56 protein-coding genes (1 of these 56 cut by a window edge) are annotated in these 54,544 nt (G+C 68.1%); 21 read left to right on the top strand and 35 right to left on the bottom strand.

Annotated elements, in window-relative coordinates; all coding sequences use genetic code 11:
• The 5 genes from NU688_RS21800 to NU688_RS21780 all read right to left on the bottom strand — a co-directional run.
• Positions 1-1,696, bottom strand: the 5' portion of a protein-coding gene (locus NU688_RS21800; RefSeq protein ID WP_257862894.1) for an adenylate/guanylate cyclase domain-containing protein. The gene continues 272 nt to the left of window position 1, outside the view; only the first 1,696 of its 1,968 coding nucleotides appear in the window; its start codon is at positions 1,694-1,696; the stop codon falls past the left edge of the window.
• A 185-nt stretch (positions 1,697-1,881) separates the two neighbouring features.
• Positions 1,882-2,604: a 2OG-Fe(II) oxygenase gene (locus tag NU688_RS21795; RefSeq protein ID WP_257862893.1), complete on the bottom strand. Its 723-nt coding sequence runs from the start codon at positions 2,602-2,604 to the stop codon at positions 1,882-1,884.
• A gap of 159 nt (positions 2,605-2,763) precedes the next feature.
• On the bottom strand, positions 2,764-3,255 hold the full coding sequence (locus tag NU688_RS21790; RefSeq protein ID WP_257862892.1) for a helix-turn-helix domain-containing protein: 492 nt from the start codon (positions 3,253-3,255) through the stop codon (positions 2,764-2,766).
• A gap of 132 nt (positions 3,256-3,387) precedes the next feature.
• Positions 3,388-4,323, bottom strand: a complete 936-nt coding sequence (locus tag NU688_RS21785) for a GyrI-like domain-containing protein (protein WP_257862891.1) — start codon at positions 4,321-4,323, stop codon at positions 3,388-3,390.
• 11 nt (positions 4,324-4,334) lie between these two features.
• Positions 4,335-5,237, bottom strand: a complete 903-nt coding sequence (locus NU688_RS21780) for a LysR substrate-binding domain-containing protein (RefSeq protein ID WP_257862890.1) — start codon at positions 5,235-5,237, stop codon at positions 4,335-4,337.
• Between the two features lie 185 nt (positions 5,238-5,422).
• Here NU688_RS21780 and NU688_RS21775 point away from each other — a divergent pair, with 185 nt between their 5' ends.
• The 5 genes from NU688_RS21775 to NU688_RS21755 all read left to right on the top strand — a co-directional run bounded on the left by NU688_RS21775 (position 5,423) and on the right by NU688_RS21755 (position 9,624).
• Positions 5,423-6,622, top strand: a complete 1,200-nt coding sequence (locus NU688_RS21775) for an acyl-CoA dehydrogenase (protein ID WP_257862889.1) — start codon at positions 5,423-5,425, stop codon at positions 6,620-6,622.
• Positions 6,623-6,628: 6 nt separating this feature from the next.
• Positions 6,629-7,864: a CaiB/BaiF CoA-transferase family protein gene (locus NU688_RS21770; RefSeq protein ID WP_257862888.1), complete on the top strand. Its 1,236-nt coding sequence runs from the start codon at positions 6,629-6,631 to the stop codon at positions 7,862-7,864.
• Between the two features lie 25 nt (positions 7,865-7,889).
• Positions 7,890-8,327 carry a VOC family protein gene (locus tag NU688_RS21765; RefSeq protein ID WP_257862887.1) on the top strand — a complete coding sequence of 146 codons (438 nt, stop codon included), beginning with the start codon at positions 7,890-7,892 and terminating at the stop codon, positions 8,325-8,327.
• 241 nt (positions 8,328-8,568) lie between these two features.
• The gene (locus tag NU688_RS21760) at positions 8,569-8,949 is read left to right on the top strand and encodes a helicase SNF2 (RefSeq protein WP_257862886.1); all 381 of its coding nucleotides are present in this window, start codon (positions 8,569-8,571) and stop codon (positions 8,947-8,949) included.
• An 81-nt stretch (positions 8,950-9,030) separates the two neighbouring features.
• Positions 9,031-9,624, top strand: coding sequence for a hypothetical protein (locus NU688_RS21755; RefSeq protein ID WP_257862885.1), 594 nt, complete (start codon positions 9,031-9,033; stop codon positions 9,622-9,624).
• Positions 9,625-9,632: 8 nt separating this feature from the next.
• Here NU688_RS21755 and NU688_RS21750 read toward each other — a convergent pair whose 3' ends face one another.
• The gene (locus NU688_RS21750) at positions 9,633-10,091 is read right to left on the bottom strand and encodes a hypothetical protein (RefSeq protein WP_257862884.1); all 459 of its coding nucleotides are present in this window, start codon (positions 10,089-10,091) and stop codon (positions 9,633-9,635) included.
• A gap of 98 nt (positions 10,092-10,189) precedes the next feature.
• Between NU688_RS21750 and NU688_RS21745 the strand changes: the two genes are divergently transcribed.
• The 3 genes from NU688_RS21745 to NU688_RS21735 are packed head-to-tail and all read left to right on the top strand — an operon-like array spanning position 10,190 to position 12,136.
• On the top strand, positions 10,190-11,020 hold the full coding sequence (locus NU688_RS21745) for an oxaloacetate decarboxylase (protein WP_257862883.1): 831 nt from the start codon (positions 10,190-10,192) through the stop codon (positions 11,018-11,020).
• Between the two features lie 16 nt (positions 11,021-11,036).
• Positions 11,037-11,624, top strand: coding sequence for a uracil-DNA glycosylase family protein (locus NU688_RS21740; protein WP_257862882.1), 588 nt, complete (start codon positions 11,037-11,039; stop codon positions 11,622-11,624).
• A gap of 17 nt (positions 11,625-11,641) precedes the next feature.
• Positions 11,642-12,136 (top strand): RidA family protein, encoded by a 495-nt coding sequence (locus tag NU688_RS21735; RefSeq protein ID WP_257862881.1) that lies wholly within the window; start codon positions 11,642-11,644, stop codon positions 12,134-12,136.
• Here NU688_RS21735 and NU688_RS21730 read toward each other — a convergent pair.
• Genes NU688_RS21730 through NU688_RS21700 form a run of 7 tightly spaced genes read right to left on the bottom strand, consistent with a single transcriptional unit; the run spans position 12,079 to position 18,766 of the window.
• A complete protein-coding gene (locus NU688_RS21730; protein ID WP_257862880.1) occupies positions 12,079-13,758 on the bottom strand; it encodes an amidohydrolase in 1,680 nt (559 codons plus the stop codon). The genes NU688_RS21735 and NU688_RS21730 overlap by 58 nt on opposite strands.
• Positions 13,759-13,760: 2 nt before the next feature.
• Entirely contained in the window at positions 13,761-14,762 is a 1,002-nt protein-coding gene (locus NU688_RS21725) for a tripartite tricarboxylate transporter substrate binding protein (RefSeq protein WP_257862879.1), read from the bottom strand.
• A 57-nt stretch (positions 14,763-14,819) separates the two neighbouring features.
• Positions 14,820-15,176, bottom strand: coding sequence for a cupin domain-containing protein (locus NU688_RS21720; protein ID WP_257862878.1), 357 nt, complete (start codon positions 15,174-15,176; stop codon positions 14,820-14,822).
• 29 nt (positions 15,177-15,205) lie between these two features.
• Positions 15,206-16,222 carry a zinc-binding alcohol dehydrogenase family protein gene (locus NU688_RS21715; protein WP_257862877.1) on the bottom strand — a complete coding sequence of 339 codons (1,017 nt, stop codon included), beginning with the start codon at positions 16,220-16,222 and terminating at the stop codon, positions 15,206-15,208.
• Positions 16,223-16,225: 3 nt separating this feature from the next.
• Entirely contained in the window at positions 16,226-17,116 is an 891-nt protein-coding gene (locus NU688_RS21710; RefSeq protein WP_257862876.1) for a 3-keto-5-aminohexanoate cleavage protein, read from the bottom strand.
• On the bottom strand, positions 17,113-17,877 hold the full coding sequence (locus NU688_RS21705) for an SDR family NAD(P)-dependent oxidoreductase (protein ID WP_257862875.1): 765 nt from the start codon (positions 17,875-17,877) through the stop codon (positions 17,113-17,115). The genes NU688_RS21710 and NU688_RS21705 overlap by 4 nt, the downstream gene beginning before the upstream one ends.
• A 22-nt stretch (positions 17,878-17,899) precedes the next feature.
• On the bottom strand, positions 17,900-18,766 hold the full coding sequence (locus NU688_RS21700; RefSeq protein WP_257862874.1) for a dioxygenase: 867 nt from the start codon (positions 18,764-18,766) through the stop codon (positions 17,900-17,902).
• A gap of 144 nt (positions 18,767-18,910) precedes the next feature.
• Between NU688_RS21700 and NU688_RS21695 the strand changes: the two genes are divergently transcribed.
• Positions 18,911-19,945: a LacI family DNA-binding transcriptional regulator gene (locus NU688_RS21695; RefSeq protein WP_257862873.1), complete on the top strand. Its 1,035-nt coding sequence runs from the start codon at positions 18,911-18,913 to the stop codon at positions 19,943-19,945.
• Here NU688_RS21695 and NU688_RS21690 read toward each other — a convergent pair whose 3' ends face one another.
• On the bottom strand, positions 19,946-21,637 hold the full coding sequence (locus tag NU688_RS21690; RefSeq protein WP_257862872.1) for a hypothetical protein: 1,692 nt from the start codon (positions 21,635-21,637) through the stop codon (positions 19,946-19,948).
• A gap of 68 nt (positions 21,638-21,705) precedes the next feature.
• Complete coding sequence (locus NU688_RS21685; protein WP_257862871.1) at positions 21,706-21,900, bottom strand: DUF1127 domain-containing protein; 195 nt, start codon at positions 21,898-21,900, stop codon at positions 21,706-21,708.
• A 90-nt stretch (positions 21,901-21,990) separates the two neighbouring features.
• Here NU688_RS21685 and NU688_RS21680 point away from each other — a divergent pair, with 90 nt between their 5' ends.
• Positions 21,991-22,881: a LysR family transcriptional regulator gene (locus tag NU688_RS21680; protein ID WP_257862870.1), complete on the top strand. Its 891-nt coding sequence runs from the start codon at positions 21,991-21,993 to the stop codon at positions 22,879-22,881.
• On the opposite strand, the gene NU688_RS21675 is transcribed toward NU688_RS21680, so the two are convergent.
• From NU688_RS21675 to NU688_RS21665, 3 genes are all read right to left on the bottom strand, one after another.
• Positions 22,872-23,909: an aliphatic amidase gene (locus NU688_RS21675; protein ID WP_257862869.1), complete on the bottom strand. Its 1,038-nt coding sequence runs from the start codon at positions 23,907-23,909 to the stop codon at positions 22,872-22,874. The two genes, NU688_RS21680 and NU688_RS21675, sit on opposite strands and share 10 nt — an antisense overlap.
• A 184-nt stretch (positions 23,910-24,093) precedes the next feature.
• Positions 24,094-24,585 carry a hypothetical protein gene (locus tag NU688_RS21670; protein ID WP_257862868.1) on the bottom strand — a complete coding sequence of 164 codons (492 nt, stop codon included), beginning with the start codon at positions 24,583-24,585 and terminating at the stop codon, positions 24,094-24,096.
• Positions 24,582-25,538 (bottom strand): LysR family transcriptional regulator, encoded by a 957-nt coding sequence (locus NU688_RS21665; RefSeq protein ID WP_257862867.1) that lies wholly within the window; start codon positions 25,536-25,538, stop codon positions 24,582-24,584. The genes NU688_RS21670 and NU688_RS21665 overlap by 4 nt, the downstream gene beginning before the upstream one ends.
• 95 nt (positions 25,539-25,633) lie before the next feature.
• Between NU688_RS21665 and NU688_RS21660 the strand changes: the two genes are divergently transcribed.
• On the top strand, positions 25,634-26,629 hold the full coding sequence (locus tag NU688_RS21660) for an NAD-dependent epimerase/dehydratase family protein (RefSeq protein WP_257862866.1): 996 nt from the start codon (positions 25,634-25,636) through the stop codon (positions 26,627-26,629).
• Here NU688_RS21660 and NU688_RS21655 read toward each other — a convergent pair whose 3' ends face one another.
• The 5 genes from NU688_RS21655 to NU688_RS21635 are packed head-to-tail and all read right to left on the bottom strand — an operon-like array spanning position 26,630 to position 30,519.
• On the bottom strand, positions 26,630-27,562 hold the full coding sequence (locus tag NU688_RS21655; RefSeq protein ID WP_257862865.1) for a glutaminase: 933 nt from the start codon (positions 27,560-27,562) through the stop codon (positions 26,630-26,632).
• Positions 27,563-27,580: 18 nt separating this feature from the next.
• Positions 27,581-28,489: a DMT family transporter gene (locus NU688_RS21650; RefSeq protein ID WP_257862864.1), complete on the bottom strand. Its 909-nt coding sequence runs from the start codon at positions 28,487-28,489 to the stop codon at positions 27,581-27,583.
• A 49-nt stretch (positions 28,490-28,538) separates the two neighbouring features.
• Positions 28,539-29,048: a BON domain-containing protein gene (locus NU688_RS21645; protein WP_257862863.1), complete on the bottom strand. Its 510-nt coding sequence runs from the start codon at positions 29,046-29,048 to the stop codon at positions 28,539-28,541.
• Positions 29,048-29,557: a flavin reductase family protein gene (locus tag NU688_RS21640; RefSeq protein ID WP_257862862.1), complete on the bottom strand. Its 510-nt coding sequence runs from the start codon at positions 29,555-29,557 to the stop codon at positions 29,048-29,050. The genes NU688_RS21645 and NU688_RS21640 overlap by 1 nt, the downstream gene beginning before the upstream one ends.
• Positions 29,558-29,598: 41 nt before the next feature.
• Positions 29,599-30,519, bottom strand: coding sequence for a LysR family transcriptional regulator (locus tag NU688_RS21635; protein WP_257862861.1), 921 nt, complete (start codon positions 30,517-30,519; stop codon positions 29,599-29,601).
• 106 nt (positions 30,520-30,625) lie between these two features.
• Between NU688_RS21635 and NU688_RS21630 the strand changes: the two genes are divergently transcribed.
• A complete protein-coding gene (locus NU688_RS21630; protein ID WP_257862860.1) occupies positions 30,626-32,608 on the top strand; it encodes an alkyl/aryl-sulfatase in 1,983 nt (660 codons plus the stop codon).
• A gap of 7 nt (positions 32,609-32,615) precedes the next feature.
• Here NU688_RS21630 and NU688_RS21625 read toward each other — a convergent pair whose 3' ends face one another.
• Positions 32,616-33,845 carry a nucleoside recognition domain-containing protein gene (locus tag NU688_RS21625; protein ID WP_257862859.1) on the bottom strand — a complete coding sequence of 410 codons (1,230 nt, stop codon included), beginning with the start codon at positions 33,843-33,845 and terminating at the stop codon, positions 32,616-32,618.
• 69 nt (positions 33,846-33,914) lie between these two features.
• Here NU688_RS21625 and NU688_RS21620 point away from each other — a divergent pair, with 69 nt between their 5' ends.
• The 5 genes from NU688_RS21620 (at position 33,915) to NU688_RS21600 (ending at position 40,213) form a co-directional block, all read left to right on the top strand.
• Positions 33,915-35,492, top strand: coding sequence for a phospholipase D family protein (locus NU688_RS21620; protein WP_257862858.1), 1,578 nt, complete (start codon positions 33,915-33,917; stop codon positions 35,490-35,492).
• A 132-nt stretch (positions 35,493-35,624) separates the two neighbouring features.
• A complete protein-coding gene (locus NU688_RS21615; RefSeq protein WP_374684679.1) occupies positions 35,625-37,166 on the top strand; it encodes a metallophosphoesterase in 1,542 nt (513 codons plus the stop codon).
• 44 nt (positions 37,167-37,210) lie between these two features.
• On the top strand, positions 37,211-38,524 hold the full coding sequence (locus NU688_RS21610) for a cytochrome-c peroxidase (protein ID WP_374684678.1): 1,314 nt from the start codon (positions 37,211-37,213) through the stop codon (positions 38,522-38,524).
• Between the two features lie 67 nt (positions 38,525-38,591).
• Positions 38,592-39,749, top strand: a complete 1,158-nt coding sequence (locus NU688_RS21605) for an ABC transporter substrate-binding protein (protein ID WP_257862855.1) — start codon at positions 38,592-38,594, stop codon at positions 39,747-39,749.
• Positions 39,750-39,847: 98 nt separating this feature from the next.
• Positions 39,848-40,213, top strand: a complete 366-nt coding sequence (locus tag NU688_RS21600) for a hypothetical protein (RefSeq protein WP_257862854.1) — start codon at positions 39,848-39,850, stop codon at positions 40,211-40,213.
• Positions 40,214-40,228: 15 nt separating this feature from the next.
• On the opposite strand, the gene NU688_RS21595 is transcribed toward NU688_RS21600, so the two are convergent.
• The 8 genes from NU688_RS21595 to NU688_RS21560 all read right to left on the bottom strand — a co-directional run bounded on the left by NU688_RS21595 (position 40,229) and on the right by NU688_RS21560 (position 48,105).
• The gene (locus tag NU688_RS21595) at positions 40,229-40,951 is read right to left on the bottom strand and encodes an ABC transporter ATP-binding protein (RefSeq protein ID WP_206176587.1); all 723 of its coding nucleotides are present in this window, start codon (positions 40,949-40,951) and stop codon (positions 40,229-40,231) included.
• Complete coding sequence (locus tag NU688_RS21590) at positions 40,944-41,711, bottom strand: ABC transporter ATP-binding protein (RefSeq protein ID WP_257862853.1); 768 nt, start codon at positions 41,709-41,711, stop codon at positions 40,944-40,946. The genes NU688_RS21595 and NU688_RS21590 overlap by 8 nt, the downstream gene beginning before the upstream one ends.
• Positions 41,708-42,670 carry a branched-chain amino acid ABC transporter permease gene (locus NU688_RS21585; protein WP_257862852.1) on the bottom strand — a complete coding sequence of 321 codons (963 nt, stop codon included), beginning with the start codon at positions 42,668-42,670 and terminating at the stop codon, positions 41,708-41,710. Before NU688_RS21585 ends, NU688_RS21590 begins: the two co-directional genes overlap by 4 nt.
• Positions 42,667-43,527 carry a branched-chain amino acid ABC transporter permease gene (locus tag NU688_RS21580; protein ID WP_257862851.1) on the bottom strand — a complete coding sequence of 287 codons (861 nt, stop codon included), beginning with the start codon at positions 43,525-43,527 and terminating at the stop codon, positions 42,667-42,669. Before NU688_RS21580 ends, NU688_RS21585 begins: the two co-directional genes overlap by 4 nt.
• A gap of 203 nt (positions 43,528-43,730) precedes the next feature.
• Positions 43,731-44,930, bottom strand: a complete 1,200-nt coding sequence (locus NU688_RS21575) for an ABC transporter substrate-binding protein (protein ID WP_257862850.1) — start codon at positions 44,928-44,930, stop codon at positions 43,731-43,733.
• A 48-nt stretch (positions 44,931-44,978) separates the two neighbouring features.
• Positions 44,979-45,302, bottom strand: coding sequence for a 2Fe-2S iron-sulfur cluster-binding protein (locus NU688_RS21570; RefSeq protein WP_257862849.1), 324 nt, complete (start codon positions 45,300-45,302; stop codon positions 44,979-44,981).
• 5 nt (positions 45,303-45,307) lie between these two features.
• Entirely contained in the window at positions 45,308-46,762 is a 1,455-nt protein-coding gene (locus NU688_RS21565; protein ID WP_257862848.1) for a glutamine synthetase family protein, read from the bottom strand.
• Between the two features lie 11 nt (positions 46,763-46,773).
• Positions 46,774-48,105, bottom strand: coding sequence for an aromatic ring-hydroxylating dioxygenase subunit alpha (locus NU688_RS21560; RefSeq protein WP_257862847.1), 1,332 nt, complete (start codon positions 48,103-48,105; stop codon positions 46,774-46,776).
• Positions 48,106-48,391: 286 nt separating this feature from the next.
• On the opposite strand from NU688_RS21560, the gene NU688_RS21555 reads away from it, so the two are divergent.
• Together NU688_RS21555 and NU688_RS21550 are read left to right on the top strand one after the other, a co-directional pair.
• Positions 48,392-49,126 (top strand): GntR family transcriptional regulator, encoded by a 735-nt coding sequence (locus NU688_RS21555; protein ID WP_257862846.1) that lies wholly within the window; start codon positions 48,392-48,394, stop codon positions 49,124-49,126.
• 88 nt (positions 49,127-49,214) lie between these two features.
• A complete protein-coding gene (locus tag NU688_RS21550) occupies positions 49,215-49,835 on the top strand; it encodes a TetR/AcrR family transcriptional regulator (RefSeq protein ID WP_257862845.1) in 621 nt (206 codons plus the stop codon).
• Positions 49,836-49,842: 7 nt separating this feature from the next.
• Here NU688_RS21550 and NU688_RS21545 read toward each other — a convergent pair whose 3' ends face one another.
• Both NU688_RS21545 and NU688_RS21540 read right to left on the bottom strand, forming a co-directional pair.
• Positions 49,843-51,213, bottom strand: coding sequence for an amidase (locus NU688_RS21545; protein WP_374684677.1), 1,371 nt, complete (start codon positions 51,211-51,213; stop codon positions 49,843-49,845).
• A 204-nt stretch (positions 51,214-51,417) separates the two neighbouring features.
• Entirely contained in the window at positions 51,418-52,224 is an 807-nt protein-coding gene (locus NU688_RS21540; RefSeq protein ID WP_257862843.1) for a metallophosphoesterase, read from the bottom strand.
• A gap of 126 nt (positions 52,225-52,350) precedes the next feature.
• Between NU688_RS21540 and NU688_RS21535 the strand changes: the two genes are divergently transcribed.
• Positions 52,351-52,524 (top strand): hypothetical protein, encoded by a 174-nt coding sequence (locus NU688_RS21535; protein ID WP_176660965.1) that lies wholly within the window; start codon positions 52,351-52,353, stop codon positions 52,522-52,524.
• Between the two features lie 13 nt (positions 52,525-52,537).
• On the opposite strand, the gene NU688_RS21530 is transcribed toward NU688_RS21535, so the two are convergent.
• Entirely contained in the window at positions 52,538-53,518 is a 981-nt protein-coding gene (locus tag NU688_RS21530) for a LysR family transcriptional regulator (RefSeq protein WP_257862842.1), read from the bottom strand.
• 110 nt (positions 53,519-53,628) lie between these two features.
• On the opposite strand from NU688_RS21530, the gene NU688_RS21525 reads away from it, so the two are divergent.
• Positions 53,629-54,171, top strand: coding sequence for a hypothetical protein (locus NU688_RS21525; protein WP_257862841.1), 543 nt, complete (start codon positions 53,629-53,631; stop codon positions 54,169-54,171).
• Positions 54,172-54,544 lie beyond the last annotated feature (373 nt).

The following is a 54,544-nucleotide window of genomic DNA, read 5'->3' as shown; positions in this document are numbered from 1 at the left end:
CGGGCAGGCCCTTGGCGCGCCATCTGCTGTTGAGATCGCTCATCTGCACATGCAGCTGCAGCGCGGCCAGGCAGGCGCGGTACTCCGCGTCCTTCATGTCCGCGGGCGCGCCCCACAGCACCATGATGCCGTCGCCGATGAACTTGTCGACCACGCCGCCGTAGCGCGCGAACACGCCGGTCGCCAGGTTGAAGTACTCGGTCAGCATGCCGACCAGCACGTCGATGGGCAGCGATTCCGAGATCGAGGTGAAGCCCTCCACGTCGGTGAACATCACCGTCACCCGGCGCGCCGCACCGTTGGGTGCGAGCGAATGCCCCTCGGCGACGAGCTGGTTGATCACGTCCACCGGCACGAACTTGCTGAAGGCCTTCAGGCTGCGCGCCGAGTCGTCAAGCGCCTGGTCCAGGTGCTGGATCTCCAGCACGCGGCTGGGCTCGCGCGGCAGGTTGTCCAGTTCCAGCAGGCCGATGCGGCGCGCGATGCGCGAGAGGTTTTCCACCGGCGAGGTCACCAGCTTCGACAGCTTGAGCGACATGAACAGCGCCAGCGCCAGGAACACCAGTGCCAGCAGCAGCCCCCAGAGCACCGCGCGGCGCAGATCGCCGAGCACCATGTCCTCGGGCACCCAGCTCACCAGCTCCCAGCCCGTGGACGGGATCAGCGAGGTCTGCACGAGGTAGCGCTTGCCGTCGAAATCGAAAGAGAAGGTCGAGTCGCCGTTGCCGCCCCGGGTACCGTCGGTCGTCATGTGTACGTGCATCTGCGCGTGCAGCGTGCCGAGGACGCCGGCGGGCGGCTCCAGCCGGTGCAGCACGCCCGGCAGGTCGCTGCGTGCCAGCACCTTGTGGTCGGCGCTCAGCAGGGCGCTGTGGCCATAGCCGTTGCTGCTGAAGAGCCGCACGAACTCCGACAGGCGCCCGAGCGAAACGTCGCCCGCCACCACCAGCGACCTGGGACTGCCATCGGTGGAACGGCGCTCGCTCGGCTCGGCATAGGTCACGCCCAGTTCCTGCGCCGCGGCGAACACATAGGGCTGCGTCCATATCGGCCCCTGCATCTTGTTGGCCTGCTGGAACCAGCTGCGCCGGGTCGGGTCGTAGCTGCTGCGAAAGGACTCGACGCGCTGCGTGGCAAAGCGCTGCTGCGCATCCAGTTCCGCCCCGAGGGGCCGCTTGTACTGCCAGGTCTCGGTGGTGAATTCCGCGCCGCGCGCGATGTGCCGGATCGCAGGCACCGGGTAGCGCAGCGCCATCAGCATCTGGCCGCTTTCGTCGGCCACGTACAGGCTGTCGAGTTCGGGCGATTGCTGCAGCAGTGTCCAGAGCAGCTCCGCGGTGTGGTCGGCGTGTTCGCCCGCGGGGCTCAGGCTCGGCGCGCCGCCGATGGCGCCGACCACCGACTCCGCCTTCGCCAGGAAGGCGAGCACCTTGTCCTCGGTCCGGTCGTGGGCGGCCCGGTGCGCGGAGGTGCCGATGTTCGACACCAGCCGCTGCGAGCCCCAGTAGCCGAGCGACACCAGCAGCAGCGACTGGGCCAGGGCAACCGCGCTGACGATGGTGCCCACGTCGACCCTGAAATGGCGTGAGCGTCGAGGTGGGGCCTCGGGCTCGGCCGCCGGCGGCGTGCGCGCGGCGGTGGATTCAAACGGCGGCTTTCCCGCCACATCCGGAAATCCGGACGAGTTCATGTTCATACAGCTCCCTGTCGACCACTCGAACGCATCCGCTGCGGGTCGGCCGCGGATCGGCACCAGGGTTGCCCGCCGTTCCGATCGTTGGGTGTCGGAAATTCTGGCGGGCGCGCCTGGCGCGACAGGGATTTTGCGCGACTTCGGCTTTCTCGTGGATTAGTGCACGGTCGTGCGGGAGTCGGGAGTTTTCAGCGCGCGTCGTGGAAGATGAGCCCCACCGTGTGCCGTCGCCCCGAGCGCAGGCGGCTCACGCCGTGGCGCATCGTCACGCGGTAGGTGCCGCGCGTGCCCGCCACCGGGCGCTGGTTGACCGCGAAGATCACGGCCTCGCCCTGCGCGAGCGACACCACCTCGGCGCGTGACTGCATGCGCGGCCGCTGCTCGGTCAGCACGAACTCGCCGCCGGTGAAGTCCACGCCCGGCCGGCTCAACAGCACCGTGAGCTGCAGCGGAAACTGCAGATCGCCGTACAGGTCCTGGTGCAGGCAGTTGTAGTCACCTTCGTCGTAGCGCAGCAGCAGCGGGGTGGGGCGCAACTGGCCCGCCGCATGGCAGCGCGCGAGGTAGGCGGCGTGATCGCCCGGGTAGTCGGCCGGCTGGCCCATCGCGCTCGCCCAGGCATTGGCGAGCGGCGCGAGGCGTTCATAGAGCGCGCTGCGCCACGCGGCAACGAGCGGCGGCAGCGGGTTCGCGAAGTACTGGTACTCGCCCTGGCCGAAGCCGTGGCGCTGCATGACCACGCGGCTGCGGAAATGATGGCCGCCTTCGTCGTACATCGCCGCGAGCTGGGCGCATTCCTTCGGAGTGAACAGCTGGCCGGTGGTGGCGCAGCCGCGGGTGGCGAGATCGGTCTCGATGCGGGGCCAGTCGAGGGCGTCGATCGTGCGGGCAAGGGTGACAGGGATTTGCATCGGGCCAGTGTCCGGGCGCCGGGCCGGCAGTGCTGGCCGTTTCCGGACGGCGATTCCAGATGGGGCACTGTGCCTCCGCCGAACAGGCAATGGCTGTCCGCCAGCAGCTTTGCGTTCAGCGCTGCGAGCACCTCGGCCACGCGGCGATGGTGCGCGCGTTCAAACATCCAGTGGCTTCCGGCCCAGCAAGTGGGCCAGCTCGGTCAGCAGCTGGCGTTCGTTGTCTTCGAGCGCGGACGGAGCGGCGTGGCGCCAGTTGCGTTCGTAGGTTCCCCATGCTTCTTCGGGCGTGAGTTCTGCGTTTGCAGGCAGTTGCCAGGCAAGGCGGCGCAACTGCGCGTAGTCGGCGACCCTGATGGTTTTTGTCGGTGCGCGCGGAGATACCGGCGTTGCAGCCTCTCTGGCGGCATTGGCCGGTGCGATCACCGCGACATCCAGTCCCAACGCCGCCAGGGCGTTCATGTACGCCCCCATCGTGACGGAGGGTTCCCCGCGCTCGATGCGATGCAGCGTCATGCGCGACATGCCTGCGGCCTCGGCTGTCGTGGTGGCGCTGATCTTGAGAGCCTTTCGTTGGGCATGGATACGCCGGCCGAAAGCTTCAAGGCGTCGGCTGGCTCCCTGAGGGGTTGGAGGTGCGGTGGAAGGCATATGCGTATCTCATAGTAGACATACTCATGAAAATGTCTAATTTGAGATACGTTTAAAGCAGCTATTCAAACAAAATTCATCGGCTACCGACGCATGGACGCGGGCGCCTTCCAAAGAACTGCGCAAACGCGTTCAGAGCGGCGCGATCGGAATGCAGATGTCGCATTCGAACGCGCCGGTCTTCTCGTCGAAGGCCATGCCGGGCCCGTAGTACTCGAACGCGGGCCGGCTGTCGAACTGGAAGCCGCTGGCGGGCAACCAGTCGCGCATCAGGCGCGTCCATGCATCGTTGATCTCTCCGGGCAGGCCCTGGAACCCGAGCGAGGCATAGCGCCCGCCTGGCAACACCGTCTTCTGGAAACCACCGTCGGGCACGAAATCGCCGGGGACTTCCACGCAGGCGTCGTAGCGCGAATGCGCGGGCGCGGTGATGCTCGGGTCGTCGTGGCTGATGCCGTAGCGCGCATGCGACCACAGGTTGTGCGCGCAGATCCAGGGCGCGGCCTTCGTGGCCCAGAAATCGCCCACCGGCGCGCCGAACGGGCCGGTGTAGCGCAGGTACGCAATGGTGACGGGTGGGCGGGTGATCAGCTGGACATTCACAGGTGGCTCCTCGTGCGCAGGATTGCGCGTTGGAGATCCATTCTTCGTGAAGCCATGCAGGGCGATCTGATCAGGATTGCTATTGCGTGATGAGGGGTCGTCGCACGGCAACGACCAGTCGTGCGATGCACGCCACGCGCTGGGCGCGCTGCCGAAATGCGCGCGGAACGCACGGGTGAATGCCTCGCCCGAACCGAAGCCCACCGACACCGCCGCCTCGAGCACTGAGAGGCGCGGCTGGGTGGCCAGCCGCCGCGCGCCCACCTCCACGCGGCGGCGCCGGATGTAGTCGCCCAGCGTCTCGCCGGCCCAGGCCGCGAAGAGGCGATGGAAGTGGTACGCCGAGAAGTGCGCCACGTCGGCCAGTGCCGCGAGTTCGAGCGCCTCGTCGAGGTGGTCGTCGATGTGCGTGAGCACCTTGTGCATGCGCCATTCGTATTCGGAGCGGCTGTCGCGCGTCGTCATGGCGCGCATTCTCAACCTTGGCGCGCCTGCTCCAGCAACCAGTCGCTGAAGAACTTGAGCAGCGGCCGCTGGTCGGCGCGCTCCGGCGTCACGAGGTAGTAGTTGCGCTCGCCCGAGAGCGGCCGCGCGCACGCCACCACCAATTCGCCGCGCGCCAGCTCGTCGGCCACCAGCATCGTCGGCATCAACGCGACGCCCAGGCCGTGCGATGCGGCCGCGGCGAGGATGGAGAACAGCTCGTAGCGCGGGCCGCCGCGCGCGTTGGGCGCGTCGATCTGCTGCGCATCGAACCACTGGCGCCAGCCGTCGGGCCGCGTGCTCTGCTGCAGCAGCGGCATCTTCGCGATCACACCCGGCGCCACAGCCTTGCCGCGCGGAAGCAGTGAAGGGCTGCACACCGGCACCACGTCTTCATGCATCAGCAGCAGCGCGCGCGTGCCGGCCCAGTTTTCGACCTGTGCGGGCGTGCCGGCGTAGAGGGCCGCGTCGAACTCCGCGTCGGCAAAAAGAAAGGGGCGGGTGCGCGTCTCGATGTGCACCACCACGTCGGGCTGCAGCGCGGCGAAGCCCTTCAGGCGCGGCATCAGCCAGCGCGTGGCGAAGGTGGGCACTGCGGCCAGCGACAGCGAGCCGCCTTCGCCCTGGTGCGCCATGGCGTCGAGCGTGTCGCGCTCCATCGCTTCGAGCCGCTTGGTGATCTGCCGCGCATAAGCCGCGCCGCTCGCGGTGAGCGCCACGCCGTGCCGCGTGCGGCGAAAGAGCGCGACGCCGAGGAAGGCCTCGAGCGTGCCGATCTGCCGCGACACCGCGCTCTGCGTGAGCGCGAGTTCCTGCGCGGCGCGCGTGTAGCTCTCGTGGCGCGCGGCGGCGTCGAAGCACACGAGGGTTTGCAGGGGTGGGATCTTGCGGCGCATGTATGCCTCGGGTGTATGTATGGAGACGGGGCCTTGCCAATGGCGAGGCCGCTCGAACATCTTGCAAGACATTCTACAAACGCATATCTGGGTGATGATTCATCGTTTGCGCCCGTCCCCTCGCGTGGCTAGGATCGCTGCCATCCCCCTCTTTTCTCTTTTTCCCCTCTTTCCGGAGACAGCACATGGCCGCCAAAGCGCAATTCCACTGGGACGATCCCCTTCTTCTCGACCAGCAACTGACCGACGAAGAACGCATGATCCGCGACGCGGCCAATGCCTACTGCCAGGAGCGCCTGGCGCCTCGCGTCATCGAGGGCTTCCGCAGCGGTGAAACCGACCCCGCCATCTTTCGCGAAATGGGTGCGCTCGGCCTCCTCGGCCCCACGATCCCCGAGCAGTACGGCGGCCCTGGCCTGAACTACGTGGCCTACGGCCTGATCGCCCGCGAAGTCGAGCGCGTCGATTCGGGCTACCGCTCGATGGCAAGCGTGCAGAGCTCGCTGGTGATGGTGCCGATCTTCGAATTCGGCACCGAAGCGCAGAAGCAGAAGTTCCTGCCCAAGCTCGCCACCGGCGAATGGATCGGCTGCTTCGGCCTGACCGAGCCCGACCACGGCTCCGACCCCGGCAGCATGGTCACCCGCGCCAAGAAGGTGCCGGGCGGCTATTCGCTCAGCGGCGCCAAGATGTGGATCAGCAATTCGCCCATCGCCGACGTGTTCGTCGTGTGGGCCAAGGAAGTCAGCGAAAGCGGCACGGTCGGCCCGATCCGCGGCTTCGTGCTCGAGAAGGGCATGAAGGGCCTCTCGGCCCCCGCGATCCACGGCAAGGTGGGCCTGCGCGCCAGCATCACCGGCGAAATCGTGATGGACGGCGTGTTCTGCCCCGAAGAAAACGCCTTCCCCGAAGTGCAGGGCCTGAAGGGTCCGTTCACCTGCCTGAACAGCGCCCGCTACGGCATCTCGTGGGGCGCCATCGGTGCCGCCGAAGACTGCTGGCACCGCGCCCGCCAGTACACGCTGGACCGCAAGCAGTTCGGCCGCCCGCTCGCCGCCAACCAGCTCATCCAGAAGAAGCTGGCCGACATGCAGACCGAGATCACGCTGGGCCTGCAAGGGAGCCTGCGCCTGGGCCGCATGAAGGACGAAGGCACGGCCTCGGTCGAGATCACCTCGATCATGAAGCGCAACAACTGCGGCAAGGCCCTGGACATCGCCCGCCTGGCGCGCGACATGATGGGCGGCAACGGCATCAGCGACGAGTTCGGCGTGGCCCGCCACCTGGTGAACCTGGAAGTGGTCAACACCTACGAAGGCACGCACGACATCCATGCGCTCATTCTTGGTCGCGCCATCACCGGCATTGCCGCTTTCGCGAACTAAGAGCGAATGACCAAGCCCGCAGCACTCGACGGCATCAAGGTCCTCGATCTGTCCCGCGTGCTCGCGGGCCCGTGGTGCACGCAGATCCTCGCGGACCTGGGTGCCGACGTCATCAAGATCGAGCGTCCCGGCGTGGGCGACGACACGCGCACTTGGGGCCCGCCGTTCATCAAGGACGCGGACGGCAACGACACCGACCAGGCCAGCTACTTCACCGCCTGCAACCGCAACAAGCGCTCGGTCACGGTCGACATGGCCACGGCTGAAGGGCAGGCGCTGCTGCAGCAGATGGCGGCACAGGCCGACATCGTGGTGGAGAACTTCAAGACCGGGGGCCTGAAGCAATACGGCCTCGACCAGGAAAGCCTGCGCGCGGCCAACCCGCGCCTCATCTACTGCAGCGTGACCGGCTTCGGCCACGACGGCCCGTATGCCGAGCGCGCGGGCTACGACCTGATGATCCAGGCCATGACCGGCATGATGAGCATCACCGGCCGCCCCGACGACGTGCCCGGCGGCGGCCCGCTGCGCGTGGGCGTGGCGCTCACCGACCTGTTCACCGGCGTCTACGCCAGCACCGCCATTCTTGCGGCGCTGCAGGTGCGCGACCGCACCGGCGAAGGCCAGCACATCGACATGGCGCTGCTCGATGTGGGCATGGCCATCCTCGCCAACCAGGCGAGCGCATTTCTCAACACCGGCAAGGCGCCGCAGCGGCAGGGCAACACGCACCCGAGCCTGGCGCCTTATCAGGACTTTCCGACGCAGGACGGTTCGATGCTGCTGGCCATCGGCAACAACGGACAGTTCGCGCGTTTCTGCGAGGCCGCCGGCCATGCGGAATGGGCGGCCGATGCGCGCTTTGCGACCAACACGCTGCGCGTGAAGCACCGCGGCGTGCTGATCCCGATGATGGAAGAGTTGACGCGCACCCGCACCACCGCCGACTGGGTCACGCTGCTCGAAGACAAGGCCGTGCCCTGCGGCCCGATCAACGACATTGCGCAGGCCTTCGACGATGCGCAGGTCAAGGCGCGTGGTCTCGCGGTCACGCTGCCGCGCGATGCGGGCGACGGCATCGCGAGCATCACCGGCGTGGCGAGCCCGCTGCGCTTGTCGGCCACGCCGCCCGTGCTGCGCCATGCACCGCCGGCGCTCGGGCAGCACACGCGCGAAGTGCTGGCCGAGTTCGGCATCGACGGCGCACGATTCGATGCACTGCGCTCGGCGGGCGTGGTGTGAACCGCATGTAGAAAGGACCCGCGCAATGACCGACAACACGACGCACAACAGCCTTCCGTTCTCGGTCCTGCGCATCGACCATGTCGTGCTGCGCGTGAAAGATGCCGAACGCGCGATTGCCTTCTACTGCGACGTGCTCGGCTGCACGGTCGAGAAGCGCCGCGACGACCTGGGGCTCGTGCACCTGCGCGCCGGCACCAATCTCATCGACCTTGTCACGCCCGACGGCCCGTTGGGCAGACAAGGCGGCGCATTGGCCGGCAAGGAAGGCCGCAACGTCGACCACCTGTGCCTGCGCATCGAGCCTTTCGATGAAGCGGCGATTCGCGCCTTGATGGCACGGCACGGCGTGCCGGTGCATGGCGACGTGCAGAGCAACTTCGGTGCCGAGGGCAACGGGCCGTCGATCTACATCAGCGACCCCGACGGCAACGGCGTCGAACTCAAGGGCGCGGCCGCCTGACCGCCGGCCCTTCGCCTACTCCTTTTCCGAAGCGCAGCGCGGCCCGCGGGGCCGATTTGTACGCCACTGTGTCCAGCCGGCGAAGCGCACACACGCGCATGCAAAACGGCCCGGATCTCGACACATCGCAGATACAGCCTGCCGATGTAATTCATTCATCGCCACACGGCACCCGACGTAGCGATGAATGTCCCGATAGATCACTGACTCACTCAACTCACTTCTTTTGAAAGATACCGCCATGAAGACCACCAAGCTCCTCCTCGCCGCCGCTGTTCTCTCCGCTTTCGCCGCTGGCGCCAGCGCCGAGGAATACCAGGGCGTGCTGCAGTTCCAGTCGACCGCCAGCCGTGCCGCGGTGCGCGCCGATGCGGTCGTTGCAGCCCACAGCGCTGACCAGTACGCCGAAGGCGCATCGAGCGGCGTGCCCGTCGCCATCGCGAGCGCCACCGATCGCGCCACGGTGCGCACGCAAGCCGTTGCCGCCGCCCGTGCCGGCGACCTGTACGCCGAAGCCGCATCGGCCGGCACCGTGCCGCGCCTGTCGAGCACGCTCGACCGCGCCACGGTGCGCGCCCAGGCCGTGGCCGTGGCGCACGGCATCGACACGCTCGGGCTGTAAGTCGAATGGCATCGTTGCCTCTCCGTGCAGAATCGGACGCGCGTCCCCAGAGGCGCGTCCGATTCACGAGGGAGATCACCGATGACCAACCACCCGTTCGCCGCGCGCATTGCCGCGCGGCTTTCCTTTGCAGTGGGCACCGCCGCACTGCTCGCCGCCTGCGGCACGCGCCAGCCGGCGCCCCCCGAGCCCCCACCCCCTGAAGCCACTGCGCGCAACAGCGTGGTCATGTCCGCCGTCACCTATGGCGCCACCGCCAAGGGCATCCAGCTGAAAAAGGAAGACGACGCGTGCGATGTACCCGCTTCGCTCAGGCAGGCCGTGCAGGACCAGTTGCTCGAGCCCTACGAATACCTTCTTGCGCCGCCGACGACCGCCAGCGCCGAGGGCGCGCCGGTCCTCAAGGTCGAGATCACCGATCTGCTGGCCAATGCGGGCGGCCTCTACGGCGGCCCGAAGATCGTGCAGCTGCGCGGCACGCTGGAACGCAAGGGCGAGGCGCCCGCGCGCTTCACCGCCGAGCGCCAGATGTTCATCTACTTCGGCATGCCGCGCAGCACCTGCAGCATGGTCGGCGTGGTGACCTATGCGCTGGGCGAAGACATCGCCAAGTGGCTGCAGAAGCCGGTCGACGGCGCTTTGCTCGGCGAACTGAGCACCGCCGCCAAGCGCTGACGGAGGCCCTAGCCGGCGCGCCCGACGGTCGCGACGGCGAACACCACCACGCCGAGCGCGAGGTTCAGGCTCACCAGCTTGCGCACCGTGTTCAGCCGCGCGGCCGCCACCGGCCACGCGCTTTCCTCGACCGCGCGGCGCATCGCCTTGAACACCGAGGCGCGGATGTAGACATAGATGCCGGTCATCACGATGGCGATGCTCATCATCGTCTCGATGCGCCAGTGCAGGCCGCGAAAGCCACCCGCCAGCAGGATCATCGACATCCCGCTCACGAACAGCAGCGTGACGGACACGTCCACGCCGACAAAGAAGCGCCGCAGCGCCGCGGCCATGGTGCGCAGGCGCAGCGGAGGCTCCAGCGTGGCGACGGCGGCGGGGCGCACCGCGAAATGCATCGTGGCCATGCCGCCGACCCAGAAGGCAGCAGCGATGAGGTGAAGGAAAAGCAGGATGGCGTAGGGCATGGGGGCCGATCAGAACACCGAAGGGCGCAGGCGCGCAACATCCGCGCCGTTGCGTTAAAACCCATCCCTCCGCACCAAGCAAGAAAGATGAGGCCCCCATGACCCGCACCGTCGCCCAGAAACGCGCCGACTTCCGCGCGCTCCACGAACAAGGCTGCTTCGTCATCCCCAACCCCTGGGACACAGGCAGCGCGCGCTACCTGCAGGGCCTGGGCTTCAAGGCGCTGGCCACCACGAGCTCGGGCCATGCGTGGTCGCAGGGCTTTGCCGACGGGGCGCAATCGCGCGATGTCGTGCTTGCGCACCTGCGCGACATCGTGGCGGCGACCGACCTGCCGGTGAACGCGGATTTCGAGAACGGCTTCGCATCCGACGCGCAAGGCGTGGCCGAGAGCGTGCGGCTTGCGGTCGAGACCGGCGTGGCGGGCCTGTCGATCGAGGACTCGACGGGCGACGCGGCCAATCCGCTCTTTTCCATCGACGTTGCCGTCGAGCGCCTGCGCGCCGCGCGGAAGGCCATCGATGCGGCGGGCGGCGACACCTTGCTCGTGGGCCGCGCCGAGAATTTCTTCGCGGGCCGACCGGACCTCGACGACACCATCGCGCGGCTCAGGGCCTATGCAGAGGCCGGAGCCGACTGCCTCTATGCGCCGGGCATCAAGACGCGCGAGCAGATCGCCGCGGTGGTCGCGGCCGTGGCGCCGAAGCCCATCAACCTGCTGGTCGGTGGGGTGAGCGAGCTCACGATGAACGACATCGCCGATCTCGGTGTGCGGCGCGTCAGCGTGGGCGGCGGGCTCGCGCGTGCGGCATGGGGCGGGTTCACCCACGCGGCGCGCACGCTGGCGGAGCAAGGGCGTTTCGACGGGTTCGCCGACGCCGCAGCAGGCAGCGAACTCAACGCGTTCTTCCGCTCGTTTGCCGAGTAGCCCGCAAGAGCCGTCCATGGACGCGCTGCTGTCGGAAATCCGCAGTTGCCGCGCCTGCGCCGTGCACTTGCCGCTCGGGCCGCGTCCCGTCGTGCAGGCCAGCGCCACGGTGCGCCTGCTGCTCGTCGGCCAGGCGCCGAGCATGACGGTGCACACCACCGGCGTGCCATGGAACGACAAGAGCGGCGAGCAGCTGCGCCGCTGGCTCGGCATCGACCGCGAGGTGTTCTACGACGCCACGCGCGTCGCGCTCATGCCGATGGGTTTCTGCTACCCGGGCCGCGGCACCAGCGGCGACCTGCCGCCGCGCAGGGAGTGCACCGAGCTCTGGCAGGCGCGCCTGCTCGCAGAGATGAAGCGGGTCGAGCTCACGCTGCTGATCGGCCAGTACGCGCAGCGCCACTTTCTCGGCGCGGCCCGCAAGGCCGGCGTCACCGAAACCGTCGAGGCCTTTGCGGAGTACGCGCCGCGCTTCATTCCGCTGCCGCATCCGTCGCCGCGCAACACGGGCTGGTTCAAGCACCACCCGTGGTTCGAAAGGGATGTGCTTCCTGTGCTGCGCGAGCGCGTGCGGCAAGCGCTCACGCCATCCTTCGTTCCATAGCGAAGCGAGGCGATGCCGTGGCCGGCATCATCGAACGCATCCCTTTGCAGAAAGCCGCGTTCATGAAGAAGGAAGTCATCCGTGTCGAACCCCTGTCGACCTACCTGGAATACCTGAAGGCGCCCGCCTCGGTCGTCACGCGGCACGGCGACACGGTCTACGTGTCGGGCCTGCCGCCGCTCGACCCCGCCACCGGCCGGCCGGTCGACGCGCCGATCGAGCGGCAGACTGAAATCGTGCTCGACCAGTTGAAGCTTTGCCTGGAGACCGCGGGCTCTTCGCTCGACAACGTGCTCAAGTGCAACGTGTATTGCACGTCGGTCGAAAAGTTCGCGGCGGTCAACGCGATCTATGCGCGCTACTTTCCGAACGACCCGCCCGCGCGCATCTTCGTCTGCGTGCCCGCGTGGTTCGGGCCGTTCGACATCGAGATCGACTGCATCGCCGCCTGCGATCAAGGCGCCGCCGCGGCAACCGGCGTACCTGTCGATTCGAAAGGCCGCGCAGCGTAGACCACACGCCCGCCCACCACCGTCATCAGCGACACCGTCTTGCCGATGCGCTCCACCGGCACCGAGAAGAAGTCCTGGTCGAGGATCGCGAAGTCCGCGAGCTTGCCGGCTTCGAGCGTGCCGCGCTTCGCCTCGTCGAAGCTGAACCACGCGCTGCCCGCCGTGTAGAGCCGCAGCGCCTGTTCGCGCGTCGGTGTTTCGTCGGCGCCGCGCATCGCCTTGCCGCTCACGGTCTTGCCGTCGAGCATCCATTGCAGCGCGACGAAGGGGTTGTACGAGGCCACGCGGTGCGCATCTGTGCCGGCGCCCACGTTCACGCCTGCGCGCAACGCGGAGCCGATGGGCGGCATGCGGCGCGCCGCATCTCCGCGCACGGCGAGCGCGCGGTCGCCCTGGAAGTACATCGCGTCCTGCATCGTCCAGCCGATGCCCAGCGACTTCATGCGCGCGAGCGTCTCGGGAGAGGCGTCGTCCAGGTGCGCAATCGACCAGCGCAGCTCGCGGATCGGCACCTCGGCGTTCAGCCGCTCGTACAGCCCGAGCAGGTGATCGACCGAGCCGTTCTCCTGCCAATGGATGGTGACCGAGAGCTTGCGCGTGGCGGCCCATCGGATGAGCTCGTAGAACTTCTCCTTGGCCGCCGCGTCGGGAAAATTGTTGTTGTACATCGCGAGCGTCACGCGTTCGCCGAGGCCGTTGAACTTCAGCATGTCGTCGCCGAAGCCCATCGGCAGCATCTGCGTCAGATCGCGAAACTCCTGCAGCTCGGCGCCGGGCTTCTGCGCAAACACGCTGTAGGCCACGCGCAGCGTCAGCGCCTTCTCGCGCCACAGCTCGAACAGCGCCGCGTACTGCGAGGGCGCGATGCTGAAGCCGCCCGGGTCCACCAGGCCCGTGATGCCCAGGCGATTCAACTCTGTGAAGAAGGCGCGCGTGCCGGCCAGGTTGTCTTCGTAGGTCGGCTTGGGCAGCTTGTCGAACAGGGCCGAGATGCCGACGATGTCGCCGGTCATCCAGCCCGGTGCGCCGTCGGGCGAGAGCTTCATGCCGGCCGGCAGCGTGCCCGCCGGAACGGCCAGCGCCTGGAGCGCCCTGGGCGTCATCACCACCGCTTCGTAGAAGAGCTGCACGTACACCGGGTTGTCCGGTGCGGCCTCCTGCAGCTCGGCCATCGTGGGGCGGCGGCGTTCGGCGAACTGCTGCTCGGTCCATCCACCGGCCACGATCAGCCATCCGCCGGGGCGTGCGCGGATGGCGGCGGCGCGGATGCGTGCCATGGCTTCGGCGATGGTGCCGGCGCCGATCCAGTTGACTTCGCTCGAGTAGCTCAGCGCCGCGCGCACCGCATGCATGTGCGAGTCGATGAGGCCCGGAATCAGCGTGCGGCCGCCGGCATCCACCGTGCGCGTGGCCGGGCCCGAGAGTGCGCGCATCTGCGCGGCATTGCCGATCGCCACGATGCGGCCATCGCGCACCGCGAGCGCCTGTGCGGTGGTGGATGCCGCGTCGAGCGTGGCGATCTTCGCGTTGGTGACCACAAGGTCGGCCGGCTGCGCCTGTGCGGCGAGCGGCAGCAGCAAGGCGGCGGCGGTTGCGGCCGCCGTGAGGAGTGTGCGCAACATGTTCAATCGACCTTGATGCTCGCCGCCTTGACGACCTGCTGCGCCTTGGCGGTTTCATCGACGATGAACTTGTTGAACTGCGCCGACGGCATCGTGAACGGCTCGGCGCCGAGTTTTTCGAGCCGCTCCTTCAGCTCGGGCGACGCCATGATCTTCGCGACCTCGGCCTGCAGCCGGTCGACCACTGGCTGCGGCGTCTTTGCCGGCGCGAAGAGCCCGACCCAGAACAGGTACTCCGAACCCGGCACGCCAGCCTCCACCGTGGTGGGCGCATCGGGCAGCGCCGACGAGCGCTTCGCCGTGCCCACGGCCAGCGCCTGCAGCTTGCCGCTCTTGATGAGCGGCAGCGCCGACACCATCGGCGCAAAGAACCAGTCGACGCGCCCGGCCATCACCTCGGTCATCGCCTCGGGCGTGCCGCGGAACGGGACATGCTGCGCATCAAGCCCGGCCGCGAGGCGGAACACCTCGGCATTCATGTGCGTGGCCGAACCGTTGCCGGCGGAGCCGTAGTTGAAGCCGCCCGGCCTGGCCTTGACCTTCGCGACCAGATCCTGCACGTTCGCGAAATGCGAAGGCGCGGTCACCAGCACGTTGGGCAGGCTCGCCATCGGCGTGATGCCGGTGAAGTCCTTGATCGTGTCGTACGACAGGCCCTTGTAGATCCACGGGTTCACCAGGTGCCCGGCCGAATGCACGAGCAGCGTGTAGCCATCGGCCGGCGCCTTGGCCGTGATGGCCGCGCCGAGCGTGCCGCCCGCGCCGGGCCTGTTGTCGACGATCACGCTCGTGCCGAGCACGGGCCCCAGCTTCTCGGCCACCAGCCGCGCGACGATGTCGGTGCCGCTGCCCGCCGTGAAAGGCACGACCAGCTTGACCGGCTGCGTGCCCGGCCATGCGCCTTGCGCCAGCGCGCCGCTGCCCAGCGTGCAGGCCGCCAATGCCGCGAACGCCGCGGCCATCGTGAGCGCCCGTCGGCGGCTCCAGGGGAATGTCTTCTTCATGCGTCTTGTCTCCGTTGATTTGTTTGTGCGAGCGATGAATGACTGAAAGGGGGCGCGCTACCCGGGGGGCGCGTTCGGCATCACCAGCACCACCAGCACGGGGCGGTTGGTGCGGTTCTCGAGTTGCCGTTTCTCGCCGGGCGCGAAGCGGCAGCTGTCGTACGGCTCGAGCACGTCTTCCTGGTGCGCGCCGCCGAGTTCGCCGACCACGTGGAGCTGGCCTTCGAGCACGAGGTACAGCTTCTCCATCGGCGAGCCGTCCAGGCCGGTGTGGCCGCCAGGGAGAATCTGGCTCATGCCCATCCACATCTGTGCCGAGGGGCCGGCCTCCTTGCCCTGCAGGCGCAGGCACCGCATGTCGAAATGGTTGGGCGCTTCGTAGTGCGGCGCTTCGCTGAAACGGGTCACGTGCATGGCGGTATTCCTTGCGAGTTCCTTGGGGTTCAGGGGTGCAGCACGACACGGTCGGTGCTGCCGGAGAGCACCAGCCGGTAGGCGTCCATGGCTTCGTCGAGCGTGAAGCTGCGTGCGATGGGAAAGGGCTTCAGCGTGCCGCGCTCGAAGCCCTCGCGCATCGCGTCGAGCTGCGCGGTCGAGGCCACGCAGTCCATGGCGAGCGAGTCGATGCCCACGAAGGTGTGCATGCCGCGGTAGAACGCGAAGATGTCGAAGGGCACCGCGCGTTCGTGCGTCGCGATGAAGATCTGCGTCGCGCCCTTGGCCATCGCCTTGTTGGCGGCCTCGAAGTAGGCGCTGCCCACGGTGTTGTAGACGATGTGCGCGCCGCGCCCGTCCGTCAGCTCGCGCACCTGCGCGCCCACGTCGGCGTGGTGGCGGGCGTCGATCGCATCGACCGGGCCGTTGGCGAATCCCTCGAAAGGCCCGGCGCGGCGCTGCACCGCGATCACGCGCGCCCCGGCTTGCGAGGCGAGCTGCACCGCCGCCTGGCCGACCTTGCCGTTCGCACCGAGCACCAGCACCGTCTGCCCGGCTTGCGGCATGCCGCTGCGGCGAAAGCCCTCGTAGGCGGTGACGAAGGGCACGCCCACCGCGCCGGCCTCGTCCATCGAAATGCCCCGGGGCTTGGCGCGCAACGCGCCTTCGGGCAGCACGAGGTAGCGCGCGTGCGAACCATCGCGGGTGATGCCGATGTCACCGCCCGAGCCATAGACCTCGCGGCCGATCCATTCGGCCGGACCGCTCACCACCGTGCCCGCGAAGTCGCGACCCGGGGTGCGCGGCCACGCGGCCTGGGGCATGATGCCCAGCGTCGCCTTCACGTCGCTCGGGTTGACTGCGGCGGCGGCGACGCGCACCACGGCGTGCCCCGGCGGCGGCGTGGGTTCGGACTGCGGCGCGGCCTCGAGCCGCAGTGCGTCGAGGTTCGCGGCCTTCTCGTTCACGCGCAGTGCGCGGGAGGCGTGCGAGGCATGGGCCGTGTGCATGGCTGCAACGTTCATCGATCAGCTCCTTGCATCGGGCAGGCCCAGCATGGCGCGCGCCTCGCGCGGGTTGGCGATCTCGCCGCCCAGGCTCTGCAAAATGCCGCGCGCCTTCGCCACGAGCTGCGCATTGCTCTCGGCGAGCACGCCTTTCTCCAGGTAGATGTTGTCTTCCATGCCGACGCGCACGTGGCCACCGAGCAACCAGGCTTGCGCGACGATCGGGAACTCCATGCGCCCGATGCCGAAAGCGCTCCAGAACGCACCGCGCGGCAGCATGTTGCGGGCATAGAGCAGCGTCTCGGGCGTGGGCGCGAAGCCATACTTCACGCCGAGCACGAAGGTCCACATCGCGGGGCCGTCTAGCGTGCCGTCGGCGATGAGGTCGAGCGCGAGGTGGATGTCGCCCGAGTCGAATATCTCCAGCTCGGGCTTCACGCCCGCCTCGCGGATCACCTTGGCCATGCGGCGCACGTTCTTCGGCGTGTTCATTACCACGTCGGGGCCGGAGTTCATGGTGTTGAGGTCGAGCGAACACACGTCGGGTTTGATGAGCGCGATGTGTTCCACGCGCTTTTCGGGCGGCAGCAGCGTGGTGCCGGGCGCGGCGATCTTCGGGTCGTCCTCGCTCGGGATGTAGCGCCCGCCGGGGCCGGTCGTGAGGTTGATGATCAACTCGCGGTTGCTGCGGCGGATGCGGTCGACCACCTCGCGGTAGAGCTCGACTTCCATCGAGGGCTTGCCGGTCTCGGGATGGCGCACATGGATATGGACCTGTGCGGCGCCGGCCGCCGCGGCGGCGAGGCATTCGTCGGCGATCTGCACCGGCGTGATCGGCAGGTGCGGCGTCTGCTCGGGCTTCACGAGGTTGCCCGTGACGGCGCAGGTGATGAGGGTCTTGCCGCTGCTCACAGGTGACGCCCTCCATCGACCACGATGCGCGTGCCGGTGACGAAGCGCAGCGTCGTCGCGAGCGCTTCGATCGTCGCGGCCACGTCGTCGGGCCTGCCGATGCGTCCGAGCGGCGTGGTGCTGGCCATCTTGTTCGCGAACTCCGCACCGCGCCCCGGCACGAAGCCCGACTCGACCGCGCCCGGCGATACCGACACCACGCGCACGGCGGGCGCTAGCGCCTTGGCCAGCGCATCGCCCACCACGTCCAGGCCTGCCTTGGCCGCGACGTACGCGAGGTTGCTGCCCACGCCGGTGAAGCCCGCGATGGACGAGACGTTGGCGACGAGGCCATCGCCGCTTTCCCTGAGCATCGGTGCGAAGGCGCGGATGGTCGCGAACACGCCGCGGAAGTTGGCGCGCAGCAGGTCATCGATGAGCGCGTCGGTCAGCGCGTCGAGGTCCCCGGCGGGAATGGGCTGCGTATGCCCCGCGCTGTTGACGAGGATGTCGCAGCGGCCCAGCGTGGCTTTCACCTCGGCGGCCGCGGCGTGCAGGCTCGGCGTGTCGACGATGTCGGCGCGAATCGCCGTGTGGCGCTGTCCGTCGGCGGAGGGGAGGGCGGCCGCGCGTGCACCGGCATCGTCACCCTTGCGGTGCAGCAGCACGCAGGTGGCGCCGAGCGCGGCCAGGCGCGTGGCCGTTGCATAGCCGATGGCGCCGAGGCCGCCGGTGATGACGGCGACCTTGCCGTCGAGTCGGGAAACAGGATCGAAGCTCATGGCGTGAAGAGGAGTGGTGGGTTCAGGGGATCGGTGGACGGGGGAACTTCATCTCGCCGGGTTCGAGCTGGAAGTCGTACTGCAGGCTGGTGGTCTTGCCGTCGGGCGCGAGCGCGAAGCGGCCGATCAGCCGGCGTGTCACGCCGAAGGTCGGGTCGCTCTCCAGGTTCTCGTCGTCATCGGCGAACACCTGCGTGACCAGCACCTTGTGCCCCGGCTTGCTCACCATGAAGTGCAGGTGCGCGGGCCGGTTGGGGTGGCGCTGCTGCGCGCGCAGCAGCACGCCGCAGGGCCCGTCGGTCGGCACCGGGTAGCCGGCCGGCCGCACGCTGCGAAGGTGAAAGCGACCCTCGGCGTCGGTGGTGAAGCGGCCGCGCAGGTTCATGTCTTCCTGCGTCGGGTCCTGGTTCTCGTAGAGGCCGATGGGCGAGGCCTGCCACACGTCGACCGTGGCCCCGGCCACCGGCTGGCCGCGGGCGTCGCGCACCGTGCCCGCCACCGCCAGCGGAATGCCCGGCGTGCCCGAGCGCGCGATGTTGTCGCCCGGCGCGCAGGCCGGCGAGTTCGCGCGCCAGAAGGGGCCGAGCAGCGCGGCGGGCGATTCGCCCTGCGGGTCCTGATTGTTCTGCAGCGCCACCACGGAGGAGATGCCCAGGATGTCGGCCGCCAGCACCACCTCGTTCTTGGTCTCGCCCGTGGCGTGGCCGATGGCGACGATGAATTCGAGCGCCTGCTCGAACTCCTCCTCGGTCAGCTTCACCTCCTGGACGAAGGCATGCAGGTGGCGCGTGAGCGCATCCATCACGGTGCGCAGCCGCGCATCGGGCGTGTGTTTCATGGCGTCCAGCGCGAAGCCGAGCACCGAGTCGGGAGAGGTGGCGATGTTCATGGCGGGTGTTCGCAGGTCTTTGCAATCGTTTGCATGATCTTAGTCCAAACCATCAAAAAGTAAAATGACCTCTTTCGGAAGTCCGGGAATGGAAGAAAGCTGCCTGCAGCACCTGACCGGCGCGACAATCGTTTGCATCAATCCATGAGCACCAGCCCGACTGCTTCTTCCCCTGTGACCATCCGCGACGTCGCCCGCGCCGCCGGCGTGCATGTGTCGACCGTGTCGCGCGCGCTCAGCCCCGAGAAGCGCTCATTGATCAGCGACGAGGTGCTGCGCGTGGTGGAAGAAGCGGCGCAGCGCCTGGGCTACCGGCCCAACCGCGCGGCCTCGGCGCTGCGCACCGGGCGCACCCACACCATCGGCGTGCTGGTGCCCGACATCACGAACGCGGTATTCCCGCCGATCCTGCAAGGCATCGAGGCCAGCGCGGCGGCGCGCGGCTACTTCGTCTTCGTCACCAACGTGGTCGACCCTGCGCTCGCGCGGCCCGTGCTCGAACGCATGCTGGCGCAACGGGTGGACGGCGTGATCCTCGCCACCGCCACGCGCGACGACCCGCTGGTCGATTTCGTCACCAAGGCCGGCATGACGGCAGTGCTGGTCAACCGCGCCGACGAAACGGGACGCCTGCCCGCCGTGGTGAGCGACGACCGGCTCGCGATGAAGCTCGCGGTCGATCACCTCGTGGGCCTGGGCCACAAGCGCATCGCGCACCTCGCGGGGCCGCAGCACATCCCCACGGGCGTGGGCCGGCGCCTCGGTGTGGAGCAGGCGCTGCGCGACCACCGCATGAAGCCGTTGCGCGTGGTCGAGTGCGCGAGCTACAGCCGCGAGGCGGGAGCAATCGCGATGCAGCAACTGCTCGACGCCGGCGCAGCCCCGCAGGCGGTGGTGTGCTGCAACGACCTCGTGGCACTCGGCGCCTACGACGCGCTGCGCCAGGCCGGCCTGCGCGTGCCGAAGGACATCTCCATCACCGGCCACAACGACATGCCGCTGGTTGACATGGTCGACCCGCCGCTCACCACCATCCGCCTGCCGCACCGTGAACTGGGCTGGCGCGCGGCGGAGATGCTGTTCGAGGAGATCGACGGGCATGCGATGTCGGCCTCGACCGTGGTGCTGCGGCCGGAGCTTGTCGTGCGCAAGTCGACGGGCGCACCCGCGGCGCGCTGATCAGCCGGCGCGGCGCACGGTCTTCTTGCGTGCCGCCGCCGGCCGCCGCGGCGGTTTCGCTTCGAGCACCAGCTCGGCCGGCAAGGTGTCGTTCCACGATTCGGTGAAGTACGCACGGTCGCTCGGCACCAGTTGCGGCAGCGCCTCGCGCAGCACGCCCAGCGACTGCTCGGCCGCCTGCAGCTCGCCCGCATGCGCCGCATACCAGGCGTGCTCGAACAGGAGGCTGCAGTGCTGAAGACCGGGGTAGCGCCGCCGCCCGGCCTGGTGATCAGCCAGCCGCGCCTGCGCCACATCGACCCAGCGCGCTGGCCAGTGCGTGACGTCGAAGGCATCGGCCAGCGGCCCTGCGAGCTTCGAGATCGCCGCCGGGTCCAGCGGCTTCTGCGCGCGGAACTGCGCGAGCGTGGGTTGCTGCTCGGGCCGGCAATGGCCGCGCGCGATGCGCATCAGGTAGATCGCGTTCCAGGCCGAGCGCCCTTGCCCGTCCGCGTGGCCGCAGAGCCATTCGCTGAAGGCGATCCACTGCACCGCGCGGCGCGTGGTGTCGGCCTGGCCGTCGTGCGCGAGCGCCGGAAGGTCGGACAGCCCGACGCGATCGAACAGCCACGCGGCCATGCCCATGTTGGCGGCCACGTGCTGCGCCGCGTCGAACGAATGCGATTCGAAGGCCGCGGCCAGCGCCTCGCCGAAGCGCTGCAGCGACTCTTCGGCGAGCGCGGCGGCGGTCGGTTTGTCGTCGGCCGAGAGACCGAGCGCGCGCGAGCGGCACACCAGCGCCCAGAGGTTGCACCACTCGAAGCGCACGTCGGGGTGATGCCGCAGCACCAGCCCGCGCGCCGCGTCCTCGGCCATGCCGCTCAAGAGCGACTGCGCGAGCGGCAGGTCGCGCGCGGTGTAGGCGCACCACGCCGAGACGATGCACTCCATCGCGCCCAGGTAGTCGTTGCCCGCCACATGGTGAGCCAGGCGCTGCTTCTTGAGCGCCTGCAGCCGCCGGCGCGCCTGCTCGTTGTCGCCGAGCCGGCGCCACAGCATCGCCTCGTTGAGCGTGACCAGCGCGCGCTGGAAATCGGTGGCGGCCAGCGTGCCGGCCAGGCGGATCGACTCCAGCGCGCTGGCCGGCAACCCGGTCGCGCTGCTGTCCGCCATGGGTGCCACCGGCGTCATGAGCCGGCCCTGCCGCGCCGCCTGCTGCGACGCGACCAGCTGTTTCCAGAACGCGGCGTCCTGCAGGTGCACCGCGTCGGGCGGCGGCGAGCCGGGTTCCGACGCGCGGCGCTTGCGCGAGCGCAAGCCGAGAAAGGAGGCCACCTCCGCAGCGGTGGCCGCACGGCCATCCACCAGCACGCGCATGCGCTTCGCTTCGGCGGCCGGCAGCCAGAACGGCCCCTGGCTGCGCCGCTCGGCATTGAGGAAGCGCGGCTCGCGCCGCGTGTCTTCGCCCCAGCCGACTTCGATGCTCCACGCCTTGAAGTCGCGGAAGGCGCGGCTCACGACCATGCGCAGCGTGCTTGCATCGGAGACTTCGCCGCGCAGGTCGGCCAGTCGCACGAGGCCGCCTTCGGCATCGTGCGCGTGCTGCATGCGCACCAGCAGCCAGAGCGACTGGAAGGCCGCGCGCTTGCCGTTGACCGACTGCGGCGAGGTGAGTTCGATGGAGAGCGGGGCGGGTGTCTTGAGTTGGGGCACGCCCCGGATTGAACCTCAAATTCCGGGGCGAAGGCTGAAGGCCAACGCCGCTTCCTTCGCTTCTTTCCTCAGTACCGGTGGCGGTCGATCAGCTCGGGCACTTCGCTGCGGCCGATGCCCAGGTCGCGCAGCTCGTGGTCGCTCATGCCGGCCAGGTGGTGCGAGTCGGCACGGCTGCGGCGGCGCTGTGCGGCGCGGCGGCGCCAGTCGTGCAGGGCATGCATCAGGCGTTGATGAAAGGTCGAGGGCTTCGGCGCTGTCACGGTGGGCTCCTTGGTGGGGAGCACTCATCTTCAGTCGCTGCGTGCTATTGTGGAAGTTGAGATTCCTGAACCACACAATCAGCATTCCTGATGCGACAGCTCAACCTCGACCAACTGCGAACGCTCATCGCCATCGCGGACCTGGGCACGTTCTCCGCAGCCGCCAAGGCGCTGCACCTGGCGCAGCCCACGGTGAGCCTGCACATCAGCGAACTCGAATCGCGCCTCGGTGCGCAGCTGGTGGTGCGCGGCAGCCGCAACGTCACGCCCACGGCCGCCGGTGCGGCGCTGGTGGAGCGCGGGCGCAAGCTGCTGCGCGATACCGACGAGGCCATCGACGCCGTCAAGCGCCAGACCGAGGGCCGCACGGGCCGCGTGCGGCTCGGCACTTCCACCGGCGTGGTGGTCGACCTGTTGCCGCAGGTGCTCGAAGCATTGGGCACGATGCATGGGGGCATCGACGTGGAAGTGAGCATCCTCGGCTCGTCCGAGGCGATGGCGCGGCTGACCGCGGGCACGCTGGACATCGGGCTGGTCGCGATGCCACAGCCGCCGCTGCGCGACCTGGTCGTCACCCCGTGGCGCGACCAGGCCATGATGGCTTTCGTGCCGCAGCGCTGGAAGGCCCCGAAGCGTGTGACGCCGGCGTGGCTCGCGGCGCAGCCGCTGATCTTCAACGACGCCACCACCCACATGTACCGGCTCACGATGGAGTGGTTCGCCGAGGCCGGCTTCGCGCCGCGTGCGCGCATCGAACTCAACTACGACGCCGCGATCCGCAGCCTCGTGGCGGCCGGCTATGGCGCGGCACTGCTGCCGTTGCAGCAGACCACCGATGCGGCGCTCAACGAGCGCATGCAGGTGCTGCCGATCACGCCGAAGCTCACGCGCCGCCTGGGCATTGCGCACCGCCAGCGAAGCGTGCTCGACGGTGCGACGCAGAGCGTGCTGAAGGTGCTGACGACGTTCCGTCAGCTCTGATTGCCAGCTTCATTCGGAAGTCCCTCGATCGGACACTCGGCCGTGCCGATCGTGCGGCGCGTGAACGACTCCACTTTTTCGCGCGCGCCTTCGGGGTCATTGATCCACTGCGTGTAGAAGTCGAAGGGGCAGGCCGCCACGCCCTTGTCGCCATCGCCCGAATTGATGACGCCGGTGTAGCCGCGGTGCATGAGCTTGAAGAGGTGGTTCTGCGACTGGCCATTCTTGCGCGCATCGCGGATCAGGCCCATCGAGAGTTCGGCGTAGTTGATGCCCATCTCCTCCTCGCCGCATTCGCCCAGCGTGCGTCCGTCGAAGCCGATGATTGCGGAGTGGCCGAAGTACGAGTACACGCCGTCGAAGCCCGCCGCATTGGCCACCGCCACGTAGGTGTTGTTCATGAAGGCCATCGCCTTGGACACCAGGATCTGCTGCTCCTTGGCCGGGTACATGTAGCCCTGGCAGCGGATGACGAGTTCGGCGCCGCGCATCGTGCAGTCGCGCCAGATCTCGGGGTAGTTGCCGTCGTCGCAGACGATCAGGCTGATCTTCATGCCCTTGGGGCCGTCGCTCACGTAGGTGCGGTCGCCCGGATACCAGCCCTCGATGGGCACCCACGGCATGATCTTGCGGTACTTCTGGACGATCTCGCCCTCGTTGTTCATGAGGATCAGCGTGTTGTAGGGCGCCTTGTCCGGGTGCTGCTCGTGGCGCTCGCCGGTGAGCGAGAACACGCCCCACACGTTGGCGCGGCGGCAGGCGTCCGCGAAGATCGCGGTCTCCTCGCCGGGCACCGTGGCGGCGGTGTCGTACATCTCCTTGGCGTCGTACATGATCCCGTGCGTGGAGTACTCGGGAAAGATCACCAGGTCCATGCCCGGCAGGCCGCGCTTCATGCCGACCAGCATCTCGCCGATCTTGCGGGCGTTGTCCAGCACCTCGGCCTTGGTGTGAAGGCGGGGCATCTTGTAGTTGACGACCGCGACGCCCACGCAATCGCTGCTGCTCGAAATATCACCATGTCGCATGACGCTGCTCCTGAAATCCTGATGGATGGTTGAGAAAACAAAAAGGCCCGGCCGGTGTTCAACCGGTTCGGGCCTGCTTGTCTTGTCTGGCAACGATTTCGCGTCGTCGGAGCCGATTGTTCTCAACTCACCGCGGGCTGCCCATACGTCATTTCGCTGATTGCGGGCTGCGGCGGGCGGGCGCTCAGCGCGGGCGGGCGAAGTCGGCTTCGATCCAGCTGGTGGCGCTGCCCGAGGTGAGCTTGAAGGCCGGCGAGACATTCACGCTCGCCAGCTCGCTGTCGTCTTCGTCGTCGTGTGCGCTCAGCGTGGCCGAGGGGTTGTCCTCGTCGGGCACGATGGCCAGCGCCACGCGAATGCGCCGCCCGTCGCGCGCCGTCACGGTCACGCTCTTGTTGAGCGTGGCGTGCAGCTGCTGCTCGTGGCGGCGGATCACTTCGGCGGCGGTCTTCACCAGCGTGGAGAAGGCGGGGCCATCGAGCGGTTTCGGGTTCTTCTTGTCGCGGCCCATGGTCCAGGGGCCGACCAGGGCGGGCTCGGGGTCGCCGTGGCGGGTCATCTCGACGGCCCAGCCGTCGTCTTCCTCGTTCTTGATCACGCGGGCGGTCCAGAGGTCGTCACGCCAGAGGCGAGGTTCCTGGAGGGGGAGGTTGTCTGTGTCGGTCGGTTCGGTCATTCGGAGGCTTGTGTTCGTGCGCGGCCTATTTTCCCCTTTGTCCCTTGTACGGGCGGATCGATGTAGGCCTGCAGTCCATCGACCAGCGCATCGAAGGCGACGCGGCAGCGCGGGCTGTTGCGCAAGTCTTCATGCATCGTGATCCAGGTCTCCAGCTTCATCGAGAAAGCGCGCGGCATCAGGCGCACCAGCGCGGTGTCGCGCCGGGCGAGGCCGGCCTGACAGATGCCGATGCCCGCGCCGGCGCGAATCAGCGCCAGTTGCGCGAGGTCGCTGTCGGTGCGCAGCGAGAAAGCATCGCGGCCATAGCCCGGGAGCGCCTTGCCCGCGTGGCGCACGAACGCCGAAGGCTGGTCGTAGCCGATGACGGCGTGTGCCGCAAGGTCTTCCAGCTTGCGCGGCGTGCCGTGGCGGGCCAGGTAGTCCTTGCGCGCGTGAAAGCCCAGCTCGATCTGCCCGACGCGGCGCGCGACCAGTTGTTCCTGCTTCGGGCGCACCATGCGCACGGCGATGTCGGCTTCGCGCCGCAGCAGGTCCTGCACGCGGTTGGTCAGCACCAGCTCGACCTTCAGGGCCGGGTGCACCTCGCGCAGCCGCGCGACGATGGGCGGCAGCACCTCGACGCCGATCACCTCGCTGGCGGAGATGCGCACGACGCCCCGGATCTTTCCTCCTTCGCCTTCGCCCTGGCTCGTGGCCGCGCGCTCCAGTGAGGCCGCGGTGCTCTCCATCGCCTCGGCGTGGCCCTGCAATGCGAGCGCCACCTCGGTGGGCATCAGCCCTACCTGCGAGCGCGTGAACAGCACCACGCCGAGTGCCGTTTCGAGCGTGGCGACATGGCGGCCGACCGTCGGCTGTGTGATGCCCAGCGCACGCGCCGCGCCGGAGAGAGAGCCTTCCCGCAGGACGCCGAGGAACGAGCGATACAGCTCCCAGCCGATGTTCGAAGTCATACGCAAATGTATAGCTGCTGGCTCATGTTCGGCAATTCCAATGGAACAGGCATCGACCCAGAATTCAGCCATCGACAACGTTTCTGGAGCATTTCATGGCACACGACAACACGGTTCTGGTTCTCGGCGCGACGGGCGGCGTCGGCGGCGAGGTGGCGAAACAACTGCGCCAGGCGGCGTGGACGGTGCGGGCGCTCAAGCGCGGCATGGCGCAGCCGATGACGCGAGAAGACGGCATCACCTGGCTCCGCGGCGACGCGATGGACCGGCAGGCCGTCATGGAAGCCGCGAAGGGTTGTTCGGTCATCGTGCATGCGGTCAACCCGCCCGGCTACCGTAATTGGGCGCAGCTGGTGCTGCCGATGCTGGACAACACCATCGCTGCCGCAAAGGCCGAAGGTGCGACCATCGTGCTGCCCGGCACGGTCTACAACTACGGTCCCGACGCCTTCTCCCAACCGATGGCCGAAGACGCACCGCAGCGCCCGGTGACTCGCAAGGGCGCCATCCGGGTCGAGCTGGAACGGCGTCTCGAAGCCGCCAGCCGCAACGGCGCCCGTGTGCTGATCGTGCGTGCCGGCGACTTCTTCGGTCCGAAGGCCGGCAACAACTGGTTCTCGCAGGGGCTGGTGAAGGCGGGCCTGCCGGTCAAGGCCGTGAGCTATCCAGGCAGTGCGCGCACGGCGCACCAGTGGTCCTACCTGCCGGACGTCGCCCGCACCATGGTCGCGTTGCTGGCGCGGCGCGACAGGCTCGAACCTTTTGCGCGCTTCCACATGGCCGGACATCGCGACAGCGACGGCACGCAAATGAGCAATGCCATCCGCAACGTGGTGGCGCGCCGCACGGGCGCGACACCGCGCGTGACCGCCTTTCCGTGGTGGCTGCTGACGCTGGCCTCACCCTTCGTCACCACCTTGCGCGAAATGCGCGAGATGCGCTACCTGTGGCAGACGCCGGTGCTGATGGACAACGCGAAGCTGGTGGCCGTCCTCGGGCACGAGCCGCACACGCCGCTGGAAGAAGCGGTCGAGGCGTCGTTGGAAGGCATGGGCTGCCTGGGCACCGCGTTGGCGCCCGCAGCCGCCTGATCAAAAGACCGAGAGCCCCGTGCGCGTCACGAACAGCTCCAGCGCCTTCATGCCCAGCAGCGAGTTGCCCGTGGCGTCCAGCGCCGGCGACCAGACGCTGAGCGTGAGCTTGTCGGGAACGACCGCCACGATGCCGCCGCCCACGCCGCTCTTGCACGGCAGCCCGATGGAGAATGCCACGTCGCCCGCCGCGTCGTAGGTGCCGCAGGTCAGCATCAGCGCGTTGATGCGCCGCGTCTGCCGCTCGCCGGTGATCTCGGGCTCGCCATCGATCGGATGCGCGCCATCGCGGCAGAGGAACGCTGCGGCACGGGCGAGCTGGCGGCAGCTCATGCGCAGCGAGCACTGGTGGAAGTAGGTGTCGAGCACCGTGCCGACGTCGTTGTCGATCTTGCCGAAGCTCTTCATGAAGTTCGCGAGCGCCACGTTGCGAAAGCCCGTGTCGGCCTCGGACTTCGCCACTTCCTCGTCGAACGCAATCGGCTCTCCGCACAAACCGCTCATCAGCGAGAGGATGTCGGCCTTTGCGCTGCCGCCATTGGCGGCCGCCTGGCTCACCAGCCGGTCGGCCACCGCGATCGCGCCCGCATTGATGAAGGGGTTGCGCGGCTTGCCTTGTTCGTTCTCCAGCTGCACGAGCGAATTGAACGGATTGCCCGAGGGCTCGCGCCCGATGCGCTCCCAGAGCGTATCGCCCATGCGCTGCATCGCGAGCGTCAGCGTGAAGAGCTTGGAGACGCTCTGGATCGAGAACGGCACTTCGCCATCGCCCGCGAAGGCTTCTTCGCCATCGCAGGTGCGCAGCGCAATGCCGAACTGCCGCGCATCGACGCGCGCGAGCGCGGGGATGTAGCTGGCCACGGTGCCCTCCTGGCCGAGCTTCGGGCGCAGGGTGGCAACGATGTCGTCGAGGACGTGCTGGAAGTTCATCATGGCCGCACTCGTTTCATCTCATGCGGTGCGTTGCACCGCGGGACGCCGGTTCACCAGCACGATGCCGAGGCCGACGCCCACGAGCGCCACCATCAGCTGCAGCGTCAGCGGCTCGCTCAGCAGCACCACGCCGAAGATCAGCGCGAACAGCGGCGTGAGAAAGGTGAAGGAAGACATCTGCGTCGCCGGGTAATGCCGCAGCAGCCACATCCAGGTGAGGTAGCTCGCGAACGCGCCGATCACCGTCTGCAGCCCGATCGAGGTCCAGGCCCAGGTCGAGTACGAAAAACTCCAGGTCTCGCCGAGCGCGAGCGACAGCACGGGAGACACGGTCGCGGTCACCGCCACTTGATAGAACAGCGTCTTCTCGGCGCTCGCGGTGGCGAGCTTGGTGGTGCGCAGCGTCAGCGTGGTCAGGCCCCAGAGCATGCCGGCCGCGAGACCCATCGCATCGCCGATCAGCTGCGACGAGCTCATGTGGCTGAAGCCTTCGCTGAACGCGAGCACCACGCCCGAGAACGCGATGAAGAGCCCCAACCATTGAAAGCCGCGCAGGCGCTCCGCCGGCACCCAGCGCGGCAGCAGCAGCGAAACCCAGAACGGCGCGGTGTACAGGAACACCGTGAGCCGCGAGGCGCTGGTGTGCTGCAGGCCGAGGTAGATGCAGGCGAACTCGCCCGCGAACAGCAGGCCCGCGAGCAGGCCGGGCCACAGCGTGCCGTCGCGGTCGAACAGCGGCACGCGGCGCCACACGCACCACAGCCACAGCAGCACGACGGTGCCCACCATGCGGATCGAGGCCTGCCAGAGCGGCGGCACCTCGGCCACGGTGGTCTTGATGAGGATCTGCTGCAGCCCCCAGAACGCGCAGCACGCGATGAGAAGGCCGATGGCGAGGGAGTCGAGGTGGGTCTTGCGCTGGATCATTCGTCTCGTTGTCGTTGTTGTCGTTGTTTGCGTCGTTCGCGTCATTCGTTCATCGGCTGGCCACCGGATAGGGCGGCTTGCCCCGCGTGCCGATCATCAGGTCGGGCACCACGGCCTCCACATCGGGCACCGCGCGCGCGGCGCGTTCGAGCCGCTTGGCCAGTGCGGGCGTCGGCACGCAGCCCTGCAGGTAGACCCAGCGACGCTGGACCGTCACCCACACGCTGCCGCTGCGCACGCCCGGCACGGCCAGCAGGGCGGCGCGCACCTTGGGCGCGAGGGGCTTGTCGTAGCGGTAGGCGTTGCTGTCGGTGCACTTGCCGGCGAGCCAGCAGCTGGTGCCGCGCTCCAGGCGCGAGTGGATCTGGATGCGCCGCTCTTCGGCGGTATAGAAAGGGCCTTCGGGCGTGGCGCAGGCTGCAAGGCCCGTGGACACCTGGAAGAACGGGTCGTCGAACCAGTTCTGCTTGAGCGCTCCCGCTGCGTCCGGCGTTTGCTGCTGCGCCATCGCGGTCTGCGCGGCCAGCAGCAGGACGGGCATGAGCGCAGCGGCGCGCATCACAAGGGATGTTCCGTGTAGAAACGCCCGCCGTGGAACAGGAGCGGCGAGGCGCCTGCGTTGTGGGTGCAGCGCTCGACCTCGCCGACGAAGATCACGTGGTCGCCCTCGTCGTAGCGGCTGCGGTTGAAGCACTCGAAGCTCGCTGCCGCGCCGACCAGCACCGGCGCGCCGCCGATGCCCCGGGTGAATTCCACGTCGGCCCAGCGGTCGATGTTCTTGGTGGCGAAGCGCTCGGCCAGCGGCTTCTGGTTCGCGGCCAGGATGTTGATGGCGTAGTGCGAGCCGGTGCTCAGCGCGGGCATCGAGCCCGCCGCGCGGGCCAGGCTCCACAGCACCAGCGGCGGCGCGAGCGACACCGAATTGAAGGAATTGGCCGTGAGGCCGACCAGCGTGCCATCGGCTGCGCATGCGGTGACGATGGTCACGCCCGTGGCAAACATGCCGAGCGCATCCCGGAACTCGTCGGTCGAAAAGGTGGGCGGCTGGGCCCGGCGGGGAGTGGTCACGAAAGAGGCTGGGCGGTGGTCGGCAGGACGACCATTTTGGCTCAGCGACCGGCAGGCCGCTTGAGCGGCGCCATCAACTCTGTCACGAGGCGGGTATAGACGGCTGCGGCGGCCGAGGGCGTGCGACCCGCGAGTGTCACCAGGCTGTAGTGCGTCTGCATGCCCGCGAAGCCGGCGATCGGCAGGGGCACGAGGGCGTCGGTGTCGGTGTTCAGGGCGGGTGCATGCGGGGCGAGGATCACCGCGTTGGCGGTGAGGGCAAGGTGGCGCAGGGTGCCTGCGTCGTCGCAGGTGACGTTGAACACGCCGCGGTCGTCGCGGCCATCGCGCTGGACATGGCGCTCGAAATACGCCGCCACTTCGGCCGGCAGGTTCGGGCCGGCCAGGGGATAGGCCATGGCCTTCTCCAGCGTCACCTGCTTCAGCCGGCGCAGCGGGTGCTTCGGCTGCACGAAGAACGACACCGGCAGGTCGGGCAGGCGCGCGAGCTTCAGGCCGGGTTGTTTCTTCAGGTCGCGGGTGTCGGCGATGAACAGGTCCAGCTGCCGCCGGTGCAGGCGCTCGCTGAGCGTGACGGTATCGGCCACCTCCATGCGCATGAGCAACTGCGGGTGGCGCTGCGCCATCAGCGACAGCGCCATGCGCCCGAGCGTGCTGGCAGCGAAGGGGCCGAGCCCCACGGCAAGGCTGCCGATGGCCAGGCCCTCGAGCTGCAGCACGTCGCGCTGGATCTGCTGCGCATCCGCGATGAGCTCGCGGGCGCGGGCGAGCACCAGTTCGCCGGCCTGCGTGAAGCGCACGGTGCCGTAGGCCCGGTCGACCAGGCGGGCCTGCAGGTTGTCTTCGAGCGTGTCGATGCTGCGCGAGAACGCGGGCTGCGACAGGTGCACGGCCTGTGCGGCGCGGCCGAAGCTGCCTTGCTCGGCGAGTGCGACGAGGTGCTGGAGCTGGCGCAGCTGCATTTTGCGTTTCCCGTAAAAAGGACCAGCACATTTTGCATTTGCCAATGCTTCGGGTGGTTCGGAAAATCGCGCGTTGTTCCTGCCCACCAAAGACAAAGAGACACCGATGACCTCTTCCTCCTCCCTCTCCTTCTCCGTGGCCCTGGTCGCATTGGCCTGCACGTTCGGCAGCGCACAAGCCTTCGCGCAGATCGCGCCCAAGCCGCCCGAGGTCGCCACGCTCAAAGCCAACGCCGACATGGCGAAGACGCTGCCCTTCGCCAACCGGCAGGACTTCGAGGACGCGATGCGCGGCCTCATCGGCACGGTGCCCGATGCGCTGGTGCCCGGCACCGGCCCGCGCCCGGTCTGGAGCATGAAGCCCTACGAGTTCCTGAAGGCGAACGAGCCCGCCGACACCGTCAACCCGAGCCTGTGGCGGCAGGCGCAGCTCAATGCGATCCACGGCCTCTTCCAGGTGACCGACCGCGTCTACCAGGTGCGCGGCTTCGATATCGCGAACATGACCATCGTCGAAGGCGACACCTCGCTGATCGTCATCGACCCGCTGCTCACCGCCGAGACGGCGCGCGCCGCACTGGCGCTGTACTACCTGCACCGCCCGAAGAAGCCGGTCGGCACGGTGATCTACACGCACGGCCATGCCGACCACTTCGGCGGCGTGAAGGGCGTGGTCGACGAAGCCGATGTCGCCGCGGGCAAGGTGCAAGTGATCGCGCCGTCGGGCTTCATGGAAACCGCGGTGGCCGAGAACATCCTCGCGGGCAACGCGATGAGCCGGCGCTCGCAGTACCAGTTCGGCTCGCTGCTGCCGCCGGGCGCGCGCGGGCAGGTCGACACCGGCCTGGGCAAGGCGCTCGCGCGCGGCACCATCACGCTGATCGCACCGACCTCGACCGTCGACAAGGCGACCGAGGAGCGCACCATCGACGGCGTGCAGTTCGTGTTCCAGCTGGTGCCGGGCTCCGAGGCACCGTCGGAAATGCTCATGTACCTGCCACAGTTCCGCGTGCTCAACATGGCCGAGGACGTGACGCACACCATGCACAACCTCTACACGATCCGTGGCGCCGAGGTGCGCGACGGCAATCTGTGGGCGAAGTACATCGACCAGGCGCGCGTGGCCTTTGCCGGCAAGACCGACGTGCTGATCGCCCAGCACCACTGGCCGACTACGGGGCAGGGGCGCATCGCCGACCTGCTGAAGAAGCAGCGCGACATGTACAAGTTCATCAACGACCAGTCGCTGCGGCTGCTGAACCAGGGCTACACCGCGGCCGACATCGCCGAGACGCTGCGCATGCCCGCGAGCCTGGAGCAGGAATGGTCGACGCGCGGCTACTACGGCACGCTGCGGCACAACGCCAAGGCGGTCTACCAGAAGTACCTGGGCTGGTACGACGCGAACCCCGCCAACCTGAACCCGCTGCCGCCGGTGGACTACGCGAAGAAGACGGTGCAGTACATGGGCGGCGCCGACGCGGTGGTCGCACGCGCGCGAGACGATTTCCGGAAGGGCGAGTACCGCTGGGTGGCGAGCGCGATGAGCCAGGTCGTCTACGCCGATCCCACGAACCGCGCGGCGCGCGAACTCGGCGCCGATGCGCTCGAGCAGCTCGGCTACCAGTCGGAGGCCGGCACCTGGCGCAGCGCCTACCTGGTGGGGGCGATGGAACTGCGGGGCGGCGTGCCGAAGATCCCGGGCGGCAGCAGTTCGAACGCCGACACGCTCAAGGCGGTGAGCAACGAACTCTTCTTCGACTTCCTCGGTGTGCGGCTCGACGCGGCCAAGGCCGAGGGCAAGACGATGGTCATCAACTGGAACTTCACCGATTCGAACCAGCAGTTCGTGCTGACGCTGGAGAACTCGGCGCTCACCCACATCGCCGGCCAGCAGCCCGGGGCCGACGCCACGGTGACGCTGAGCCGCGCCACGCTCGATGCGATCACGCTGAAGGAAACGAGCTTTCCCGCGGCGGTGCTGACGGGCAAGGTGAAGATCGAGGGCAACCGCGCGAAGCTCGGGGAGTTGATGTCGATGCTCGATACCTTCGAGCCGATGTTCCCCGTGGTCGAACCGCGGAAGTGAAGCAGGCCTAGCCGAAGAACCAGTAGCACACCGCAATCGCCGCGACCACGCCCGCCAGCTCGGCCAGCAGCGCGCACGACACCGTGTGCCGCGTGCGCTGGATGCCGACCGCGCCGAAGTAGACGGCCAGCACATAGAAGGTGGTCTCGGTGCTGCCCTGGATGGTGGCCGCCACCAGTGCGGGGAAGCTGTCGACGCCCTGGCTCTTCATGGTCTCGATCAGCATCGCGCGCGCCGCGCTGCCCGAGAAGGGCTTGACCAGCGCGGTGGGCATGGCGTCGACGAAGCGCGAATCCCAGCCGCCCGCGGTCACCAGCCAGCGCAGGCCGCCGAGGATGAAGTCGAGCGCCCCCGAGGCCCGCAGCACGCCGACCGCGCAGAGCATGGCGACGAGGTAGGGCAGCAGGTTCTTCGCGATGTCGAAGCCTTCCTTCGCGCCTTCGATGAAGCATTCGTAGACCTTGATGCGCCGGATCGCGCCGGCCGCCAGGAACACGATGATCACGCCGAAGAGCGCGAGGTTGCCCATCAGCGACGAGAGCGAGGCGATCGCCGCCGCCGACAGCGTGCCCAGCAACGCCATGAAGCCGCCGAGCACCAGCGCGCCCGGGATCAGGTAGGCCAGCACCACCGGGTCCCACAGCCGCAGGCGCTGCGCGATGGCCACCGTGAGCAGTCCGACCAGCGTCGATGCGCTCGTGGCCAGGAGGATCGGCAGGAACACCATCGTCGGATCGGGCGCGCCCTGCTGCGCGCGGTACATGAAGATGGTGACCGGCAGCAGCGTCAGCGACGAGGCATTAAGTACAAGGAAAAGAATCTGCGCGTTGGTGGCGGTGACCGGGTCGGGGTTCAGCCGCTGCAGTTCGCGCATCGCCTTGAGGCCGATCGGCGTGGCGGCGTTGTCGAGGCCCAGCGCATTGGCCGCGAAATTCATCGTGATCAGCCCGAGCGCCGGATGCCCCGCGGGCACGCCCGGCATGAGCCGCCGGAACAGCGGGCCGAGCAGCCGCGCGAGCCAGCCGACCAGCCCCGCCGCCTCGGCGATGCGCAGGAACCCGAGCCACAGCGTGAGCGTGCCGAACAGCAGCACCATCACCTCGACCGCGAGCCGCGCCATCGCGAACAGGCTCTCGACCAGCGCCGCGAACACGGTCGGATCGCCGCCGACGAGCCACCGCACCAGCGCCGCGAGCGCCGCCATCCCGAAGAAACCCAGCCACAAGCCGTTGAGCACGCTTTTTTCCTTTTGTCGGCGCGATCATAGGGCGCACGCGCATGCGTGCCCCGCGCTACAGTTCGGCCCATGCGCGCCTCCCTCGTCCGCAGTTTCACCGCCCTCCTGGGGGTGTTTGCGGTCGCTTGGCTGACCGGTTGCGTCAGCCTACCGCCGCTGGAACCGCGGGCGCCGGTCATGGCCTTCACCGACGTGGCGCAGACCGAACTCGGGCAGCTCGCGGCCAAGGACGTGCCGGGCGACTCCAGCGCGCTCTCGGGCTTCCGGCTGCTGCCCGAGGCGGCGTTCGCATTCGATGCGCGCATCTCGCTCGCGCGCCACGCCGAGAAATCGCTCGACGTCCAGTACTACCTGATCCAGAAGGACGACGTGGGCCTTCTGTTCCTGAAGGAGCTGCGCGAGGCCGCGGCGCGCGGCGTGCGGGTGCGCCTGCTTGTGGACGACCTCTACACGGCCGGCGAGGACGAGGTGTTCGGTTCGTTCTCGGCCTTTCCGAACGTGGAGGTGCGGCTCTTCAATCCGCTGCCGTCGCGCGCGAACTCGCTGACCACGCGGCTCCTGTTTTCCCTCACCGATTTCGGCCGCATCAACCACCGCATGCACAACAAGATGCTGATCGCGGACAACAGCTTCGCGGTCTCGGGTGGACGCAACATCGGCAACGAGTACTTCATGCGCAGCACGGCCGCGAACTTCATCGACATGGACGTGATCTCCAGCGGCCCGGTCGTGCGGCAGATGTCCGAGGGGTTCGACCGCTACTGGAACAGCTCGCACGCCTGGCCGATCGAGCGCATCGCGCCGCTGCGCACGACGCCCGAGGCCGCGCAGCGCCGCTTCGACGAGATCGTGCGCACGGCCGTGCCCGACGTGCCGATCCGCCCGCGCGACGTGCTGGACAAGTCGCCCGTCGGCGAGCAGCTCATCACCGGCAAGATCGACCGCTACTGGGCGCTGGGCACGCTGTTCATCGACGACCCCGAGAAGATCACGCGCAAGGCCGACGATGCCTACCTGGGCAGCGTGACCGAAGGCGCGCTGAGCGTGATCAATGCGGCGCGCCGCGAAGTCACGATCGCCTCGCCGTATTTCATTCCGGGGCCCAAGGGCATGGAGGAGATGCGCGCCTGCATCGCCAAGGGCGGACGCATCACGGTCGTGACCAACTCGCTGGGCGCGACCGACGAGCCGCTGGCCTATGCGGGCTACGAGCGCTACCGCGCCGACATGCTGAAGATCGGCGTGACCATTTTCGAGATTGCGCCCACGCTCACCGGGCGCTCGGGCCGCTTCGGCGATTTCGGCAAGTCGATCAGCCGGCTGCACGCCAAGCTCGCGATCGTCGACAACGAGCGCTTCTTCGTCGGCTCGATGAACCTCGACCACCGCTCGGCGGCGGTCAACACCGAGGTCGGCCTCGTCATCGACAGCCCGGAGCTGGTGCGCGACTACAACCTGCTCATGTCGGGCGAGCGCGTGAACCTCGGCTACCGGCTGCGCCTCGGCCCGAACGGCCGGCGCGTGCAGTGGCTCGAATACGACGATGCCGGCGGCGACATCGTCCATGAAGACGAGCCCGGCGAATTCCTCTGGCTGCGCTTCAAGAACTGGCTGCTGCTGCCCATCGTGGGCGAAGAGCTGCTGTAGCCGTTTTTCGCGCGCTCCTTCGCGTGCGTGCCCCGCGGCCGCGCCATATGGCGTCATACGGCTTGCACATTGCCCCTCTAGATTGCGGCGTCCCACGCCACAACAATCAGAGAGGGATTCCAGATGCACGCGATGCCCCCGATGGCCCCTTTGTCGCGAGCCCTGTCCGGCCTGCCGTGGCTGGTCGCACTGGCTTGTACCGCCGCCCTGCAGCAGGGCTGCAACGGCGGCAGCAGCGGCGGCGCGCCGATCATTCTTCCCCCGCCGCCGGCATCCGCGCCGGCGCCGCAGGCCGATGCCGCCACCGCCGATGCCAACCTGCAGGCCACCTGGGTCGAGATCGGCGACGGCAACCAGGCGATCGCGCGCGCCATCACCAGCTACAAGGCCACCGAATCCGCCACGACGGCCGACGCCAACGCCGTGTGCCCACAGATCACGGTGGACGGCCATCCGGTGCGCATGATCCTGCGCATCGGCGCCGGCACGATGCCGCTGCGCACCACCGCCAGCGACCCGGCGGATTCCAAACCCTCCGACTTTCCCGTCTCGGCCTGCGAGACCATGCTGCCCGCCGACGCGAAGCAGGCCGCCATCGGCAGCCGCACGCTGCCGCTGCCCAAGGCCGAACCGAAGCGCGTGCTGGTGCTGGCCGACACCGGCTGCCGCATGAAGAAGGCAGACAACGCCTACCAGCCGTGCAACGACGCCACCGTGTGGCCGTTCGCGCCGCTCGCCGCGACCGGCGCGGGCTTCGACCCCGACCTGGTGCTGCACATCGGCGACTACCACTACCGCGAGAACGCCTGCCCCACCGACATCGCCGGCTGCAAGGACAGCCCGTGGGGCTACGGCTGGGACACCTGGCAGGCCGATTTCTTCAAGCCCGCCGCGCCGCTGCTGGCCAAGGCACCGTGGATCCTGGTGCGCGGCAACCATGAGGAATGCGCGCGCGGCGGCCAGGGCTGGGCCCGCTTTCTCGATCCGCGCCCGTATGCCGACAAGCGCTCGTGCAACGACCCGGCCAACGACAGCAGCGGCAACTACGCCGAGCCGTATGCGGTCGCGCTGGGCACCGGCTCGCAGATCATCGTGTTCGACTCGGCCAAGGCCGGCAAGGCGGCGCTGAAGACGGACGATCCGCAGTTCATCGCTTACCAGAAGCAGTTCCAGACTGTCGCCACGCTGGCCGCCAAGCCCGGCATCACGACCACGATGTTCACCAACCACCATCCGATCCTGGCGTTCGCGCCGATCGCGGGCTCGACACCCGCGTCGGGCAACCCGGCGCTGCAATCGGTGATGACCAGCCTGAACGCCAAGGCCTACTACCCGAGCGGCGTGCACATCGCGCTGCATGGCCACGTGCACGACTTCCAGGCGCTGAACTTCGCCACCGACCACCCCGCCACGCTGGTGACGGGCAACGGCGGCGACAACCTCGACGTGGCGCTGCCCGATCCGCTGCCGCCCGGCACCACGCCCGCGCCGGGCGTGACGGTCGACCGCATCACGCACCACAGCAGCTTCGGCTTCATGCTGATGGAACGCAAGGCGGCGCCCGGCGTGGGCTGGACCTTCAAGGCCTACACGGTGGCCGGCAAGCTGCTCGCCACCTGCGCACAGACTGGCAGGACGCTGGCTTGCGACAAGACGGGGTTCCTCACGCCGTGACGCGCAGCGCCGCGCGTCGGCGAGGCCTCTTCGGCGGCGGTCTCATGCTGGCGGCCGCCTGCCTCGGGTGGCTGGGCGGCAGCGCGGGCGCCGCCTCCGGCACGGCCGACATCAACCCCGGCGGCCCGCCGAGCGTGGTGATCGACCGCATCGGCGCCACGCCGAAGATCGCCGCGCGCATCGACCCCACCGCCGCCACGTTCAGGCCCGATCCGGCGCTGGCCGCGCTGGGCAAGCGCATCTTCTTCGACACGCGCCTGTCGCAGCCGCAGGGCACCTCGTGCGCCAGTTGCCACGATCCGCTGCGCGCCTTCACCTCGACGCTGAACGCGCCTTCGCTGGCCGGGCCGCGCACGCCGCAGGGCAGCCGCGCGGGCCGCTTCAGCGCGCGCACCGCGCCGTCGCTGCTGTACGTGCGCTACGTGCCGCGGCGGCACTTCTACCAGGACGACGACGCGCCTTTCGCCTCGCCCTTCGGCGGCCTCTTCGCCGATGGGCGCGCCGACACGCTGGCCGAGCAGGTGCGCGGTCCGCTGTTCGACGCCGACGAGATGAACAACCCGTCGCCGCAAAGCCTCTTGCGGAAGCTCCGCGGCACCGACCTCGCGCCGGCGATGTCGCTGGCCTTCGGGCCGCGGGTGCTGCGCGATCCGGCGCAGGCGGTGAAGGGCATCGGCCTGGCGCTGCAGGCGTACCTGCAAAGCGACGAGATGGCGCCTTTCAGCTCGCGCTTCGACGAGTACCTGCGCCACCGCACGCCGCTCGGCCCGCAGGAGACGCGGGGCCTCGCGCTCTTCAAGAACCCGGACAAGGGCAATTGCATGTCGTGCCACACCTTGTCAGACACAGCGAGCCGGCCCGAGCGTTCGCTGTTCACCGACTTCGGCTACGACGCGATCGCCGTGCCGCGCAACCCGCTGTTGCCCGCCAACCGCAACCCGCGCCGCTTCGACAACGGCCTGTGCCGCACCGCCGCGCAACTGCGCTGGCCGGAGCCCGGGCAGTGGTGCGGCTACTTCCGCACGCCGGGGCTGCGCAATGTCGCGGTGCGCCAGAGCTTCATGCACAACGGTGTGTTCTCCACGCTGCGTGAGGCGGTCGCGTTCTACGCCACGCGTTCGACCGATCCGGCGAAGTGGTACCACGGCAAGCCGACCTTCGACGACGTGCCGGCGGCCCACCGCGGCAACATCAACGTCAACTCCACGCCGATGAACCGGCGCCCCGGCACGACGCCGGCGCTGACCGACGAGGAGATCGACGAGATCAGCGCCTTCCTCGGCACCCTGACCGATGCGCGCTATGTGGCGGCGATGCCGAAGCCGGCAGTGAAGCAGTCGCCAACGTCATCGCCCTGAGTGATCGGTGCGTTACATTTCTGAGTGAAATGTGTACTTTTGTCACCGAATTGGGGAGATATCGACCATGACCGTTCCCGAGCCGCGCGTGTTCCTCGCGCCGCCCTCCGCCAGCCGTCGCCGTGTGCTGACCGGCCTGGCCGCAACCGCCGCCGCGGGCCTGGGCATGCCGGCCTTCGCGCAGGGCAAGCCGATCCGCATCGGGACCACCTTCGACAACAGCAGCGTCGAGAAGGCCAACGGCCAGGGGCTCTTCCAGGGTTCGAGCGCGTTCTTCAATGCGCTGAACAAGTCGGGCGGCCTCAACGGCACCAAGGTCGAGCTGGTCATGGCCGACGACACCTTCAAGCCCGAAGTGGCCAAGGCCAACGCGCTGGCCTTCGAGAAGGACAGCTCGGTGCTCGCGCTGCTGCACCCGCTGGGCACCCGCCAGACTTCCGAAGTGATGGACGCCGTGCCCGGCATGGCCGTGGTGGGTCCGATCACCGGCACTGTCGCGCTGCGCAAGAAGACCGCGCCCAACACCTTCTGGGTGCGCGTGAACTACGACCAGGAAGTCGAAAAGCTGGTGACCACGGCGGCCGTGCTGGGCCAGAGCCGCATCGGCCTCGTGCATTCGAACGACCCGCTGGGCCAGTCGGTGCTGGCGGCGTTCAAGACTGCGCTCGCGAAGGCGAAGCTGGAGCCGGCGGTCATCGCGACCACGCCCAATACCACCAGCATGGAAGTCGGCCCCGCGGCCGAAGCCATCGCCAAGGCCAAGCCGCAGGTCATCATCATCGGCCTGGCCGGCACGGCGCCGGTCTTCATGAAGGCGCTGCGCGATGCCGGCGGCAACAGCTCGGCCTACGGTCTCTCGATCACCGCCAGCGCGCTGGCCGCGATGGGCGACCTCGCACGGGGCCTGGGCTTCGTGATCGTGGTGCCCTCGCCGTACTCGACCAAGTTCGAAATCGTGCGCCGCTACCAGGCCGACATGGTGGCCAACGGCACCAAGGATTTCTCGCTCACGAGCCTGGAGGGCTACATCAACGCCGCCGTGCTCGCCGAGGGCCTGCGCCGCTCGGGCGGCTCGCCCACGCGCGCCTCGGTGATGGCGGGCATGGCCAGCATCGAGAACTTCGACCTGGGCGGGATGAAGCTCAGCTATGGCCGCACGAACCGCGAAGGCGGCCAGTTCGTGGATGTGGCCGTGATCGGCAGCCGCGGGCAGATGTTGAGCTGATCCGGGTTCGTACCGCGAGCTCCGGCTCGCGGTAGCGTCCATCGGTACTCCGGTGGACGCCAGCCTGTTTCCAAGGGGCGCGACCTTACAGTGCGCGCATGGTCCTCGACTTCTGCATTTCCTTCGGCCTGGCAACCCCTGTGGTGCTGAGCGTCGTTCTCTATCAAGTCGGCTACCGCGCCGTCGCGCAAGGACGCGTGGGCCCGGTGATTGCCAGCCTCGTCTATGGACTGTGCGTGGCGGCGCTGCCGCTGGCCGTGTGGTGGGGCGTGCACGCCCTCGCGGAGTTCTACCTCGTCGGCGACAGCACTTCGTTCTGGAAGCCCGTGTTGCAGATCGGGCTGGCCTTCATCATGTACGCGTACCTGTGCATCTCGTGGGCCCTGAGCTTCGTGGCGGCGTGCCTGGCCGCATGGCGGTTCACGGTCTGCGCGAAGCGCCTGGAGCAGGAAGCCCTGGCCTGACGCCGGACCCGCAGTTCAACCCGCCACGTCCTCGGCAATCCCCACGCCCAGCAGCCCTTCGAGCAGTCCCTTGTCGGCCGCGAGCCCCGCGCTCGGCCCGGCATGCACCACGGTGCCGCGCTCCAGCACGATGGCCTGGTGCGTCATCTCCAGCGCGAGCACCGGGTGCTGCTCGACCACGATCGACGCGAGCCCTTCCGATTCGCAGAGCCGCCGGATCGCTGCGGACAGCTCCTCCACGATGATCGGCGCGAGGCCTTCCATCGGCTCGTCGAGCAGCAGCAGCTTCGGGTTGGTCATCAGCGCACGACCGATGGCCAGCATCTGCTGTTCGCCGCCCGAGAGCTGGTTGCCGTAGTTGCCGCGGCGCTCGCGCAGGCGCGGGAAGAAATCGTAGACGCGCTTCAGGTTCCAGCCACCGAGTCGCGCGATGACCGTGAGGTTTTCCTCGACGGTGAGCGAGGGGAACACCTCGCGCTCCTGCGGCACCCAGCCCAGGCCCGCGCGCACGCGCTGGTGCGAGGGCCAGCGCGTGATGTCCGCGCCCTGCCAGCGGATCGCGCCCTGCATCACGCGGGTGTTGCCCATCAGCGTTTCGAGCAGCGTGGTCTTGCCCACGCCGTTGCGCCCGAGGATCGCGAGGCTTTCGCCCTGCTGCAGGGAAAAGTCGAGGCGGTCGAGCACCACGGCGTTGCCGTAGCCGGCGGTGACGTGGTCGAAGGCGAGCGCTTCAGGCATGGCGGTGGGAGCTTCCAAGGTAGACCTCGCGCACGCGCGGGTCGGCGCCGATCTCGGCGGGCGTGCCTTCGGTGAGGATGCGGCCGCCCACCAGCACCGAGATCCGGCGCGAGAAGCGGAACACGAGCTTCATGTCGTGCTCGATGAAGAGCACGCTGATGTCGTCGGGCAGCGCCGCGATGGCCTCGAAGAGCTCGCCGCTTTCGCCTTCGGGCACACCGGCTGCCGGCTCATCGAGCAGAAGGATGCGGGGCTTGGCGGCGAGCGCGAGTGCGATCTCCAGCAGCCGCTGCTTGCCGTAGGCCAGCTCCGAGACCGGCACGTCGGAAAGGCTGTCGAGCTTCAGCGTGCCGAGCAGCGCATGTGCCTCGTCGAACACCGCGGTGCAGCCCTTGAGCGGTCGCCACCAGGTCGCGCCCAGCCCTTCACGCTCGCTGATCGCCAGCACCACCGACAGCAGCGGCGTGAGGCTCGGGAACAGCGTGTTGATCTGGAAGGTGCGCGCCAGGCCCATGCGGGCGCGCTTGTCGCCCGAGAGGCGCGTGATGTCGCGATCGCCCATGTGGATCGATCCGCTCGTGGGCTTGAACACGCCGGTGAGCAGGTTGATGAGCGTGGTCTTGCCTGCGCCGTTGGGGCCGATCAGTGCCTGCCGCGCGCCGGGTTCGAGCGAGAGGTTCACTTCGCTCACGGCCTGGAAGGCGCCGAAGCGGATGCCGAGGTCGCGGGTGCGCAGGGTGTGCGTCGTCGTGGAGCTCATCGCGCCTTCCCCATCCGCACGAAGCGCGAGAGCGCGCCCATGATCCCGCCGCGCCCCAGCATCACCGCTGCGATCAAAAAGATGCCGAGCCAGAACATCCAGTACTGCGGGTTCATGTCCGCGAACCAGTCGTGCACCAGCATGTAGACGATGGCGCCGATCATCCCGCCGTACAGGCGCCCGGTGCCGCCGAGCACCAGGATGATCAGCACTTCGGCCGAGCGGTTGAAGCCGATCGATTCGATGCCGACGAACTGCGTGGTCTGCGCGAGCAGCGCGCCTGCCACGCCGGCCACCGCGGCCGAGAAGGCGTAGGCCATGCGCAGGCGCGCCTCGACCGGCGAGCCGATGGCGGTCATGCGCTTGCGGCTGTCGTGGATGCCGCGCAGCGCCAGGCCGAACGGCGAGCGCAGCACCAGCCGCACCAGGAGGAACATCGCGAGTACCACGCCGAAGGCGTAGCCGAATGCGGTCTTGCCGTAGAGGTCGAAGTCGAAGAGGCCGAGCACCGGCGCGATGACCACGCCCTGCAGCCCGTCGGTGCCGCCCGTGATGCCCGATAGCCGGTTGGCCAGTTCGTACAGCAGCACGCACACGCCGATGGTGATCATCAGCCGCGTGAGGTCGGCGCCGCGCACGACGAGATAGCTGAGCACATAGCCGAGCAGGCCGCTCACGACCAGCGCGAACGCAAGGCCGGTGAAGGGCTCGCTCCAGCCGTACTTGGCGAGCAGGCCGGCCGCGTAGGCGCCCGCGCCGAAGAAGGCGGCATGGCCGACGGTGAGGATGCCCGCGTAGCCGAGCGCCATGTCCAGCGACACGGCGAAGAGCCCGAAGATCATGATCTGGCTCATCAGCGTGAGCTTGTCAGGCAAGAGGAAGAAGCTGGACGCGAGCGCGAGCCAGAAGGCGACCTCGGCGATGCGCAACTGCGCGGGAGAAACGGTGAGGGCTTTCATGCGAGCCCCTTCTTCGCGACGATGCCGTTGGGCCGCACAAGCAGCATGACGATCATGAAGACATAGATGAGAAAGGCGCCCGCCTCAGGCCAGTAGTACTTGCCCGCCACGTCGACGATGCCGACCAGCAGCGCCGCGATGAACGGCCCGGTGACGGTGCCCGCACCGCCCACGCACACCACCATCAGGAAGTAGACGAGGTACTTGAGCGGGAACGATGGCTCCAGCCCCAGCATGCCCAGGCTCAGCGCACCACCCAGGCCCGCGAGGCCGCAGCCCAGCGAGAAGGTCAGGAAGAAAAGGCGCTGCACATGAATGCCGGTGCCGCCGGCCACGCGCTGGTTGTCCACCGCCGCGCGCACCATCGCGCCGTAGCGCGTCTTGCCCAGCACGAGCAGCAGGGCAGCCAGCACGGCCACGCCGCAGACGATCAGGAAGAGTCGGTAGCGGCCCACCTCGAGCCCGCCGATGGCCACCTGCCCATCTAGCGCCGGCGGCAGCGTGAACGGCTGCATCGTCGGCCCGAAGAAGTAGGTGAACGCGGCGATCGACACGAACACCACGCCGATCGACAGCAGCACCTGGTCCAGCGGATGCGCGCGGTACAGCCGCCGGTAGAACACGAACTCCAGCACCGCGCCTACCAGCGCCGCGGACACGAAGGCGGCCGCGAGAGAGAGCCCGAAGCCGAGCCCCCAGTGGTTCATCAGCAGGCTCGCCGCATAGCCGCCCACCATCGCGAAACTGCCGTGCGCGAGGTTGACGAAATTCATCAGCCCCATCGTGATGGACAGGCCCACGCCGATGAGGAACAGGAGCATGCCGTAGGCCACCCCGTCGAAGATCACGATGCCCATGGGCCTCCTGTTGCTGTGCTGCTTGCGGCGTGCCGATGTGCTCAGAAGGTGTGAATGAATTCGGCGTGCCCGAGCAGCCCGCCCAGGCGCGCCCAATCAAGGCGCAAAGCGCAGCCATAGCTCGGGCTATGGCGAGCATTTGCAACGCCGAGTAGGCGTGTCTGGGTGGGATGAGCGGGCATGGCGGGTTCGTTCACACCTTCTCAGTTCGAGCTTTCCTTGGCCGGGTCCTTCACGCGGTCGAACTTGTCGAACTCCACGTTCACCAGCTGGCCGTTCACGCGCTCGGTCTTGCGGATGTAGACCGTCTGCACGATGTCGCGGGTGAGCGGGTCGACCTCGATCGGGCCGCGCGGGCTCTCGAAGCGCAGGCCGCGCAGCGCATCCATGAACTTGTCGCCGCTGGCGTCGCCCTTGGTCTTTTGCAGCGTGAGGTCGATGGCGGCCATGGCGTCGTAGGCGGTCACGGCGAAGTAGCTGGGGCGCAGCTTGGCGCCGTTGTCGGCGGCGAAGTCCTTCACGAACTTCTGGTTCTTCGGCGAGTTGTGCGCGAACGAGTAGTGGTGGCTGGTGACGAGGCCGAGCGCCACGTCGCCGGTGGCGTCGAGGTAGCTGTCGTCGGTCGCTTCGCCGGTGGCGTAGAGCTTGATGCCGGCCTGTTCCATGCCGCGCTCCTTCCACACCTTGAGGAAGGCCGGCGGCATCACGCCCGAGGGAAAGAAGAAGAACACGGCCTGGGGCTTGGCGTCCTTGATGCGCTGCACGTAGGCCGAGAAGTCGGGGTTGTTCATCGGCGTACGCACCTCGCCCGAGACCTTGCCGCCGCCGGTGGTGAAGGTTTTCTTGAACGCGGTTTCGGCATCGACGCCCGAGGCATAGTCGGCGACCACGGTGTAGGCGTCCTTGATGCCTTCCCTGAGCATGAAGCGCGCCATCGGGTCGGTGACCTGCTGCACGGTGAACGACAGCCGCGCGATGTAGGGCGAACTGCTGGTGATGGCCGAGGAGGCCGCGTTCATCACGATGGTTGGGATCTTGGCCTGCGTGGCGATGGCGCCGACGGCGTACGCGTTGGGGCTGAAGTCCAGGCCGGTGAGGATGCTCACCTTGTCGCGCACGACCAGCTCCTGCGCGATGCGCTTGGCGGCATCGGGTGCGGGGCCGGCGGTGTCTTTCTTGATGATCTCGACGGTGCGCCCGCCCACCTTGCCGCCGTGCTCTTTCAGGTACAGCGCGATGCCGGCATCGAACTGGCGGCCGTAGTCGGCGTACGGGCCGGAGTAGGTGGCAATGAGGCCGATGCGCAGCGGCTCGTCGGCAGCGTGCGCGGCCACGGAGCCCAGCATGCCGAAGCCGGCGAGCAGGAGGGTCGAGAGAACGGTTCTCTTCGTCATCGTCGTCATGGAAAAACGCCTTTCAGGTGGAATGGATGCGGAGCGGGCGAGTGTGCGTCAGACCTGTGTCTCTGGAACGCGCACCCTCAGGCCGTCGAGGGCTGCTGTCACGTTGAGTTGGCAGCTCAGGCGCGAGGTGGGTTGGCGCTCGGAAGCGACGACTTCGAGCAGCGCGCTCTCCATGTCGTCGGGCGATGGCAGCAGGTCGGCGAAGGCTTCGTCCACGTAGACGTGGCAGGTGGCGCAGGAGCAGCAACCGCCGCACTCGGCATCGATGCCGCGCACGTTGCCGCGGATGGCGGTTTCCATGACGCTGACGCCGATCTTGGCGTCGACCGCGCGGGTGGTGCCGTCCTTGAGGATGTAGTGGATTGTGGGCATGGGGTTCAGAACATGTCGAAGTACTCGCGGTGCTCCCACTCGGAGACTTCGAGGTTGAAGCGGGCGATTTCCGCTTCCTTGATGTGGCAGAGGTAGTCGATGAAGACCTTGCCCATCTGGGTGTTGAGCATGTCGTCCTTGCGGAGGCAGGCGAGGGCATCGCTCAACGAACGCGGCAGGTGTTCGGCCGGCGTTTCATACGGCGCATCGGCCGAGGGACCCGGGTCGGTCTTGTGGCGAATGCCGTCGAGCCCCGAGAACAGCTGCGATGCGAGGTACAGGTACGGATTCGCTGTTGGCTCCCCCACACGGTTCTCGATGCGCGATGCGTTCTGCCCCACGCCGCCGAGCACGCGCAGCATCGCGCCGCGGTTGTCCCGCGCCCAGATCGCGCGGTCGGGCGCGAGCGAGAAGGGGCGGTAGCGCCGATAGCCGTTGATCGTGGGGCTCGCGAGCGCGGCCGCGCCACAGGCATGCGCCTTCAGGCCGCCGAGGTAGTGCATGCCGATCTCGCTCAGGTCCTGGCCTGCGGCCTCGGGCATGAACGCATTCACGCCGTCGCTCTTGCGCCGCAGCGACTGGTGCAGGTGCCAGCCGCTGGACATCACGTTCGGAATCTTCGGCCGGCACATGAAGCTGGCGTGCAGCCCGGCGCGCTGGCAGATCTGCTTGATCGCGCTGCGCAGCAGCACCATGGTGTCCGCGGGCATCACGCCGGCCGTGGGGCCGAAGGTCAGCTCGAACTGGCTCGGGCCGAATTCGATTTCCAGCGAGCGCAGCGGGAGACCCAGCGCGATGAGGTTCGAGCGCAGCAGCTCCATCAGCCCGTCGACGCGGTCGTAGCGCAGCTCGGTCAGGTACTGGTGGCCGTGCGAGAGCAGCGACACGCGCGGCGGCTCGCCGGGCTGGCCCGAATCGGCCAGGCCCATGCGCGCGTCGTCCAGCTTGAAGACGTGGAACTCGACCTCGAGGCCGGCGATGAAGTCGAGCCCGAGTTCGTCGAGCTGGCGCACCGCGCGCTGCAGGATCTGCCGCGTGGCGAAGGGGCAGGGCTTGCCGTCGGCCATGTAGGCGTCGCACAGGATCCAGCCGGTGCGCGGCGCCCACGGCAGCACCTTGAAGGTGGCGGGGTCGGCCACGATGGTGAAGTCCGCGCCGCCCTGCAGGCCCTCGATGGCGAAGCCGCCGTTGGTGGTGAAGACGGGGAACACGGTCTTGTGCGAGGTGTCCTTGGCCAGCAGCGTGGAGGTGAGGTTCACGCCTTCCCACAGCGCCGAGCGCGCCTCGGTGGCGACCAGCGTCTTGCCGCGCAGGATGCCGTGCTGGTCGGGCCAGGCGAAGCGCACAAGGTCGACCTCGCCGCTGTCGATGCGGCGCACCAACTCGCGCGCCTGTGCGTGCTGGTCGTCGGACCAGAGGCCGAAGCGGTCGACGAAGGTGTTGGTTTTGCTGCTGCTCATGGCGCGCGTGCTCAGGCGGCCAGCCGTGCGGAGGCCCAGTCGGACTTCAGGCGACGCGCGCGGTCGGCCTCCTGCCAGTAGGTCTCGGTGGCGGCTTCATCGACGACGTGGCCGATGCCGTCGATGGAAGGCGGACCGGTCATCGTGCTTGCCTGTGCGGCGTCGATCAGCATCGGCGCGGTTTCGCCGGCCAGCGTGGCCTCGATGGCCTTCACCAGCACGCGGCGGTAGGCAATGATTCCCTTGTCGGTGCTGCCCAGGTGCTCGCGCGTACGGTCCTGGATGGCGCCCTGCGATTCCACCGCCCACTGGTCGTGCACGTTGATGTCGTCGCCCATGCCGGTGTAGGTTTCGGTCAACTGCTCGTCGACGCTGTAGCCGTAGTTGTTGCGCTTGTTCTTGCGCGAGGTGTAGTCGGGCAACTCGTAGAGCTTCAGGCGCTGGTCGCGCATCTGCTGCTTGTCGACCGGGCCGGTGAAGCTGGTGAAGATGGCGTACCAGTAGCAGTGCGTGTCGTCCACCGGCACGTGCCATTGCGAGATGGTCATCTCCGCGCTCATCGGGATCACGAAGGCCTGGGGGAATACTACGTTGGTCACGCGCACGTGGGTCGTGTCTTCGGAGAGCTTGCGCAGCGCCTTCAGGCGGAAGCCGTAGTCGGTGGGCTCCACGCTGATCTCGGGCCGGTCGTACTCGCGCAGGACCTTGGTGATCGGCATGTCGGAGTCGGCCGAGGCGCCGCGGAACTGCTTGCCGTAGCTCTCGGAGGTGTCCTCGTCCTCGAAGAAGCGGTGCAGGTACGAGGCGTGCGCGGGGTCGATGCCCACTTCGAGCGCCTGCAGCCAGTTGCACTCGAAGAGGCCCTTGAACGCGAAGGTGTGGGTGTCGGGGGCGACGAAGCAGTCGAAGTCGGGGAAGGCCGGCGGCTCGCCCTCGCCGATGTACGCGAAGACGACGCCGGCCTTCTCGACCACCGGATAGGCCGACTGCCTGATGCGGCTGCACAGCTTGCTGGTGGCGGGCTCGGCGGGGGTTTCGAGGCAGTTGCCCTTGGCGTCGAAGAGCCAGCCGTGGAAGGCGCAGCGGATGCCGCCGTTCTCCAGCCGGCCGAAGGCAAGGTCGGCGCCGCGGTGCGGGCAGTCGCGGTCGAGCATGCCCAGCTGGCCGCTCTCGTCGCGGAACAGCACGAAGTCCTGGCCCATGAGCTTCACGGGCTTGACCGGGCGCGCGCCCGCCAGTTCGTCGGCCAGGGCCACCGGCTGCCAGTAGCGGCGCAGCAGCTTGCCGGCCGGGGCGTCGCGTCCGACGCGGGTGATGAAATCGTTCTGCTCGGCGCTGATCATCGTGCGGGCTCCATCGTGGGTCTTCGGAAAGAGGCTGCAAGCCATTGCATGCAACTGTATGCATTGTCTTGGTGATCCTCGATCCGGGTCAAACTTTCATCTGCGGTTTTGCCCCGTTACGGGGCTTGAAGCGCCTGAGATCAGGGTTAACTCTGAGTGTGACGTGTGTTTTTGACACATGTTGTGCAGAAGTGCATGCAACAACTGAGCCAAGGCAAATATGCTGCGTGCAATCGCGTTCTCGTCTCCTAGAATCCGCTCATTCCCGCTCCCGGCGCCCCGTCTGATGGACTCTCAACAATCCCGCGTGCTCGTGCAACTGCGCGACATGATCCTCAAGGGTGGATTCGTGCCCGGAGAGCGGCTGGCCGAGATCCCGCTCGCCGAGAAGCTCGAAGCCTCGCGCACCCCGGTGCGTCTGGCGCTGGCGAGCCTCGAGCACGAAGGCCTCATCGAACAATCGCCCAGCGGCGGCTACCAGATGCGCCGCTTCACCTCGCAGGAGGTGGCCGACGCCATCCGCGTGCGCGGCGTGATCGAAGGCTTTGCGGCGCGTTTGCTGGCCGAAGACGGCGCCTCGCGCCAGCTGCTGCGCGACCTGAAAGACTGCCTGGACGCCGGCGACAGGGCGGTGAACAAGCCCACCATGGAAATCGACGACTACGCGGCCTACGTCGAGATGAACGACCGCTTCCACAAGCTGATCGTCGAGGGCTGCGGCAACCTCGCGCTCAAGCGGGTGATGGACATGCTCGGCGGCCAGCCCTTCGCCGCGCCCAGCGCGATGCTGCCGATGCAGTCGTCGATGGAAGAGGGCCAGCAATGGATGCGCCAGGCGCACCGCACGCACCACGCGATCGTGCAGGCCATCGAGCGCGGGCAAGGCTCGCGCGCGCAGGCGCTGGGCGAGGAGCATGTCGAGATCGCGCGCATGAACCTCGACTACGCGCTGGAGCGGCCCGAACTCGCGGCCGAGCTGATGCCGGGCATCAAGCTGGTTTCCAAGGGGCGCAGCGCCTGAGTGGAACTGGCCGGTCTTCAACGAAGACTGAACGGTATTTCCGCACGCGCACCGTCTGGCCGGCGACGGCCAAGACTAGAATTTCCGCATGACCGCCGCTGCCGACCCCGCCAAGCCCTCGTTCAAGGCACAGATGCTTCAGGCCCGCGAAGAGGCCATCGTGCAGACCGCGAACCGCCTGCTCGCTGAAAAGGGCTTCGAATCGATGACGGTCGACGAGGTCGCCGCCTCCGTCGGCATCGCCAAGGCCAGCCTCTACAAGCACTTTCCCAGCAAGGAAGACCTCGCGGCCGCGGCGATGGTGCGCCTCATGCAGCGCACGCAGGATGTGCTGGCGTCGGTGCCGACCGACCGGAAGCCCGTCGACAAGCTGCGCGCGGCGGTGCGCTGGGCCATGGAAGCGCAACTGGCCGGCGAGATGCCCTCGCTGCCGCACCAGAACTCCACCCTGCGCGCCGCGCTGATGAACAACCGCGGGTATCTCGACCGGCTGGTCGCGATCAGCGACACGCTCGGCGGCTGGATCCAGGCCGCGCAGGCCGATGGCACGCTGAATTCGAAGCTGCCCGCGATCGCCGTGCTCTACACGCTGTTCGCGCGCGCCTGCGATCCGGTGCTCGGTTTCCTCAAGGCCGGCGGCCTGCAGAGCGATGCGGAGATCGTCGAGCTCGTGCTCGGCACCTGCTTCGACGGCCTGGCTTCGCGGTGAACGGGCGCTAGCTGTTGACGCCGCGCCGCGGCGTCACTACCGCTTCCACCGCCGCGCCCACCGCCAGCAGCCGGTGATCGGTGTTGCCGATGCCGGCCACCATCAGCCCGACCGGCGCGGTGCCCGCGTCATGACAGGGCACCGAGAGCGCGCAGCCATCGAACAGGTTCACCACCGAGGGGTTGCGCAGCATGCGGCCGTTGATGCGGTAGTAGGTCTCGTCGTCCTTGATCACCTCGGCGATCGGCGGGGCGATGTCGGGCGTGGTGGGCATCAGCATCGCGTCGTAGCCCGCGGCCGCGGCGTTGACCGAGCGGATGAACTGGCGGCGCAGCGCCTGCAACTGCAGGTAGTCGGGCGCGGTGATCGTCTCGCCGGTCTTGATGCGCGCCAGTACGCGCGGGTCGTATTTGGCGGCGCCCGTCTTGATGAATTCGCGGTGCCAAGCGTAGGCCTCCGAGGCGGTGATCATGCCGCGCGGGTTGATGGTCGGCGCCTTGGCGAATTCGGTCATCGGCAGTTCGATCACCGTGGCGCCGGCGGCCGAGAGCTTCGAAAGCGCGGATGCAAATGCTGCGGCCACGGGCGGCGAGAGATCGTCCTGAAAGAAGGTCTTCGGCACCGCAAAGCGCAGGCCGCGCAGCGATACCACCTTCGGCGCCCGCGACAGCTCTCCGGCCAGCACGGCGTCGAGCAGGGCGCAGTCTTCCACCGTCCACGCCATCGGCCCGGCCGAGTCGAAGGAGGTCGATAGGGGCATCACGCCATCGAGCGGAATGCGGCGCTGCGTGGGCTTGAAACCCACCAGCCCGTTGAGCGCCGCGGGAATGCGCAGCGACCCGCCGGTGTCGGTGCCGATGGCGCCGGCCGCCATGCCATCGGTCACCGAGATGGCACCGCCCGAGGTCGAGCCGCCGGGAATGCGGCCGGTCGCGCGGTCGTAGACGTTCTTCGGCGTGCCGTAGTTCGGGTTGATGCCCAGGCCGGTGTAGGCGAATTCGACCGTGTTGGTGCGCCCGATGACGATCGCGCCCGCGCGCCGCAGCCGCTCGACCACCACCGCATCGCGCTGAGCCGGCGGCTGGCCGACCAGCACGGTGGAGCCGCCGAGCGTGGTGACGCCGGCTTCGTCGAACAGGTCCTTCAGGGAGATCGGGATGCCGGCGATCGGGGAGGCGGCTGCGCGGCCGCCCTTGCGATCGGCATCGAGCTGCGCCGCGGTGCTGCGCGCCGATGCGGCGTGCACCTGGATGAAGGTGCGTGCGCCTTCGCCCGCGGGGTTCTGGATGGCGGCCAGCGCTTCTTCCACCAGCTGGCTGCTGGTTAGCGACCCGGCTGCAAGGCGGCGCGACATCTCGGCCATCGAGAGCCGGCCCATGGCCTTGCCCGCGGCGTCGGGCGCCTGCGCCAGCGCTTTCGGCAGCACCGACAGCATGCCGACTGCCGCCGCGGCACCAGCCGATTGTTGAAGGAAGGTGCGACGTTGTTGCGGCTGTGCCATGTCTCTCTCCAGGGTGGACCCGAGGCAGTCTACACAGCGCGCGCGGCTCGGCGGTAGCCGGCCGTTACGGCGGCGCCGGGGTCAGCGCACTTCGATCAGCAGGTCGGGGCGATAGCCTTCCTGCTCGCCGTTGCGCTTGTAGCCCAACGGGTTGGCCACCACGCGGCAGCCGTCCTTCACATAGTCGAAGGCGCAGTGCAGATGGCCGTGCAGCCAGAGCTGGGTGGACGGCAGCAGTTCGTCGAGGGCGTTGCAGAAGCCGGCGGTGCCGGGCGTCAGGCCGTAGCGCGGATCGGCGCTCGCCAGCGTCGGCGCGAAATGCGTGATGGCGACCGTGGTGCCGTCGAAAGGCTCGGCCAGTGCCTGCCGCAGCCAGTCTTGGCAGACCAGCGCCTGCTCGCGCAGCGGGCCGGACAGGAAGAGTTCGCCATGGCGCCGGGTGGCCATCTTTTCCAGATAGAAGTCGGCGGCCCGCATCGCCTTGCCGCGCTTCTTGAGCGCCTCGGCCAGGCCGTCGGTGGGCTCGACCAGTGCGTCGAAGTCGGCCCAGAGCGTGGTGCCGATGAAGCGGATGCCGTCGATGACGAGCGTTTCGCGCTCGAGCCACTGGATGTCGAGCTCGGTGCAGAGCGCGCGCAGGCGGTCGTGGGTTTCGTCGAAGTCGGCGTTGTCGTATTCGTGGTTGCCCGGCACATAGACCACCGGCACCGGCCAGCCGTTGCGGGGCGAGAAACGGCCCAGGCCGAAATCGGTGTCCGCGAGCCGGGAGCCTTCCTGGTAGGAGCCGATGTCGCCCGCCAGGACCAGCAGGTCGGCGCCCGGAATCGGCTCGGCGTGGAAGCGGGGGTGGGACTCCAGGTGCAGGTCGGAGAGCAGTTGCAGCTTCATCGTCGGGCCAGTCTAGGTGAATTGCCCCATGCATGAAGCGCATAAGGTCAGGCTTGTTTTCCTAGGGAAAACCCTTAATCTTGGAGCACCAACCACTCAGAGCACGGCCATAAGCCGCGCAACACCATGTTCAGCCTCCTCGCCCAAGTGGCCCGTTTCTTCCGTTCCTCCAGCGACAGCGCACCGGCCAGCCACGCCGCCGCGCTGATGGAAAGCGCCGACGTTCGCGCCGGCCGCGGTGCGCACCACGCGCAGGAACTGCGCGCAGCCGCGTCCGCCTGGCTCAGCGTCGTCCGCTGAGCGTCAACGCCGGTCAGTCGGGCACCTTCTGCCCGAGGATCGAGCCCGCGAAGGCTGCCGCGGCCGACCGCAACAGCGCGGTCCGCAGCCACTCATGCGCATGCCCATGCTGGGCGCGCCGGTGCCAGATGGCATCCACGTGCACCGGCGGCTGGTCGAAGGGCAGGTCGCGCAGCACCAACTGGTCGTCGATGCCCGTCACGGTCACGAAGTGACGGGGCAGCACGGTCAAGAGGTCTGAATTCGCGACCACCCGGCCCGCCGTGAAGAACTGGTTCACCGTCACCACGATGCGCCGCTCGCGCCCCATGGCGCCCAGCGTCTGGTCGATGAAGCCGTAGGGCCGCCCCGAAAAACTCACCAGCAGGTGCCGCGCGGCGCAGTAGTCGTCCAGCGTGAGCGGCGCGTTCGCGAGCGGATGACCGCGGCGCATCACACATACATACTGGCCCAAGTAGAGCCGCTGGGTCTCGAACGGTACCCCCACCCCCGATTGCCCCCGCGCCGCCAGGCTGGCGATCACGGCCGGGAAATAGCCGATGGCCATGTCCACCTCTTCGTTCTCCAGCATCCGGCGCGGATCGCGCGTGGTCAGCGGGAGCACGCGCAGGGAAATGGCGGGGGCTTCCTTTTCGGCGATCTGCACCAGGCCGGGAATCAGCTCCGCCGCAGTGGCGTCGGCCATGGCCAGCAGGAACGTGGTGTCGGCGGTTGCCGCATCGAACTCGCCCGGGGCCAGGGTGTGCTGCAGCTGGCGCAGGGCATCGCGCACCGTTGGCCAGAGCGCCAGGGCCCGTGGCGTGGGCTCCACGCCGGCGCCGGCGCGGCGCACAAGTTCGTCACCCATCACCTCGCGCAGGCGCCGCAGTGCATTGCTCACCGCAGGCTGGGTAATAGAGAGGTTGCGGGCTGCGCGCGTGAGGTTGCGCTCCGCCATCACCTCGTCGAAGACGCGAAGCAGGTTGAGGTCGAGCGTGCGAAAGTTGACATCCATCAGCGTTGTGAATGATAAACATCAGAAAGATAAAGTGGCAAAGCATTAGGGTAACCCCTAATATCACGGCATCGGCACTCGTTGCCATTCATCCCCGGAGGGATCGCATCATGACCAGCTTCGTCCACGTCGACCAACCTACTGTCCATCCCGGTGTCCGTCGCGCCGAAGTTCTTTTCGAGCAGATCCAGGCTGCACGCGCCGGCACCGAAGGCGCCCGTCCGCTGATCGCCTTGTTCATCGTTGCCATCGCGGCCGCGGTGCTGGTGGTTGCAGACACGCTCGTCTCCAACTGGAACGAAGGCGCACTGCTCGCCGCATGGGCCATCTTCTGCCTCGCAGCGATCGCGCTGTTTGCGCTGTTTGCCAGCTCGGTGCGCAAGAGCAGCATCGCCGGTCTCTGGCAGGCAGCTGCCGAGCGCCGTGCTGCAGCCCGCGCCGACGCACGCTTCATGGAGACCGCGAAGAACGACCCGCGCGTGATGCAGGAACTGCAAGCCGCCGTGTGGCGCCAGCAATCGGAAGGCACCGTGCCCGCCGCTGCGGTTGCCAAGGTCGACGCGCTGGCCCGCATGAGCACCCGTTCGCAGGAAGCGCGCATGCCGACGCTCTATGAAGCGATGCGCCGCATGAACAGCTCGCGCTACTACTAAGCTGAGTTGAGACTCGCCTGAGATAGACAGCCGCCTTCGGGCGGCTTTTTTCTTGCCTGGGGACCCTCCCGGAGGAGCACATCGCCTCTCTACTAGTTAGTAAGGGAGCTTGGGCGAATCCGGCGCTGTAAGGAGATCACGACGAGCGATCTGAAGCCTCAGTCTTGCTTGGATGGGTCGGGCGAGTTGCATGCATTGCATGAGTACAAAGCGTCTTCAAAGTGGCGTCGACCTGAAAAAGCGATGTATACTCGTGGGCTCGGCTGACAACGCAGTGATGTGTTGTTCGGTGGTTGCCCTGGAAGGGGTGGTTGCTGATGAGTTGGCTGAAAAAAGCTTCTTCGAAGTTGACTGGATTGCAAAAAACAGTGCA

This window comes from Variovorax sp. ZS18.2.2 (assembly GCF_024701975.1).
In the GTDB taxonomy this organism is placed as follows: domain Bacteria; phylum Pseudomonadota; class Gammaproteobacteria; order Burkholderiales; family Burkholderiaceae_C; genus Variovorax.
This window is presented reverse-complemented; position numbering and strand designations above follow the sequence as displayed.

What these genes read in the sequence shown, in the direction of transcription:
- NU688_RS21795 (WP_257862893.1), bottom strand. Translation starts at nt 2,604, where the DNA reads ATGCAAATCCCTGTCACCCTTGCCCGCACGATCGACGCCCTCGACTGG.
- NU688_RS21615 (WP_374684679.1), top strand. Translation starts at nt 35,625, where the DNA reads ATGCCCCCGATGGCCCCTTTGTCGCGAGCCCTGTCCGGCCTGCCGTGG.
- NU688_RS21695 (WP_257862873.1), top strand. Translation starts at nt 18,911, where the DNA reads ATGAGCACCAGCCCGACTGCTTCTTCCCCTGTGACCATCCGCGACGTC.
- NU688_RS21755 (WP_257862885.1), top strand. Translation starts at nt 9,031, where the DNA reads ATGACCAACCACCCGTTCGCCGCGCGCATTGCCGCGCGGCTTTCCTTT.
- NU688_RS21770 (WP_257862888.1), top strand. Translation starts at nt 6,629, where the DNA reads ATGACCAAGCCCGCAGCACTCGACGGCATCAAGGTCCTCGATCTGTCC.
- NU688_RS21650 (WP_257862864.1), bottom strand. Translation starts at nt 28,489, where the DNA reads ATGATCCAGCGCAAGACCCACCTCGACTCCCTCGCCATCGGCCTTCTC.
- NU688_RS21575 (WP_257862850.1), bottom strand. Translation starts at nt 44,930, where the DNA reads ATGACGACGATGACGAAGAGAACCGTTCTCTCGACCCTCCTGCTCGCC.
- NU688_RS21680 (WP_257862870.1), top strand. Translation starts at nt 21,991, where the DNA reads ATGCGACAGCTCAACCTCGACCAACTGCGAACGCTCATCGCCATCGCG.
- NU688_RS21610 (WP_374684678.1), top strand. Translation starts at nt 37,211, where the DNA reads ATGCTGGCGGCCGCCTGCCTCGGGTGGCTGGGCGGCAGCGCGGGCGCC.
- NU688_RS21700 (WP_257862874.1), bottom strand. Translation starts at nt 18,766, where the DNA reads ATGAACATCGCCACCTCTCCCGACTCGGTGCTCGGCTTCGCGCTGGAC.
- NU688_RS21760 (WP_257862886.1), top strand. Translation starts at nt 8,569, where the DNA reads ATGAAGACCACCAAGCTCCTCCTCGCCGCCGCTGTTCTCTCCGCTTTC.
- NU688_RS21725 (WP_257862879.1), bottom strand. Translation starts at nt 14,762, where the DNA reads ATGAAGAAGACATTCCCCTGGAGCCGCCGACGGGCGCTCACGATGGCC.
- NU688_RS21570 (WP_257862849.1), bottom strand. Translation starts at nt 45,302, where the DNA reads ATGCCCACAATCCACTACATCCTCAAGGACGGCACCACCCGCGCGGTC.
- NU688_RS21715 (WP_257862877.1), bottom strand. Translation starts at nt 16,222, where the DNA reads ATGAACGTTGCAGCCATGCACACGGCCCATGCCTCGCACGCCTCCCGC.
- NU688_RS21775 (WP_257862889.1), top strand. Translation starts at nt 5,423, where the DNA reads ATGGCCGCCAAAGCGCAATTCCACTGGGACGATCCCCTTCTTCTCGAC.
- NU688_RS21765 (WP_257862887.1), top strand. Translation starts at nt 7,890, where the DNA reads ATGACCGACAACACGACGCACAACAGCCTTCCGTTCTCGGTCCTGCGC.
- NU688_RS21565 (WP_257862848.1), bottom strand. Translation starts at nt 46,762, where the DNA reads ATGAGCAGCAGCAAAACCAACACCTTCGTCGACCGCTTCGGCCTCTGG.
- NU688_RS21545 (WP_374684677.1), bottom strand. Translation starts at nt 51,213, where the DNA reads ATGGGCCGGCTCTCGATGGCCGAGATGTCGCGCCGCCTTGCAGCCGGG.
- NU688_RS21550 (WP_257862845.1), top strand. Translation starts at nt 49,215, where the DNA reads ATGACCGCCGCTGCCGACCCCGCCAAGCCCTCGTTCAAGGCACAGATG.
- NU688_RS21580 (WP_257862851.1), bottom strand. Translation starts at nt 43,527, where the DNA reads ATGGGCATCGTGATCTTCGACGGGGTGGCCTACGGCATGCTCCTGTTC.
- NU688_RS21750 (WP_257862884.1), bottom strand. Translation starts at nt 10,091, where the DNA reads ATGCCCTACGCCATCCTGCTTTTCCTTCACCTCATCGCTGCTGCCTTC.
- NU688_RS21595 (WP_206176587.1), bottom strand. Translation starts at nt 40,951, where the DNA reads ATGCCTGAAGCGCTCGCCTTCGACCACGTCACCGCCGGCTACGGCAAC.
- NU688_RS21790 (WP_257862892.1), bottom strand. Translation starts at nt 3,255, where the DNA reads ATGCCTTCCACCGCACCTCCAACCCCTCAGGGAGCCAGCCGACGCCTT.
- NU688_RS21660 (WP_257862866.1), top strand. Translation starts at nt 25,634, where the DNA reads ATGGCACACGACAACACGGTTCTGGTTCTCGGCGCGACGGGCGGCGTC.
- NU688_RS21525 (WP_257862841.1), top strand. Translation starts at nt 53,629, where the DNA reads ATGACCAGCTTCGTCCACGTCGACCAACCTACTGTCCATCCCGGTGTC.
- NU688_RS21785 (WP_257862891.1), bottom strand. Translation starts at nt 4,323, where the DNA reads ATGACGACGCGCGACAGCCGCTCCGAATACGAATGGCGCATGCACAAG.
- NU688_RS21600 (WP_257862854.1), top strand. Translation starts at nt 39,848, where the DNA reads ATGGTCCTCGACTTCTGCATTTCCTTCGGCCTGGCAACCCCTGTGGTG.
- NU688_RS21630 (WP_257862860.1), top strand. Translation starts at nt 30,626, where the DNA reads ATGACCTCTTCCTCCTCCCTCTCCTTCTCCGTGGCCCTGGTCGCATTG.
- NU688_RS21535 (WP_176660965.1), top strand. Translation starts at nt 52,351, where the DNA reads ATGTTCAGCCTCCTCGCCCAAGTGGCCCGTTTCTTCCGTTCCTCCAGC.
- NU688_RS21745 (WP_257862883.1), top strand. Translation starts at nt 10,190, where the DNA reads ATGACCCGCACCGTCGCCCAGAAACGCGCCGACTTCCGCGCGCTCCAC.
- NU688_RS21605 (WP_257862855.1), top strand. Translation starts at nt 38,592, where the DNA reads ATGACCGTTCCCGAGCCGCGCGTGTTCCTCGCGCCGCCCTCCGCCAGC.
- NU688_RS21620 (WP_257862858.1), top strand. Translation starts at nt 33,915, where the DNA reads ATGCGCGCCTCCCTCGTCCGCAGTTTCACCGCCCTCCTGGGGGTGTTT.
- NU688_RS21645 (WP_257862863.1), bottom strand. Translation starts at nt 29,048, where the DNA reads ATGCGCGCCGCTGCGCTCATGCCCGTCCTGCTGCTGGCCGCGCAGACC.
- NU688_RS21720 (WP_257862878.1), bottom strand. Translation starts at nt 15,176, where the DNA reads ATGCACGTGACCCGTTTCAGCGAAGCGCCGCACTACGAAGCGCCCAAC.
- NU688_RS21705 (WP_257862875.1), bottom strand. Translation starts at nt 17,877, where the DNA reads ATGAGCTTCGATCCTGTTTCCCGACTCGACGGCAAGGTCGCCGTCATC.
- NU688_RS21675 (WP_257862869.1), bottom strand. Translation starts at nt 23,909, where the DNA reads ATGCGACATGGTGATATTTCGAGCAGCAGCGATTGCGTGGGCGTCGCG.
- NU688_RS21670 (WP_257862868.1), bottom strand. Translation starts at nt 24,585, where the DNA reads ATGACCGAACCGACCGACACAGACAACCTCCCCCTCCAGGAACCTCGC.
- NU688_RS21730 (WP_257862880.1), bottom strand. Translation starts at nt 13,758, where the DNA reads ATGTTGCGCACACTCCTCACGGCGGCCGCAACCGCCGCCGCCTTGCTG.
- NU688_RS21560 (WP_257862847.1), bottom strand. Translation starts at nt 48,105, where the DNA reads ATGATCAGCGCCGAGCAGAACGATTTCATCACCCGCGTCGGACGCGAC.
- NU688_RS21585 (WP_257862852.1), bottom strand. Translation starts at nt 42,670, where the DNA reads ATGAAAGCCCTCACCGTTTCTCCCGCGCAGTTGCGCATCGCCGAGGTC.
- NU688_RS21635 (WP_257862861.1), bottom strand. Translation starts at nt 30,519, where the DNA reads ATGCAGCTGCGCCAGCTCCAGCACCTCGTCGCACTCGCCGAGCAAGGC.
- NU688_RS21780 (WP_257862890.1), bottom strand. Translation starts at nt 5,237, where the DNA reads ATGCGCCGCAAGATCCCACCCCTGCAAACCCTCGTGTGCTTCGACGCC.
- NU688_RS21740 (WP_257862882.1), top strand. Translation starts at nt 11,037, where the DNA reads ATGGACGCGCTGCTGTCGGAAATCCGCAGTTGCCGCGCCTGCGCCGTG.
- NU688_RS21530 (WP_257862842.1), bottom strand. Translation starts at nt 53,518, where the DNA reads ATGGATGTCAACTTTCGCACGCTCGACCTCAACCTGCTTCGCGTCTTC.
- NU688_RS21555 (WP_257862846.1), top strand. Translation starts at nt 48,392, where the DNA reads ATGGACTCTCAACAATCCCGCGTGCTCGTGCAACTGCGCGACATGATC.
- NU688_RS21590 (WP_257862853.1), bottom strand. Translation starts at nt 41,711, where the DNA reads ATGAGCTCCACGACGACGCACACCCTGCGCACCCGCGACCTCGGCATC.
- NU688_RS21665 (WP_257862867.1), bottom strand. Translation starts at nt 25,538, where the DNA reads ATGACTTCGAACATCGGCTGGGAGCTGTATCGCTCGTTCCTCGGCGTC.
- NU688_RS21655 (WP_257862865.1), bottom strand. Translation starts at nt 27,562, where the DNA reads ATGATGAACTTCCAGCACGTCCTCGACGACATCGTTGCCACCCTGCGC.
- NU688_RS21540 (WP_257862843.1), bottom strand. Translation starts at nt 52,224, where the DNA reads ATGAAGCTGCAACTGCTCTCCGACCTGCACCTGGAGTCCCACCCCCGC.